The organism is Massilia sp. CFBP9026 (assembly GCF_034045165.1).
In the GTDB taxonomy this organism is placed as follows: Bacteria; Pseudomonadota; Gammaproteobacteria; order Burkholderiales; family Burkholderiaceae_D; genus Telluria; species Telluria arenae.
The window spans coordinates 57,672-115,084 of record NZ_JAXCWH010000005.1 but is presented as its reverse complement, the minus strand read 5'-3'; the positions used below and the strand labels follow the sequence as shown (position 1 = coordinate 115,084).

Below are 57,413 nucleotides of genomic sequence, written 5' to 3'. Positions count from 1 at the left end.
GCAGGGCCGTTCAGGCAGGTTGGCCGAGGATGGCGCGCCGGTGGACGCTGGCCAGCACGCGCTCCTCGTAGCGCGCCAGCGAGGAGTCGCGGCCCGGATCGGTCGCCGGATCGCGCGCGCTTCCGCCGGCCAGCACCACGATGCCGTTGCCACTGGCGCGGTCCATGGCGAAGATCGAACGCAGGCCATAGGCGTCGCCCAGGTGGCCCACCGCGTCCAGGCCGGGCGTCAGCCACATCCCGGGGCGGTCGGGATAATGGGCGTTGCCCAGGCCGCGCGGGCTGAGGATGCTGCCCAGCGGGTTGCCGTTGCCGCCGACGCCATCGTAGGCCCAGTGGCGCGCGAACATCCGCTCGATCGTCGCCGCCTGCAGCAGGCGCTTGCCGTCATGGACACCGCCCGCCATCAGCATGCGCATGATCACGCCAAGATCGCGCGCCGAGATGCGCAGGCCGCCGGTCGGGCTGAACGGCGTGGCGTTCGTGCCCGGCACGTAGCCGGCCAGCCCGGGCGGCGGCTGGATGCCGGGTGCGTCGACCTGCGCGACCCAGGGACCGTCGGCTTGCCACGCTTCGCTGTCCACCGCGCGCTTGCGATAGACGGTCGCCAACCGGTCCTGCGCCACCTTTGGCAGCTCGGACGGGTTGTAGCCGGCCTGCAGGCCGAGCGGTTGCAGCAGCAGGCGCGTCATCAGGCGGTCGAAGCGTTCGCCTGTCACGCGCTCCATGATCGTGCCGATCAGGCCGAAGCCCAGGTTGCAATAGGAGTAATAGGCGCCGTCAGGGCCGGCGTGGCGCGACCAGGCGGGCTGCACGTCCTTCAGCGTCGTCGTGGCCGGCCAGAAGTAGCCGCCGTCATCGCGCAGCGAAGAGGTATGCAGCAGCAGGTGGCGCAGGGTGATCGCCTGGCTGGCGAAATGCGGATTGCGCAAATTGAAACCGAGGTAGCCCGAGACGTCGGCATCGAGGTCGACCTTGCCGTCCTCCAGCAGCCGCATCAGGCCGAGCGTGGTGACCAGCTTCGAGATCGAGGCGATACGGTACAGGGTGTCTGGCGTGGCCGGACGGTCGGGCAGGGCGCCGTTGCCGATGGTGCGGCGCCCGAACGCGCCTTCGTACACCGGCCGGCCGGCGCGCAAGGCCACCACCGCCAGGCTGGCGAGGGGAAATGCAGGGTCGTCGACGATGGCGGCCAGCTCGGCGTCGAGCGAAGACGCCGCGCCGCCGGCGCCCACGGGCATCGCCGCGAACAGCGGTTCCATCGCGCCCAGCAAGACCATGCCGAGCAGGGATCGCCTGCCGTGATTCATTTCATTCCCTTTTATCGTGTTTGCCGGATCAGCATACGGAAACCCCGAAACGCTTGCCTAATGAATAGCCGTAGGGAACTCATAACTCTTTTGTATTGGTCCTAAGTGGTATGCTTCCACGGTATGAACACCCCCGGTCCCGGATTCCAGGTCAACCTGGACGACAACTCTCCCCTCTACATGCAGCTGGCGCGCAAGCTGGCGCAGGATGTGCGCGACGGCCGCTACCAGGCCGACCAGGCGCTGCCCTCCGAACGCATGCTGTCCGAGCAGCTCGACGTCTCGCGCGTCACCGCGCGCAAGGCGATCGACCAGCTGGTCGAGCAGGGCCTCGTGGTGCGCCGCCGCGGTTCGGGCAACTATATCGCCCCGCGCATCGAGCAGCCGCTGTCGAACCTGTCGAGTTTTTCGGAACAGCTGCAGCAGCGCGGCTATACCCCGCGCTCCGAGTGGCTGCGCCGCGAAGTGGTGTTGGCCGACGCCGACGAGCAGCTCTCGCTGGGCCTGTCGCCCGGCGCGCGGGTGGCGCGCCTGGAACGCCTGCGCCTGGCCGACGACGTGGTGATGGCCTACGAGATCAGCGTGATCCCGGCCACAGTGCTGCCGCGTCCCGATGGCGTGGCAGCTTCGCTCTACGCCCACCTGGGCAAGAGCGGCCACATGCCGGTGCGCGCGCTGCAGCACATCCGCGCCATGAACGCCGATGCCGAGCTGGCGGCGCGCCTGGACGTGCCGGAAGGCCGCGCAGTACTGTTCATCACGCGCATCGGCTACCTGGAATCGGGCGAACCGGTCGAGCTGACCCATTCCTACTGCCGCAGCGATCATTACGATTTCGTGGCTGAGCTGCGAAGGCCGGCTTAACTCGCCCGCATAACCTCGCGGCATGGCGGCGGACGTTCCTTTCATGGGATGGCTTGCCGAATTGGTATTACACTGGTTTCATCGAAAATCCATTCCGAGACACGGCGATGCTCAATACCGAAACCCCTTCACAGGCGCACGCCGCCCTCGACCAGTACCCGACCACCGAGCTGGTGAACGTCTTCGTCGACGACCAGTTCCAGGCTGTCGAGGCGGTGCGCAAGGCCGCGCCGCGCATTGCCGCCGCCGTCACGGCCGCGCTGCCGCGCATGGAGGCGGGTGGGCGCCTGATCTATGTCGGCGCCGGCACCTCGGGCCGCCTGGGGGTGCTCGACAGCGTCGAGCTGTACCCGACCTTCTCCTGGCCGCATGGGCGCGCGGTGGCGCTGCTGGCCGGCGGCAGCGACGCCATGTTCGTCGCGGTCGAAGGCGCGGAAGACGATTTCGCGCAGGGCGCCGCCGACCTGCAGGGCGTAAACGTGGGGCCGGACGACGTGGTGCTGGCGATCGCCGCATCGGGCGGCACGCCCTATGTGCTGGGCGCGATCCAGGCCGCGCGCGCGGTCGGCGCGCTGACGGTGGGCTTCGCCAACAACCCGGACGCGCCGGTCACGCAGGAAGCCGAAATCGGCGTCACGCTCGACACCGGCCCGGAAGTCGTCTCGGGCAGCACGCGCCTGAAGGCCGGCACCTCGCAAAAGATCGCGCTGAACACCTTTTCCAGCGCACTGATGGTGCGTTTGAACAAGGTCTACGGCAACCTGATGGTAGACTTGAAGGCTACCAATGCCAAACTGGTACGGCGCGCGATCCGCCTCACCAGCTTCGCCACCGGCGCCGACGAGGAAGCCGCGCGGGCGGTGCTGGAGCAATGCGGATTCCACGTCAAGACCGCCATCGTGGCCTTGTCCAAACAAACCAGTGTCGAGCAGGCGCAAGCGCTGCTGGAAGCGGCGCGCGGCAGCGTGCGCCAGGCGCTCGCGTAAGCGCGTTTCCGCAGCCCTGGCCTGAAGGCACAAGAAAGAGACATGCAGAAACCGCAAGCGAACCGCCCGTGGCTGTGGGTGCCATCCCTGTACTTCGCCCAGGCCATCCCCTATGTCGTGGTGATGAACCTGACCGTCATCATGTACAAGGACATGGGGATCTCGAATTCCGACATCGCCTTCTATACCAGCCTGCTGTACCTGCCGTGGGTGATCAAGCCGCTGTGGTCGCCCATCGTCGACATGTTCGGCACCAAGCGCCGCTGGACCGTGCTGCTGCAGATCGTGGTCGGCGCTTCGCTGATCGCGGTCGGCACCGTATTGCACACACCCGCCTTCTTCGCCGTCAGCCTGGCCGTCATGTGGATCATGGCGTTCAGCTCGGCCACCCACGACATCTCGGCCGACGGCTTCTATATGCTGGGCCTGCGCCAGCAGCAGCAAGCCGCCTTCGTCGGCGTGCGCAGCACCTTCTATCGCCTGGCGACCCTGGTCGGACAAGGCCCGCTGGTGGTGCTGGCCGGCTACCTGGCGGTCAGCCTGGGGGACGTCAGGCAAGCCTGGGCCATCGTGTTCTACGTGCTGGCCGGGATCTTCTTCGCCGCGTTTGCCTGGCACCAGTTCGTACTGCCGGTGCCCGAGGACGACCGTCCCGCCCCAACCACCAATAATCCGCTGCGCGACTTCTTCGGCACCTTCGCCGCCTTCTTCAAGAAGCGCGACATCTGGATGATCGTCGCTTTCATCCTCACCTTCCGCCTGGGCGAGGCCCAGTTGCTGAAACTCGTGGCGCCGTTCCTGAAGGACCCGGTCAGCGAAGGCGGCCTGGGGCTCACCACCGCCGAATACGGCATCGCCTACGGCACGGTCGGCATCATCGCGCTCACCCTGGGCGGCCTGGCCGGCGGCTGGCTGATCTCGCGCCTGGGGCTAAAGCGCTGCCTGTGGCTGATGGTGTTCGCGATCCACCTGCCGGACCTGGTGTTCGTCTACCTGTCGCAAACGCAGCCGACCGACCTGGTGACAGTGTCCGCCTTCCTGGCGCTCGAACAGTTTGGCTACGGCTTCGGCTTCACGGCCATGATGATGTACATGATCATGGTGGCCGACGGCCCGAACAAGACCGCGCATTACGCGATCTGCACCGGCCTGATGGCGCTGGGGATGATGGTGCCGGGCATGTGGAGCGGCGACCTGCAGGAATACCTGGGCTACAAGCACTTCTTCATCTGGACCTGCCTGGCGACGATCCCCGCATTCATCGTGGCGGCGCTGGTCAAGATCGATCCCGAATTCGGGAAAAAATAACGGGCCATGATCGACGCACCGGTGCGCCTGACATCGCTCGACGCCTTCCGCGGCTTCACCATCGCCGCGATGGTGCTCGTGAATAATCCAGGCGACTGGGGCCACCTGCATGCGCAGCTCGCGCATGCGGCCTGGCATGGCTGGACGTTCACCGACACGATCTTCCCATTCTTTCTGTTCATCGGCGGCGTCGCGATGGCGCTGTCGCTGGGCCGCCTGGCCGCCGCCGGCGCGGACAAGCCGCAGCTGCTGCTCAAGCTCGCCAGGCGTGCCGCGCTGATCTTCCTGATCGGCTTCCTGCTCAACCTGATCCCGCGCTTCGATTTCGACAGCGTGCGCATTCCCGGCGTGCTGCAGCGCATCGCCTTGTGCACCGTGCTGGCGGCGCCGCTGGTGGTCTACCTGGGCTGGCGTGGCCAGGCGCTTGCCATCTTCCTGCTGCTGGCGCTGTACAGCGTGCTGATGCTGCTGGCGCCCGTTCCCGGCATCGGCGCCGGCGTACTGGAACCGGGCCAGGACTTCGGCGCCTGGATCGACCGCGCGCTGATGGATGGCCACTTGTGGGCGCAAGCGAAGACCTGGGACCCGGAAGGGCTGGTGTCCACGCTCCCGGCCGTGTGCAGCCTGCTGTTCGGCGTGCTGGCCGGCCGGCTGCTGCTCTCGACACTTCCGCGGGTCGAGCAGGTGGTGTGGCTGATGCTGGCGGGCCTGGCCTGCCTGGCGCTGGGCTCCACGCTCGACGCGGTCCTCATGCCGATCAATAAAAGCCTGTGGACGCCGTCGTTCTGCCTGTTGATGAGCGGCTGGGCGCTGCTGGCCTTCGGCGCCAGCTACTGGCTGCTGGACGCGGCGCCGTCGAACGTCGTGCGTGAGTGCGCCGCGCGCTGGAGCACACCCTTCGTCATCTACGGCATGAACGCGCTATTCATCTTCGCGCTCTCGGGCCTCGTCGCCAAGATGCTCGGCTTTATCAAATTCACCCAGCCGGACGGCAGCCAACTCGCGCTCGGCCGACTGCTGTACGCGCCGTTTGCCGCGCTGCCGCTGGACCCACGCAACACCTCATTACTGTACGCCATCGCTTTCAACGCCTGCATGTTTGCCATTGCCTGGTGCATGTGGCGCAAGCGCTGGTTCGTCAAAGTCTGAACAGAAAAGGAGCCACTTTGCTTCCCAACATGAACAAACGCGCTTTCACGCTCGGCCTGGCCAGCGCCTTCGCCCTCGGCGGCCTGCTGGCCGGCTGCGGCACCAAGCCGCTCACCCACACCGGCCCGGTGGCCGAAACCAGCGGCGGCGACGATCCGCCCGCCGCCCCGCGCGAGTTGCGCGCCGCCTGGGTCTCGACCGTCGCCAATATCGACTGGCCCAGCAAGCCTGGCCTGTCGTCCGCTAAACAGCAGCAAGAAGCCATCGCCATCCTCGACCGCGCCAAGTCGCTGAACCTGAATGCGATCGTGCTGCAGGTGCGTCCTTCGGCCGATGCGATCTATCCGTCGAAGCTCGAGCCATGGACCGAGTACCTGAGCGGCGCGCAAGGCAAGGCGCCGATGCCGGCCTACGATCCCCTCAAATTCTGGATCGACCAGGCGCATGCGCGTGGCCTCGAGCTGCACGCCTGGTTCAACCCCTATCGCGCGCGCATGGACGCGGCGCGCTCGCAGTCGGCGCCGAACCACATCACCAACACCAATCCGGACATCGTCAAGCGCTACGGCAAGTTCATGTGGATGGACCCGGGCGAGCCGGCCGCCGTCAAGCAGACCATGGACGTGATCCTCGACGTCGTGCGGCGCTACGACATCGACGGCGTGCACATCGACGACTACTTCTATCCCTACCCGATCGAGGCCACGCCGGCCGTGGCCGGCAATGCCGCCGCGCTGGACGGCCGCGCGGCCAAGGCCGAACTGGACTTCCCCGACGATCCGGCCTGGCAGCGCTACCTGAAAAGCGGCGGCACCCTGGCGCGCGCCGACTGGCGCCGCGACAACGTCAACCGCCTGATCGAGGCCATGTACAAGGGCATCCATGCCGAAAAGAGCTGGGTGCGCTTCGGCATCAGCCCCTTCGGCCTGGGCCGCCCTGACCGCCGTCCGCCCGGCATCGTCGGCTTCTCGCAGTACGACAAGCTGTATGCCGACGCCGAACTGTGGCTGCAGGAAGGCTGGCTCGACTACTTCGTGCCGCAGCTGTACTGGCCGATCAAGCCGCCGGGCCAGGCCTATGACGTGCTGCTGGATTACTGGATCGGCCAGAACCCGCTGGGCCGCCATATCTGGCCGGGGCTGTTCACCAGCCGCATCGGCGCGCCGACCCGCGACTACGAGCCGGACGAAGTGCTGCAGCAGGTCAGCGTGACCCGTTCGCGTCCGCTGGCCACCGGCCACATCCACTTCAGCATGGTGGCCCTGATGCAGAACCGCAAGGGCATCAGCGACCAGCTGCGCGCGAGCCGCTACACCGGCCAGGCGCTGGTGCCGGCCACGCCGTGGCTGGGCAGCACGCGCCCCGGCACGCCCGCGATCAAGGCCGTCCGCGGCGCCCGCTCGGTCGACCTGAGCCTGACGGCAGGCAAGGGCAACGCCCTGTATGCGATCTGGGCCCGCCACGGCAATGAATGGCGCTTCGCCGTGGCGCCGGCGGCGCGCGCGACGTGGACTGTTTCCGATGACGAGCGCCTCGGCCCGGCCGAGATCGTGGTGGTGAGCGCGGTCGACCGTCTCGGCAACGAGGGCGAGCGCGTGCGTGTGTGGTCGAAACCATAATGCGGGTAGCATCACGGTATGCCGACTGATCAAGACAATCCGCGCGTAGCAGGCGCCGGCCTGGGCATCGACGCCGGCGGCACCCAGACCCGCTGGGCGCTGGCCGCGCCCGGCGGCGCGATCCTGGCCGAGGGCACGGTCGACGGCCTGTCTGCCCTGCAGATGGCCACGCCCCACGGCCGCGACGCCGTGCGCGCCACCTTCGAACGGTTGGCGGAGGCGGTGCTGCAGCATGCGCATCCGGTGCGGGTGCAGGCCGGCCTGACCGGCTTCGGCGGCGATGGCGAATTGCTGCAGGGCTGGCTCGCTGCCTTGCTGGGTGTAGCGCCGGGTGATGTCACCCTGTGCAACGACATCGAGATCGCCTACCGCGCCAGCTTCGCGCCGGGCGAAGGCTACCTGGTCTATGCCGGCACCGGTTCGATCGGGGCCTTCATCGACGAGCACGATGTGTTCCACCGCGCCGGTGGCCGCGGCGTGGTGCTGGACGATGGCGGCGGCGGCTTCTGGATCGCGCGCGAAGCGCTGCGCCATATCTGGCGCAATGAAGACGAACGTCCCGGCTGCTGGCAGGAGTCGCCGATGGCGCATGCCGTGTTCGAGCACATCGGCGGATCGGACTGGGCCCAGTCGCGCCAGTTCATCTACCAGAGCGAACGCGGGACGGTCGGCAAGCTGGCGCTGGCCGTCGCCGCCAGCGCGGAACACGATCCGGCGGCGCGCGCCATCCTGGTCGCGGCGGGCCATGAGCTGGCGCGCCTGGCATCGGCCCTGATCGCGCGCTTCGGTGCGCGCCCAGTGGCCCTGGCCGGGCGCGCCGCCGAACTGCATCCGCTGATCGCGGACACCATGCGCGCGGCGCTGCCCCCGACTACCGCCTTCACCCGCACCGGCTCACGCGCCCACCACGCGGCCGCGCGCCTGGCGCTGGTTTGAACAACAAGAAACCACCAAGGAGAACAATATGAAATCGATCGCCGCCTTGCTTGCCCTGACCGTACTGGCGGGCTGCTCCACCGTCCCGAGCTACGACACCACCTATAACGCCAAGGGCCAGTCGAGCCGGGCGCGCTTCCTGGTGCTGCATTACACGGTCGCCAACACGCCGAGCTCGATCAAGATCCTGACCGAGAAAGAAGTCAGCTCGCACTACCTGCTGACCGACGAGGCGACGCCCAAGATCTACCGCCTGGTCGACGAGAACCGCGCCGCCTGGCATGCCGGCAATTCGAGCTGGAAGAACTTCACCCAGCTGAACAACAGCTCGATCGGCATCGAGATCGTGAACGCCGGCTGGAAGGACACGCCGACCGGCCGCGTCTATGCGCCGTTCCCGCAATCACAGGTGGACGCCCTGATCCCGCTGGTGAAGGACATCGTCCAGCGCCACGGCATCGCGCCCGAGAACGTGCTGGGCCACAGCGACATCGCGCCGCTGAGGAAGCAGGATCCGGGTCCGCAATTCCCGTGGCAGCGCCTGGCGCAAGAAGGCCTGGTGCTGTGGCCGGACGCCGCCCGCGTGGCGGCCGTACGCCCGGCCTTCGACGCCTTGCTGCCCGACGTCGGCTGGTACCAGCGCAAGCTGGCCATGCACGGTTTCGGCATCGTGCAAAGCGGCGTGTACGACGAACCGACCCGCACCACGCTGGCGGCGTTCCAGATGAAGTATCGTCCGCTCGATATCGCGGGCAATCCGGACGCCGAGACGGCGGCGCTGCTCGAAGTGCTGACCACGCCGGCCGGCACCCCGCCGCCGCCGATGCCGGTGATTCCGGCGCAGCCGCAGCCATGGCAGGCCGTGCCCGGCCAGCCGCTTCCAACGCCAACGCCGGCGCCAGCGCCGGTACCGCCATCGGCGCCGGCCCCGACCGCCGAGCCTCTGCCGGGCGCGCTCGAGAACGTGCCGCCGACCGCACCGGTGCCTGCGCCTGTGCCTGCTACTCCGCCAGTGAACACGCCGTGACCATCGCCGTACAGCAATTTTCGCTGTATCCTTCGCCAATCCGCCCTGTGCGTATGCAGGGTGGATTTTCTACTGAAGGGTGAAGCAATGCGTCTGCGTCATATCGAGGTGTTCCACGCCATCATGCAAGTCGGCACCATCAGCGGCGCCGCCCAGGTGCTGCATATTTCCCAGCCGGCGGTGACCAAGGTGCTGCAGCATGCTGAGCTGCAGCTGGGCATGCCGCTGTTCGAGCGCGTGCGCGGCAAGCTGTATCCCAAGCCCGAGGCGCACCGCCTGTTCGCCGAAACCGAGAAACTGAACCGCGACCTGCAAGGCATCCGCCGCCTGGCCGCCAGCCTCAAGGGCCGCGCGGTCGAGACCGTGCGCCTGGTGTCGACCCCGACCATCGCGGTCAGTGTGCTGCCGGTCGGGATGACGGCCTGGCGCCGCGACTTCCCCGACACCCGTTGTGAACTCGCCACACATCACACGAGCGAGATCGTGAACGCGCTGCGCCTGGGCGAAGCCGACCTGGCGCTGTCGCTGCAGGATCCACGCCATCCCGGCATCGTGGCCGAGCCGATCGCCCACGGCCTGTTGACGGTGGTGGCGCCCGCCGGCACCTGGACCGAGGAAGAATGCAAGAAGCCGATCTCGGCCGAGGACCTGAGCGGCGAACTGATCGGTCTGGCCGACCGCGATCCGCTGGGCGAGATGGTCGTCGCCGCCTGCGAGGCGCAAGATGTGCAGCCGGTGTTCCGCACCGTCGTGCAGACTTACCAGATCGCGCGCTCGCTGGTGGAGGCCGGCGCCGGCACGGCGATTCTCGACCCGTTCACCGCCGCCTCGGCGGCGCCCAACAAGGTGCAGTGCCGCCAGTGGTCGCCGTCGATCCCGGTGCACCTGTACCTGCTCACCGCCAGCCATTCGCCCCTGTCGCATGGCGCGCGCGAGCTGGCCAACTGTATCGGCGCGACCGCACGCGCCTGTCTTGAAAACAAGTAAATGAACCTTACCCTCGCCAGCGAGGACATCGCCAGCAGCCCGGAATTCCGCCACCTGGACAGCATCGCCGGCATCGACGTCGACCTGCGCTACGCCACCGCCAACAACTTCGTCGGGCGCGATTTGTATTCGCCGTACGACTGCGCCTGGCTGCACGTCGAGGCGGCGACCGCGCTGGAACGCGCGGTGGCCTGGCTGGCAGTGCACGCGCCGGACCTGCGGCCGCTGGTGCTGGACGCCCTGCGTCCGCAGCGCGTGCAGCAGCAGTTGTGGGACGCGCTCGAGGGCACCGACCTGCGCCTGTATCTGGCCAACCCGGCGCGCGGCTCGATCCACTCCTACGGCATGGCGCTCGACATCACGCTGCTCGATGCCGATGGCGTCGAGCTGGACATGGGCACCGGTTTCGACGACATGACGGAGCTGTCGCATCCGGCGCTGGAAGAAGGCTTTCTATTGGCCGGCCAGCTCAGCGAGCATCAGCTGGCCAACCGCCGCCTGCTGCGCTCCGCGATGCTGCAGGCCGGCTTCCTGGGCATCAATACCGAGTGGTGGCATTTCGATTGCGGCGACCGCGAGCTGGTGCGCGCCACCTTCCGCCGGGTGCTGTAAGGCTTACACCGCAAGCTCGACCGACTCGACCCGGTTGCGGCCGTTGCGCTTGGCCGCATACAGCTGCTTGTCGGCCGCCACGATCAGGTCGGGCAGGGTGACGCGCAAGTCCTTGCTCGAAAAATCGAAGGTGGCCACGCCGAAGCTGGCGCTGGTCGGCACCGGTTCGCCGTCGACCGTGAAGGTGCTGGCGGCGAAGGCGTCGCGCAGGCGGTCGGCCAGGACGGCCGCTCCCGCCAGCCCGGTCACGGGCAGGATCAGCAGGAATTCCTCGCCGCCGTAACGCACCACCGCATCGACGCCCTGGCGCGTCATCCCCTGCAGCAGGGTGGCGAAATTCTGGATCACGTGGTCGCCCTGGTGGTGGCCGAAGGTGTCGTTGATGTGCTTGAAGTGATCGATATCGCACAGCACCACCGAGACCGCATGGCCGAAGCGCCGCGCCCGCGCCAGCTCGGCGCCCAGCAGGTGGTCGTTCAGGTAATGGCGGTTGTAGCAGCCGGTGAGCTGGTCGCGCTCAGCGAGCCGCTTGAGTTGCGTCTGCAGGCGGAATTCCTCGCGCGCCACCCGGTTGAAGCGCCGTGCCGCCAGGATGCCGAAGGTATTGATCATTGCCAGCAGCATCCCCATGGTGAGCAGGTCGGCTACGGGCCGGGGCGGCAGCAGGTAGTGCACCAGCGCCAGGAACACGATCACGCCGCCGCTCACGATCGCGGTGGCGTAGGCCAGCCGGTTGGGGATGTACAGGTAGATCACGACCTGGATCACCACCATCGACAGCGCATGCCAGTGCACCTCGTTCGGACGGGCCAGCGCGACCACCATGAAGCAGCCCAGCGACAGGATTTCGGCGCTCGACGCGGCCAGCCGCGTGCCTGCTACCGACAGCGGACGGCGATAGGCGAGCCAGGCGCCGGTGCCGCCAATGAGCGCCACGCCCAGCCGCGCAGGGAGGGTTTCACGCAGCGCGGCGTCCAGTCCCAGCGCCGCGATATCGGTCAGGAAGAACAGCTGGAAGAAGATGACGCAGAACAGCAGCGTGAAGCCGAGCAGCGAGCGCGTGCGCGATAACTGGCTATTGAGGAATTCGGTCTCGTCCGCGGTGCGCGCGAATTCTCCGGTCAGTGGATGGAATTTCATGAATGATCAGGACGGCCAAACTTGACGGTCGGCAACGCGTCCTGCGGAGGCGGAAACCGGTGGCGCGAGACACGCGCCAGCCCGCTATTGTGTCAGCTTTTGCTATCGAAAACTAACGAATTATAGTAATTCGACAGTAACCTTGTTTCGATAGCAATGTTTACCTGGGCATTCCCGGTTCAGGGCGTGGTGGAAAGCGGCGCACCCGAGCGCGCCACCCAGTCCACCAGCGTGTCGAGCACGGCGCGTCCGCGGCCGTTGCCGCTTTGCTCGCTATTGATCATCGCCACGAACACGCACGGGATGCCGTTCGCGTCCGGCACGTAGCCGGCCAGCGCCGTGACGTTGCGCAGGGAGCCAGTCTTGAGGCGCGCACGGCCGGCGGCGGGGCTGTCCTGCAGGCGGCGGCGCATGGTGCCGTCGACCGCGCCGATCGGGATGCTGGACTGGAATTCCGGCGCCCAGGGGCTGTGCAGCCCGGCCTGCAGCAGGCGGGCCATCTGTTGCGCGCTGATGCGTTCGATGCGCGACAGGCCCGAGCCGTTATCGATCACGAAGCCGGTGTCGTCGATCTGTTTCTCGCGCAGCCAGCCGCGCACGGCGGCGTCGGCGCGGGCGAAAGTCGATTCCTCGGCCAGCGGCAGCGCCAGGCTGCCCGCCACCGGGTCGGCCTGCAGGCTGCCCAGGCTCAGGAACAGGGTGCGCGCCAGTGCGTTGTCCGACGGCTTGTTGATGTCGCGGACCAGTTCCGGCAGCTGGCGCGATACATGGGCGGCAAGCACACGGGCGTCCAGCGGCGTCGTGCCGGTGATGGTGCGGCCGCTCAGCACGCCCCCCTGGTCGCTCCAAATCTCTCGCACCAGGCGGCCGACGTAGTCGTCGCGATCGAGCACATTGACGCCATAGCTGCGGTTGCAGTTCTTCGGGAAGGTGCCGCGCAAGACCACTTTGATCTGGCCATCGGCCTGGCGCCGCGCCTCGGGCAGCTGCCAGCCGGCCTCCCACCTGGCGCAGTCGGCGTCGACCAGGGTCATCTCGGACGTCACCGAGACCCGCTCCAGTTCCGGATGCATGCGCAGCTGCAGGCGCGCAGCGGTCGAGCGCATGTCGAGCTGCAGCATGTTCTTGTTGACCAGCAGGGCGTCGGGGATCACGTTGTAATACGCTTCCGGCGACTCGTCGAAGGGCGCCAGGCCGACGTCCGTGCGCGCCGGCTGGAACAGACCGCGGTCCAGCACCAGGTCGCCCTCGATGCGCTCGATGCCGTCATAGCGCAGCGCGCGCAGCATGTCGGCAATGTGCTCGCCCGACAGGTCGGCATCGGCGCCGCCCTTCAGGTAGAGGCTCCCGCGCAGCACGCCGTCCTCGACCTGGCCCGTGGTGCGCAGCTCGGTGCGACCGCGAAAGGCCGGCCCCAGGCGTTCCAGGCCGACCAGGGTCGTCACCAGCTTCATGGTCGATGCCGGCTGCATCGGCAGGCCGGCCCGGTGTTCCAGCACGGCGGCGTCGCCGCGCAGCACCAGCACCCCGATCTCGTCCTGCCCGATGCCGTTCTGCTGCAGCGCCTGGGCCACCGCTGGCGGCAGCTGGGCGTGGGCGAACGAGATGCTGGTGCAGAGGGCGAGCGCGAGGGCGGAGCGTTTGAGCATGCTGTTCCTTTTAACCGAAGAAGAGATAGGCGACGAAGATCGCGGCAATGATGCCGACCAGGTCGGCCAGCAGGCCGTAGCTGACCGCATAGCGGGTCTTGCGGATGCCGACCGAGCCGAAATACAGGGCGATGATGTAGAAGGTCGTGTCCGAGGCGCCCTGCAGGACGCTGGCCAGGCGGCCGACGAAGGAGTCGACGCCATAGGTGTTGATTGCATCGATCATCATGGCGCGCGCGCCGCTGCCCGACAGCGACTTCATGAGCGCGGTCGGCAACGCGCCGACGAAATCGGTCTGCACGCCGAGCGAGGCGAACACCCAGGCGAAGCCGTTCACGATCAGGCCCAGGATGCCGGAATTGCGCACCACGCTGATCGCGACGATCATGCCGACCAGGTAGGGGATGATCTTGATCGCGGTCTCGACGCCGCCCTTGGCGCCTTCGATGAAGGCCTCGAACACGTTCACCTTTTTCATCAGGGCCCCGGTCATGAAGGCGGCGATGACCGAGAACAGCACCAGGTTGGCGACCACGGTCGACACCAGCTGGATCTGCGATTTATCGAGGAAGTAGGTGAAGCTGAACACCATCGATGCGATCAGCGCGGCGGTGCCGCCGATCCAGGCAAAGACCACCGGATCGAACATATTGATGCGCTGGCGGATGCCCACCGCGATGATGCTGAAGATGGTGGCGGTATAGGTCGCGATCAGGGTCGGGATGAAGATGTCGGCCGGATTGGCCGCGCCCAGCACCGCGCGCTGGGCCATGACGGCCAGCGGGATGATGGTCAGGCCCGAGGTCTGGATCACCAGGAACATCAGCTGGGCATCGCTGGCCTCGTCCTTCTTCGGATTGATCGACTGCAGGCTCTCCATCGCCTTCAGGCCAAAGGGCGTGGCGGCGTTGTCCAGGCCCAGCATATTGGCCGAGAAGTTCATCACCATGTGGCCGTTGGCCGGATGGTCCCGTGGCACGCCGGGGAAGATGCGCGAGAAGAAGGGCGCGATCACGCGCGCGAACAGGTTGATGGCGCCGGCCTTTTCGCCGACGTTCATGATCCCGAGCCAGAAGGTCATCACGCCAGCGAGCGGCAGGGCGATGTCCATCACGGCCATCTTGGCCGAGTCGAAGGTGCCGTCGATGATGCGCTTGAAAATCTCTGTGTCGCCGAGGAACAGCCATTGGAACATCGCTGCGAGGAAGCCGACGAGGAAGAAGCCTGTCCAGATGTAATTGAGTGCCATGTAATGAGTCGCTGCTGGGTATCGCACGATTGTGCAGTGGACAGGGGCTGAGGGCAAGCCGCGTGGATGAAAGAATGCAGCCGCACCATGTTCAAAAGTTATGAGCGTTGCCTCGGGATGGGCGGCGGCCTATGATACGCAACGCCCAACACAACCCGCCGTCATGACATTCCGCTACGCCGCTGCCCTCGTATTCACCCTGTCCTGCCTTGGTGCACAGGCGGCGCAGGCCCAGGCGCAGCCGTCGGCGCAGTCGGAACAAAAAGTGCTGCGCATGTTCCTGTCCACCAGCGAAACGGGGCTCGACCCGGCGGCGGCGTCCGACAACGCCACCCTGTCGTTGCTGGAAAACCTGTTCGATCCGCTGCTGCGCTACGACTACCTGGCGCGGCCGGCGAAGCTGCGGCCAAACACGGCGACCGCGATGCCGCAAGTGAGCGCCGACGGCCTGACCTATACCTTCCGCATCCGCCCCGGCATCTATTTCACGCCGGATCCGGCCTTCAAGGGCGTGAAGCGCGAAGTCACGGCTGCCGACTATGCCTACAGTCTCAAGCGCCTGCGCGACCCGTCGCTCAGGTCGCCCTGGTCGTATATGGTCGAAGGCAAGCAAGTGGAGGCGGTCGACCGCTATACCTTGCGCATCCGCCTGGCCGCGCCCGACAACAACTTCCTGTTCTATCTCGCCACCCCGGCCACCGGCGTGGTCGCGCGCGAGGTGATCGAGGCCTATCCGGGCCAGGCCGGCAACCATCCGGTCGGCACCGGTCCCTTCATGATCGGCGAATGGAAGCGCAGCGACCGTATCGTCCTGCTGGCCAATCCGTATTCGACGGCCGTGTTCAGCGCCACGCCTGGCGACGACCCGGAAGACCGGGCGATTGCCGCCGCCCTGGAGGGCAAGCGCCTGCCGCGAGTGGACCGGATCGACGTGAAGATCGCCGAGGAATTCCAGGGCCGCATGCTGGGATTTTTGAATGCCGAATACGACTACCTGGAACAGATTCCCGAATCGATGACCGAGATGGTGGTGCAGGACAGCGAACTGAAACCCGAGCTGGCGGCGCGCGGCATCGTGCTGTCGCGCTTCCCGGTGCTGCAGACCTATTACATGTGGATGAACATGAACGACCCGGTGGTCGGCGGCTACGGCAAGGACAGGGTGGCGCTGCGGCGTGCGATCTCGATGTCGTACAACAGCGCGGAAGACATCGCGCTGCTCAAGAAGGGATTCGCGATCAAGGCCGAATCGCCGCTGCCGCCGAATGTGCTCGGCTACGATCCGGATTACCGCAGCCCGGTGCCCTACAACCCGGCCCTGGCCAATGCGCTGCTGGACCGCCATGGCTATGACAAGCGCGATGCCGATGGTTTCAGGCGCGCGCCTGGCGGCAAGCCGCTGACGCTCACGATGCACAGCGAAGCTACCGTCGGCGGCCGCCTGCGCGACGAGTTGTGGAGAAAATGCCTGAACGCGATCGGCTTGCGCGTCGTGTTCAGATCGGACAAGAAAACCGAGATCATCAAGGCTTCACGCCTGGGCACGGTGCAGATGTTCGAGAGTAACTGGATCGCTGACTTCCCCGACGGCGACAATTTTTACCAGCTGCTGTACGGCCCGAATGCGGGCCGCGCCAACTACTCGCGCTTCAACCTGCCGGAGTACGACGTGCGCTACGAGCGTGCGCGTTTGCTCACCGATGGTGCGGAGCGCAACAGGCTGTATATCGAGATGAACCAGCTGCTGCATGCCTATAACCCATGGGTGCCATTGACCCATGTGCTGTCCGGCGACCTGCGCCATCCGTGGCTGAAAAACTACAAACGGCATCCGGTCGAATTCACGACCTGGCGTTACCTCGATGTCGATGTTGCGCAAAGAGCACGCTCCGCCAGAGCTAAGCGTTAGATTTTGTTAGTTTTTCCTAAATTAAATATTCCTGCTGGTTATACTGCCCTCCGGTTAATTCATTGGCACCTGCGAAATTTGTGGGCGTACTCTGAATTCACAACATAACGTAATGCTAAGAGCGAACTAGACATTACGAACAGAGCAGGCCAGGCACGTGCGATGCAGTGCACCAATCTGGCCCAAGACCGCCAAGGGAAACGTTAGGAGAAACACAGTGAAATTGAAAAGACTGGCACAGTTGATGGCCCTCATGGGCGTGGCCGCCCCGATCGTGGCACAAGCGCAGGCACAGGCGGAAGCATCGATGCAGCGGGTGGAAATCACCGGCTCGAGCATCAAGCGCATCGCCAAGGAAGGTGCGCTGCCGGTTGAAATCATTTCGCGCAAACAGCTGGAAGACCAGGGCATCGTGACGGCCGAGCAGCTGATCGCGACCCTGAACGTGAACGGCAACGGCTCCGACAACCTGGCGTCGAACGCCGACGTTACCTCGGGCGCCCAGCGCGGCAACAATGGCGCCTCGAGCGCCAACCTGCGCGGCCAGGGCGCCGACTCGACCCTGGTGCTGCTCAATGGCCGCCGCGTCGCGACCCACGGCATGAAGGGCTCGGCGGTCGACCTGAATTCGATCCCGATGGCGGCGGTCGAGCGCGTCGAAGTGCTGAAGGACGGCGCCTCGGCCGTGTATGGCACCGACGCGATCGGCGGCGTGATCAACTTCATCCTGCGCAAGAACTACAAGGGCCTGGAAGCCCAGGCCTTCACCGACGTCGCCGAAGAGAGCGGCGGCGAGATCGGCCGCGCCACCCTCACCGGCGGCTGGGGCGACCTGGATACCCAGGGCTGGAACGTGCTGGTGACGGCCGCGCACAGCGAGAACAAGGCGCTGCGCGGCAACCAGCGCGATTTCGTGAATACCTTCCAGCCGAACCGCGGCGTGTCGGTTGATACGCGCGGCACGCCGCATGCCAACATCTTCGCCACCACGCTTGGTCCATCCCTGCTGTCGCGCACCGGCACCGGCCCGACCCTGCCAGGCGGCGGCGTCGCCTACAACGGCGTCAGCCTGCTCGACCTGCCAGGCGGCGCCGGCTGCAACAGCATCGACGGCATGGATGTCTATGACGAGAAGCTGTGGGACACGCCGAGCGCCGGCTATGGCTGCGCCTGGGACACGGGCCGCGCCGCAGTGCTGCAGCAGCCGGTCAAGAACACCAATGCGCTGGCCCGCGCCACCTTCAATGTCGGCGAACACCAGTTGTTCGCCGAAGCGGTCGGCTCGCGTGTCGAAGTCGCCAAGCGCTTCTCCCCGAACCAGGTCTCGCCATCGGCATCGACCTTCGGCCCGACCTCGTTCTACCCGAGCACCGGCGCCGCCTATGACCGCGTATACAACGACCTGGTCAAGGTCTTCCCGGGCATCTCGGCCAACTACGGCCTGCCGATCGCCTACCGCTGGCGCTGCATGGAGTGCGGCAACCGCGAGATCGAGACCGAGACCAAGGCCGGCCGCGTGCTGGTGGGCGCCGACGGTCCCCTGACCCTGTTCGGCAAGCGCTATGACTACCGTGTTGGCCTGTCGCGCGCCTTCAGCGAATCGGATTCGACCCTGGGCACGGGCTTCAACTACACGAAGCCGCTGGCCGATGCGCTGGGTACGGGCATCATCAATCCCTTCCTGATGGCGGGCGAAACCCAAAGCCAGGCGGCGCTGGACCTGATCGCCAGCACCTCGGCCGCCGGCGTGGTGCTGTATGGCGGCACCAGCACCATGACCCAGCTCGATGGCGCGATCTCGGGCGAACTCTTCAACCTGCCGGCCGGCCCGGTCCTGGCGGCCGTTGGCATCGACCTGCGCCGCGAGGAATACAAGTTCAATGGCGACGAGCGCAGTATCGCCGACCGTCGCGCGATCCTGAACGCGCCGTTCGACGACGTCAACGCGCTGGAAAAGGTCAAGCGCGACATCAAGGCGATCTACGCCGAGGTGCTGGTGCCGGTGACCAAGGATCTGGAACTGACCTTCGCCATCCGCCGCGACGATTACACGGGCTTCGGCACCACCACCAATCCGAAGGTCTCGTTCCGCTACCAGCCGTTCGCATCGCTGATGTTCCGCGGTTCGTACAACGAAAGCTTCCGCGCGCCGTCGTTCAACCAGCTGTTCAACGGCATCACGATCTCGCCTTACGCCGGCAAGGACCTAGCGGATCCGGCCACCTGCCCCGGCGGCAAGGTCGACAGCACCAGGCCAGGCTGCGAATCGGTCAATCCCGAGACGCTGACCGGCGGCCGTCCGGAGCTGGGCCCGGAGACCGCGAAGCAGGGTAGCATCGGCGTCGTGTTCGAGCCGACCAACTTCTTCTCGGCGAGCGCGGACCTGTGGGAGATCCGCAAGGAAAACACGATCGACTCGTTCAACCTGGCGACCATGCTGGAGAATTACGAGTACTTCCAGAGTTCCTTCCTGCGCGATTCCGCGACCGGCCAGTTGCTTGGCGTGGACCAGCGCTGGCTCAATACCGGTGAACGCATCACCCGCGGTGTCGAAGTCGGCGCCCGCTTCAACGGCAAGTTCAGCACCGGCGCCGTGTGGAGCGTGGGCCTGGACGGCTCGCGCCTGCTGGAGAAGAAGTCGCGCGCCACCACCGATGCGCCATTCGGCGAGAGCGAAGTCGGCCGCTTCCTGTTCACCGGCGACCTGGGCCTGAAGTGGAAGCACAGCGCCTATGCGACCTACAAGTACGGCAACTGGAGCGGCATGCTGCAGAACATCTACCGTTCGGGCTATGACGACCAGGTGCTGCCGGGCGTGGCCAGCGGCCGTGTGACGCCGTCGAACTACAGCAGCAAGGTCGACGACTACTCGATCTTCAACCTGTCGGTGAACTACACGGGCTTCCAGAACCTGACCCTGACCGCGGGCGTCAAGAACATGTTCGATGAAGATCCGCCGTTCGCGATCACCTACGACAGCAACACCGGCGCCGGCAGCAGCTGGGAACCGCGTGTCGCCGATCCGCGTGGCCGCTCGTTCACCCTGATGGCCAACTACAAGTTCTTCTGATTGCTCTACACTGAGGGCCCGCGCCACGGAGGTTTTCGGCCTCCCGGCGCGGGCCTTTTTTCATCTGGAGTCTTGCCTCACGCATGAAGATCAGCCGTCGCAGCTTTGGCGCCATCGCCGCCGCCTTGTCCCTTGCCTTGCCCGGCGCTGCCGCAGCGCGTACGCCGTCCTCACGTCCCATGAAAAAACTCGTCAAACCGCCACGCCTGAAGCGCGGCGACACCGTCGGCCTGATCGCGCCCGGCGGCTACACCACCGACCGCGCCATCGAGAAGGCGGTGCGCAATATCGAAGCGCTGGGTTTCAAGGTCAAGACCGGCGCCTATCTGCGCGAGGTGTTCGGCAACTATGCGGGATCGGTGCAGCAGCGCCTGGCCGACCTGCATGCGATGTTTGCCGATCCGGAGGTGAAAGCGATCTGGCCGATCCGCGGCGGCTCGGGCTGCATCTCGCTGCTATCAGGCCTCGACTACGGCCTCATTCGCCGCAACCCCAAGGTGCTGATCGGCTATTCCGACATCACGGCGCTACATCTCGCGATCCTCAAGCAGACCGGCCTGGTGACCTTCCACGGCCCGGTGGCCTCGTCGACGATGACGCCATATTCGACCGAACACATGATGGCGGTGCTGACCGATCCTCAGGCCAGCTACACGATCCCGATGTCGCAGGAGAACGCGGAACGCGCCGCGAGCGAGCCGCACTTCGGCGTCCACACCTTTACCCACGGCGTAGCGACCGGCCCGCTCATGGGCGGCAACCTGTCGCTGGTGGCGGCGCTGGCCGGCACGCCGTATGCGGCCGACATCAAGGGCAGCATCCTGTTCCTGGAAGAGGTGAACGAGGCGCCATACCGGATCGACCGCTGGATGACCCAGCTCGACCTGGCGGGCGGCTTCAGGAATGCGGCGGCGCTGGTGGTGGGCATTTGCGAGAACTGTGGACCGGAGCACGAGGATATCTCGCTCACCTTGGAGCGCACGCTGGGGCTGCACCTTCATCCGCTGACGATTCCCGCGGTGTCGGGCTACTCGATCGGGCATATCCGCAACCAGTTCACCCTGCCGATGGGGATCCAGGCGCGCATCGACACGCGGGCGCAGACGATCACGCTGCTGGAGTCCGCCGTTACCTGACGCGCCGGCTCATCATGACCGAACCGTGCGACTGGCCATCGATGCGGTACAGGTCCGGCACTTCGCAGGTAGCGGCGAAGCCGGCGCGCTCGTACAGCCGACGCGCCGCGTGATTCTCCGCCAGCACATCGAGATCGACCCATTCCAGCGGTGGCGTGACGCCGGCCCAGGCCAGGGCGGTGTCGACCAGTTGCCGGCCCAGGCCAAAACGCCGATAGTCGCGGTGCACACCCATGCCGAGCAGGGCCCGGTGAGCGGACTCCGGATCGGGCCGCGCCCGCAGGTCGACGTGGCCGGCGATCGCGCCGAGGCTGTCGAGCGCGATCCACATGCGGCGCCAGCCCGGCTGTCCGAATGGCACCGCAAAGCTGGCGGCGAACGAGGCCGCCTTCTCGGGCATGAGCCGCGACTGCAGGCGCGACAGCGGCTGGAACAGCGGCATGCCATCGCGGCCGTTTTCCTGCAGCTGGTCGTCCAGGTAGATGAAGAGCTGCGCCAGCCGTTCCGGCTCCAGTGGCGCGATGTGCAGGAGCGGCAGGCTCACAGCGCGCGCGCAATCAGGAGTTTCTGGATGTCGCTGGTGCCTTCATAGATCTGGCACACGCGCACGTCGCGGTAGATGCGCTCGACCGGGAAGTCGGCCACGTAGCCGTAGCCGCCGAACACCTGCATCGCGCTCGACACGACGTTCTCGGCCATCTCGGAAGCGAACAGCTTGGCCATCGCCGCTTCCTTCAGGCAGGGCAGGCCGGCATCCTTCATCGCGGCGGCGTGCAGGATCAGCTGGCGCGCGGCCTCGATCTTCATCGCCATCTCGGCCAGGCGGAACTGCACCGCCTGGTGCTCGAAGATCGGCTTGCCGAAACTCTCGCGTTCCTTCGCATAGTCGAGCGCCGCCTCGTAGGCCGCGCGCGCCATGCCGACCGATTGCGAGGCGATGCCGATGCGGCCACCCTCCAGCCCGGACAGGGCGATCTTGTAGCCCATGCCCTCTTCGCCGATCAGGTTGGCGGCCGGGATACGGCAGTTGTCGAACACGATCTGCGCCGTGTCCGACGAATGCTGGCCCATCTTGTGCTCGATGCCGGCCACGATGTAACCGGGCGTATCGGTCGGCACCCAGAAGGCGCTGATGCCCTTCTTGCCGGCCGCCTTATCGGTGACGGCCATGACGATGGCCACGTCGCCGTATTTGCCGCTGGTGATGAACTGCTTGGTGCCGTTGATCACATAGCTGTCGCCATCGCGCGTGGCCGTGGTGCGCAGCGCCGCCGCATCGCTGCCGGTGTGCGGCTCGGTGAGGGCGAAGGCGCCCAGCAGCTCGCCCTGGGCCAGGGGACGCAGCCAGCGCTCCTTCTGCTCCTCGTTCGCATACATCATCGCGATGCTGCACACGGGGCAGTTATTGACCGAGATGATGGTCGAGGTGCCGCCGTCGCCGGCCGCGATCTCTTCGAGCACCAGCGCCAGCGACACGTAGTCCAGGCCGGCGCCGCCATACTGCTCCGGCACCGCCACGCCGAAGGCGCCCAGGGCCGCCAGTTCCTTCAGTTCCTCTTTCGGGAAATGGTGTTCGCGGTCCCAGCGCGCGGCGTTGGGGGCCAGGCGTTCCTGCGCAAAGCTGCGCAGGGCGTCGCGGATCATCTGGTGTTCTTCGCTCAGGATCATGGTGTCTCGTGTGTTTTTTATGTGTGTGGATTGCTTACCAGGCGATGGCGGCGCCGTCGTGGTTCAGGAAGCTGCCATTGGCGCTGGCGTCCACCCGGGCCAGGGTAGCGCGCATATCGCGCACGCTGTGCTCCGGCGTGAGGCTGGCGCCAGAGCCGCCCATATCGGTCTGGACCCAGCCCGGATGGAAGGCGACGCAGGTGACGCCTTGTGCGCCATAGGTGATCGACGCGTCCTTGAGCACGGAGTTGAGCGCCGCCTTGCTGGCGCGGTACAGCGTGCCCTGGGTATCGGAGCGTTCGCCGATCGATCCCATGCGCGAGGAGATGACCGCCAGCTTGCCGCGCGTGTCGGCCAGCAGCGGCCCGACGACCGGGATCAGGCGCATCGCGGAGAGCACATTGGTGTGCATGACGGCGTCGAATTCGGGACCGGTCGGGAAGCTGCCGTGGGTCGGGCCGTAGACGCCGGCCACCAGCCAGGCGGCGTCGACCTGTTCATCGTCCAGGCGCCAGGCCAGCGCCGCGATCGAATCGGCCACCGTGACGTCGAGCTGGTGGGCTTCGGCGCCGAGGTGGGCCAGTTCATCGCAGTCTTCCTGCTTGCGCGCGGTGGCGATGACGCGCCAGCCGTCGGCCCGATATTGACGGACCATTTCGTGGCCGATGCCGCGCGAGGCGCCGATGATCAGTGCGGTTGGCATGATGAACTCCCTGTGAACGGTTGAATCCTCAATGTTCGCATGGTTCGTTCATCATTGCCGCGCTGGTCGAAGGATTACACCAGCTCGATCGCCATCGCGGTGGCTTCGCCGCCGCCGATGCACAGCGAGGCCACGCCGCGCTTGCCGCCGCTGCGCTTCAACGCGCCGAGCAGGGTGACGATGATGCGCGCGCCGGAAGCGCCGATCGGGTGGCCCAGCGCGCAGGCGCCGCCGTGGACGTTGACCTTGCTGTGCGGGATGTCGAGGTCGCGCATGGCGGCCATCGGCACCGCGGCGAAGGCTTCGTTGATCTCGAACAGGTCGACGTCGCCGGCCGTCCAGCCGGTCTTCTTGAACAGCTTGTGCATCGCGCCGATCGGGGCGGTGGTGAACAGGTTCGGCTCTTGCGCATGGGTGGCGTGGCCCAGCACGCGCGCGATTGGGGTCAGGCCCAGTTCCTTGGCCTTCGATTCGCGCATCATCACCAGCGCGGCGGCGCCGTCGTTGATCGACGACGACGAGGCGGCGGTCACGGTGCCGTCCTTCTTGAATGCCGGCTTGAGCGTCGGGATCTTGTCGACCTTGGCCTTCTGCGGGCCTTCGTCCTTGTCGATCACGGTGTCGCCCGCGCGGCTGGTGACGGTGACCGGCGCGATTTCCCAGTCGAAGCCACCGTCGGTGGCGGCGGCCTGTGCACGCTTGACCGAGGCGATCGCGAACGCGTCCTGCTCCTCGCGCGTGAACTGGTACGTCGCTACGCACTCTTCGGCGAAGGTGCCCATCGAACGGCCTTCGCCGGTCTTCTCGTTGCGCGAGTAGGCGTCTTCGAGGCCGTCGAGCATCATGTGGTCGAACATCGGCGCGTGGCCGATGCGGTAGCCGCCGCGCGCCTTCGGGATCAGGTAAGGCGCACCCGTCATCGACTCCATGCCGCCTGCGACCACGATGTCGGCGCTGCCGGCCACCAGCTGGTCGTGGGCGAAGATGGCGGCCTGCATCGCCGAACCGCACATCTTGGACAGCGTGACGGCGCCGGTCGACAGCGGCAGGCCGGCCTTGATCAGCGCCTGGCGCGCCGGGGCTTGGCCCTGGCCGGCCATCAGGCAGTTGCCGAAGTAGACGTGCTCGACCGCGTCAGGGGCGACGCCGGCGCGCTCGACCGCCGCCTTGATCGCCACCGCGCCGAGGTCGCTCGCGGTCTTGGAAGAAAAATCGCCCTGGAAGGCGCCCATCGGTGTGCGCGCTGCGCCGACGATGACGACTGGATCGTTCATGGTGTATGTCTCCAAAAATAAGGAAATCCATGAGCCGTCGTTCCCGCGAAGGCGGGAACCCAAGTTATTCGCGTAGCCGCTACGCTCAGCGCTGGTGGAACGCGGATGACTTGGGTCCCCGCCTTCGCGGGGACGACGTGCTCAGGTTAACAAATAAAGTAAAAACGCCGTTTCGCCAACAGTTACGCCGTCTCGCCAAACAGCTCGCGGCCGATCAGCATGCGGCGGATTTCGCTGGTGCCGGCGCCGATCTCGTACAGCTTGGCGTCGCGCCACAGGCGGCCGACCGGGTATTCATTGATGTAGCCGTTGCCGCCCAGGGTCTGGATCGCTTCGCCCGCCATCCAGGTGGCTTTTTCAGCGCTGTACAGGATGGCGCCGGCGGCGTCCTTGCGCAGCGCGCGCACTTGTTCAGGCATCGTGGCGCGATCGCAGGCCTGGCCCACGGCATACACATAGGCGCGGCAAGCCATCATGGTCGAATACATGTCGGCGATCTTGCCCTGCATCAGCTGGAACTCACCGATCGCCTGGCCGAACTGCTTGCGGTCGTGGATGTACGGCACCACGACGTCCATGCAAGCCGACATGATGCCCAGCGGGCCGCCGGACAGCACGGTGCGTTCGAAATCGAGGCCCGACATCAGGACGTTGACACCCTTGCCGACGCCGCCCAGCACGTTTTCCACCGGCACTTCGCAATCCTGGAACACCAGCTCGCCGGTGTGCGAGCCGCGCATGCCCAGCTTGTCCAGTTTCTGGGCGACCGAGAAGCCCTTGAAGCCTTTTTCGATAAGGAAGGCGGTCATGCCGCGCGCACCGGCCTCGAGGTCGGTCTTGGCGTACACCACCAGGGTGTCGGCATCCGGACCGTTGGTGATCCACATCTTGCTGCCGTTCAGCACATAGTGGTCGCCCTTGAGGTCGGCGCGCAGCTTCATGCTGACCACGTCGGAACCGGCGTTCGGTTCGGACATCGCCAGCGCACCGACGTGCTCGCCCGAGATCAGCTTGGGCAGGTATTTGCGTTTCTGTTCCTCATTGCCATTGCGCTTGATCTGGTTGACGCACAGGTTCGAGTGGGCGCCGTAGGACAGGCCGACCGAGGCCGAGGCGCGCGAGATTTCTTCCATGGCCACGATGTGGGCCAGGTAACCCATATTGGCGCCGCCGTATTCCTCGCTGACGGTGATGCCCAGCAGGCCCAGTTCGCCCATCTTTTTCCACAAGTCCATCGGGAACTGGTCGCTGCGGTCGATTTCAGCCGCGCGCGGGGCGATTTCGCTCGCCGCGAACTGTTGGACTGCTTCGCGCAGCGCGGCGATGTCGTCGCCATGGTCAAAGGTCAAGCCTGGGAGATGCAGCATGTCGTCCTCACGGTGAACGGTGGTTGGGCAGGGTGGAGCCAGTGAACGAATATCATACTCGCCTGTTACGTTAACGTAAACGTAAAGTGAAGTCGGCTACGACAGCCTCTTCAACCGGCGACACGGCTGCCGCACCAGGATAGACGTCATGCTGATGAGAATGACAATAAAAGCATGTCATCAAGCATAAACGTTTGATTATCGGCTGGTGAAGCACATAGCGGTTCTACGATTCTTAAAAAGGCATAAAAAGAATAGAGTAGATTGATATATGCTAAATGTTGTATTTGCACCATACGCTAGCCACCAGCTGACCTTTGTTGTTATCCTCAAAAAACACATTTGGTCTCTGTCGTCGGGGATAAAAAAATAAAGATTTTCCCTGGAAATATTTAACTTGTTTTTCGGCGCTGGATTTGCTCCTCCGGCGGAGCGAAAGCAATGCGCGCAACTGGCATTAGACATGGTCCGAACCATGCCGCAGTCCGGCTGCCGAACAAGAGGAGATAAAGGAAGGAGGTCGAGGAAACTCTGTCGCATATAACATTCTGATAGCTGCCAATCATAGCTGGAGACAAAACCATGAAAACGCTACTGCTTATACTATTGCTGTCAACGAGTGCCACCTTTGCGTTCGCCAGTACGGCACATTACGAATTAAAGGTTTGGCAGAGCAATAATCAGAATCTCAAGAGTATCGGGAAGTATGAGACATTGGGTCAATGCCGGACGGCGCTCGCCGAATTCCGGAAGACCAATTCGGGATGGATGGGAGGATGCTTCAATATCTAGCCCGCGATATCGTTCCGGCCCCCGGAATTGGGGCCTGAGCCAGGCACGCATTTCCAGGCATACACTCAATCCGCATGGCGCTGATCGCCATTGCGGATTGAATGTCTTCGTTCCTGCAGGCCTTGCCACCGACATGGCAAGGCGAGCTTCACGCCACGTCGCGCGCCGTCTCGTCCTCGCTCAGCAGGCGACGGCATTCTTCCTCGTGGGCCGAAATCTCTTCCAGCGCCATCTCGATATCGGCGCGCTGCTGCTCCAGGGTCAGGCGCTGCTGCGCCAGCACGCCCAGGAAGCGGTTGATCTGGGCCACGGTATCCCGCGGCGACTCATACATGTCGACGATGCTCTTAATTTCGGACAGGGTCAGGCCGAGGCGCTTGCCGCGCAGGGTCAGTTTCAGGCGGGTGCGGTCGCGCGGGGTATATACGCGGTTGCGTCCGCCCACGCCCTCGCGTTTGGGGCTGAGCAGGCCCTGGTCTTCATAAAAACGGATCGCCCTTGCGGTGATGTCGAATTCGCGAGCCAGTTCGGCGATGGTATAAGTAGTGGGCATGGGTTTCGAGGCGGTTGGGAAACGTTCGCGGGTATCGCTTGGAATCGAAAAATGATACTGTGATTGCCGTTTACGTTAACTGTCAGTTTCGCCACATTGTAGCGCGGTCCTCCGACCCGGAAAACGAAAGATTGCCATGAATGCCCTCGAAGCCCAGCTGGATTATCCATTTGGCGACACCGTCCCCGTTCCCGGCGCCGTGCGCGAGGTCGTGCCGGGCCTGCGCTGGGCACGCATGCCGTTACCGTTCGCGCTGGACCATATCAATGTGTGGCTGCTGGACGACGAACTCGAGGAGCGGCGCGGCTGGAGCCTGATCGATACCGGCGCCGGCACCGACGCCACCCGCGCCGCCTGGGAACAGGTCCTGGCGCAAGGCCTGGGCGGCCAGCCCCTGGTGCGCGTGATCGCGACCCATTGCCATCCCGACCACGTCGGCCTGTCCGGCTGGCTGAGTACGCGCTTCGGGGCGCCATTCTGGACCACCACCGGCGAGTTCGGCTTCATGCGCATGATGGCGGCGGCGTTGCCCGGCGTGGACGGGCCGTCGGCCATTCCCCATTTCGAACGCCACGGCCTGGTCGACGCGGCGATGCTGGACCAGATGCGCAGCCGCCGCAATTACTATCCGTCGCTGGTGCCGTCGGTACCGGAAGCCTATACCCGGCTGCAGGATGGCCAGCTGGTCACGATCGGCGGCCAGGCGTGGCGCGTGATCACGGGCTTCGGCCACTCGCCGGAACATGCCTCGCTGTACTGCGCGGCGCTCAACGTGCTGGTCTCGGGCGATATGGTGTTGCCGCGGATCTCGACCAATGTCTCGGTATTCGCGGTCGAGCCCGAGGGCAATCCGCTGCAGCTCTATCTCGATTCGCTGTCGAAGTTCGCCGACCTGCCGGATGACGTGCTGGTGCTGCCGTCGCACGGCAAGCCCTTCCGTGGCCTGCACACCCGCATCGCCCAGCTGCGCGACCACCACGTGGCGCGCCTGGCCGAGGTGATCGAGGCCTGCACCACGCCACGCTCGGCGACCGACATCGTGCCGATCATGTTCCGGCGGCCGCTCGACGCGCACCAGCTCAGCTTTGCGCTGGGCGAGGCGCTGGCCCACCTGCACAAGCTCTGGCGTGACGGTCGTCTACGCCGCGTAATTGCTACCGACGGCGTGGTGAGATTTCAACAAATCTAACATTTCATTTGTAACCATTGGATACATTTTTTTTGGCACATGCATTCCAGTCATCGTGTCTAAGTAATGGTGCGTACACTTATTCATTTCGAATAATGGAAAATTTCGCGAAAAACCTACTTCGCTTCGTTGCTGTTGGGTATTAGTTGCACTGAGCGTAAAAACTCTTAAAAAACCACATCATTGTTACATTTTAGTTGTATGATTTGGACCCCATGGCTTCTCATCCACAAGGGAGAGGTAGCCGCCCGTCCAGTCTCAACAACCCAGTATCACGATGAATTCAACGAATGAACGGGAGAGCTTCAGTGAGCGACTGCAGCAGGCGCTGAAGAACGCACACTACTCTCCCGACAGCCCGACCCGCCTCGCCCGAGAGTTTAATATCCGCTTCGAAGGCCGTCCGATCACGGTCCACGCCGCCCGCAAATGGCTGGTAGGCGAAGCCATCCCCACCCAGGAAAAGCTGCGCATGATCGCCCAATGGCTGGGCGTGCCGGCCGACTGGCTGCGTTTCGGCGGCGCCGAGCAGGCCGCCAGCCTTGACGCCGCCAACGGCGGTGGCGCCCGCTTCGAATCGGCCGACGTCAAGCTGATCGCCGACCTGCAGCGCCTGGATGAACACCACCGCCAGCTGGCGCGCGAGTTCATCCGCATGCTGGTGCGCATGAATCACCAGAAAGCGGAAGCGAAGTAAGCCGGCTTCCCCGGGGCTTGCACTTTTCGTCATGCCGGGCCGCACAAACGGCCGCAGCTGGGTCATAATCTGTTCAGGTGGCAGCATGTTCGCCACCGCCCCAGGACCACCCAGGAGCAGCTGACGCATGCGAAACAACTACGCCAATACCGCCCAGCTCAAGGATTTGATGACTGCGCCGCCCATGACGGCAGCGCGTCATGCCGAGGTCATGCGAGAACGCAACGCCCGGCGACGGATGCTTGAAGAGGCGCGCGAGTTGAAGAAGTCCGAAGACAAGCAGTACGACGACAAACGCTGAACGCGTGCGCCGGCAGGACGCTGGCGCGCGTTCAGGCGTCTTGTTCGCCCTTCATGCCGCCCCAGCGGGCGGCCTGGGCATTCTCTATCCCTAATAAATCCACGACACGGTCCACCGTGTGCTCGACCATGTCCGCGATCGTCGCCGGCCGGTGATAGAAGCTTGGCAGGGGAGGGAAGATGATGCCGCCCATTTCGGTCACGGCCGTCATATTGCGCAAGTGGGCCAGGTTGAACGGCGTTTCGCGCACCATCAGGACCAGGCGCCGGCGTTCCTTGAGGATCACGTCGGCCGCGCGTGTCACAAGGTTATCAGAAAAACCATGGGCGACCGCTGCCAGTGTTTTCATCGAACAGGGGGCGATCACCATGCCGTCGGTCTGGAATGAGCCGCTGGCAATCGATGCGCCGACGTCGCGGTTGCGATGGACGACGTGGGCCAGCGCTTCGACGTCGCGTCGCTGCAGGCCGAGTTCCTGGTGCAGGGTGAGGGAGGCGGCGTCGGAAACGACCAGGTGGGTCTCGACGCCCGGGGTAGCATGCAGCCGCCGCAGCAGCTGCACGCCATAGGCCGCGCCGGTCGCGCCGGTGATGGCGATGACGATCCGACGCGCGGCCATGCGATCAGCCGTTTTTCAGCAGGGCCTGCAGTTCGCCGGAGTCGTACATCTCGTTCATGATGTCGGTGCCGCCGATGAACTCGCCGTTCACGTACAGCTGTGGCACGGTTGGCCAGTTCGAGAAGTCCTTGATGCCCTGGCGCACTTCAGGGTCGTCCAGCACATTGACGGTGGCAACGTTGTCAACGCCGCAGGCTTTCAGGATCTGGATGGCGCGGCCCGAGAAGCCGCACTGCGGGAACTGGGCGGTGCCCTTCATGAACAGCACGACCGGGGTGGAGGTCACGGTTTCTTTGATCCAGGTTTGCACGTCGCTCATTTGATTCTGCCTTTGAAGAAAAGGAATAAGTAGATGGCGACATTCTATAACGACTTGGCCGACGAAGTTGGCCAAGTCGCCCCCACGCAGGTGGGGGGCCAAGTTTGCTACATCGTCGGCAGCTGGGCGTCTGCGGTATCATCGACCAGTTCAAGATTATCAAGAAACACGATGAAGACGTTTGCTACCTTGCCCCCAGTGGCCATGTGGGTGTTCGCGGCCTTGCTCGGGCTGCCCGCCTTGTTCGATATCGCCAGCGCCCTCTCGCGTGGCTGGTTCGCCGGCATCTTCTTCGCGCTAGGGCCACTGATGATGGCGCTGTACCTGGCCTGGTGCGCGTTGCAGCGCCGGGCCGGCCGCGCGGCGCTGCTGGAGTCGCCGCGCGTCGCCCTGATCGGCTATATCTGCTTCGGCGCCTTCGTCGGCAGCTTCCTGGTCAAGATCATGACCCAGGGCTCGACCCTGAGACTGCCTGGCTTATGACGGTATGCAGCCGGCATTGCGGTATGATCGTCCGGTTTGTCATTCGATTATTGGAGTAGAGATGCAGCAACCCCGCCCGCGCGTACCATCGCCGAACATGAACTTCGTGATCGCCGCCCTGCTGGGCGTTCCCGGCCTGCTGAACATCTATAGTGGCATCACGCGCTCCAGCGTGGGCGACATCCTGTCCGGCGCGGCAGCCCTGGTGTATGCCGTGCTGCTGGTGCGCGACGCCCTGCACATCAAGAAGACCGGCCTGCCGGCCATCCCGCAGGCGCGCATGCTCCTGATCGGCTTCGGCTGCCTGACGGTCTACCTGATCGGCATGTTCATGAAGCACAGCGGATAAACGTTTTTCCCAGGCAGATCGAGACGGCGCGGCCGACGTAGCGGCCGTAGGGCGATACCTCGGCGTAGCCGTGCCGTTCGTAGAAGCCGACCGCGCGCAGGTTCACGCGCCGGGTCGACAGCCATAGCGCGCCATAACCGTAACTGGCGGCCAGCCGTTCCAGCTCAGCGAGGATAGCCGCGCCGGCCCCGCTGCCGGGACGCGCATACATCCGCTTGATTTCACCTACCCTTTCTTCGAGCGGCCGCAGAGCGCCGCAGCCGACCGCGGCGCCTTGCGTGTCGTAGGCGATCACGAAGACCGCGCCGGCCCCACGGCAATCCTGCGGGTCGAACGACGAGGCGCCGCTGTCGCCCGTGATCGCGGCCAGCGCCGCATCGAGTTCCGCGACCAGTCGCCGTGCGTCACGGCTGTCCGGATCGACGCTGGCCAGCCGCAGCATCCGCTTATTTTCCGCGCAGCTTGGCGAATGCGTCCGCCATCGCATTGTTGGACTGCGGCGCCGAACGTTCCTGGCGCCCGTGCTGGGCCACGCGCTTGGCGTCCGTGCGGTCGGGGCGCTGCTCCGGCCGCGCACCCGCCTGCGGCGCGCTGTCCGACAGGCGCATGGTCAGCGCGATGCGCTTGCGCTTGGGGTCTACTTCGAGCACCTTGACCTTGACCACCTGGCCGGCCTTGACCACCGTGTGCGGATCCTTCACGAAGGTGTTCGACAGCGCCGAGATGTGCACCAGCCCGTCCTGGTGCACGCCGATGTCCACGAAGGCGCCGAAGGCCGCGACGTTGGTCACGACGCCTTCCAGGATCATGTCCGGACGCAGGTCCGAGATCTCTTCCACGCCTTCCTTGAAGGTGGCGGTGGTGAATTCCGGACGCGGATCGCGGCCCGGTTTTTCCAGTTCCTTCAGGATGTCGCTGACGGTCGGCACGCCGAATTTGTCGTCCGCATACTTCGATGGATTCAAACCCTTGAGCAGCCCGGCATCGCCGATCACCGCCTTCATGTCGCGTTTCACGTCGGCCAGGATCTTCTCGACCACCGGATACGATTCCGGGTGTACCGCCGACGCGTCCAGCGGATTGGCGCCGTTCACCACGCGCAGGAAACCCGCCGCCTGTTCGAAGGTCTTGTCGCCCAGACGGGGTACCTTCTTGAGTGCCGCGCGCGAGGCGAAGGCGCCGTTGGTGTCGCGGTAGGCCACGATGCCCTGGGCCACCGTGTTCGACAGGCCAGAGACCCGCGCCAGCAGCGGCGCCGAGGCGGTGTTCACGTCCACGCCCACGGCGTTCACGCAATCCTCGACCACCGCATCGAGCGAGCGCGCGAGCTGGGTCTGCGAGACGTCGTGCTGGTACTGGCCGACGCCGATCGACTTCGGATCGATCTTGACCAGTTCGGCCAGCGGATCCTGCAGGCGGCGCGCGATCGAGACCGCGCCACGCAGCGACACGTCCATGTCGGGCAGTTCGCGCGAGGCGAATTCGGACGCCGAATAGACCGAGGCGCCTGCCTCGGACACCACGATCTTGGTCAGCTTGAGTTCCTGGTTTTGCTTGATCAGGTCTTGCGCCAGCTTGTCGGTCTCGCGCGAGCCGGTGCCGTTGCCGATCGAGATCAGCGACACATTGTGCTTCGCCGCCAGCTGGCCCAGCGTGTGCAGCGCGCCATGCCAGTCGTTGCGCGGCTGGTGCGGATAGACGGTGGCGGTATCGACCACCTTGCCGGTGGCGTCGACCACGGCCACTTTCACACCGGTGCGCAGGCCGGGATCGAGGCCCATGGTGGCGCGCTGGCCGGCCGGCGCCGCCAGCAGCAGGGCTTTCAGGTTGCGCGCGAAAACGCCGATCGCGTCCTGTTCCGCCTTGTCGCGCAGGGCGCCCATCAACTCGGTATCCAGGTGCATGAAGCTTTTTACGCGCCAGGTCCAGCGCGCGGTGTCCTGCAGCCACTTGTCGGCCGGGCGGCCTTGCGCCTTGATGCCGAAGCGCGCCGCGATGCGGCCCTCGCACGGGTTCAGCGGCGCATCCCACTTCGGCTTTTCGGGTTCCGAATCCAGGCGCAGGCTCACATCCAGCACGCCCTCGCGGCGGCCGCGCAACAGGGCCAGCGCGCGGTGCGACGGCACGGCGGCGAGGGGCTCGTTGTAGTCGAAGTAGTCGGCGAATTTTTCGCCTTCGTCTTCCTTGCCGGCGACGACCTTCGACTCGACCACGCCGTGATCCTGCACGTACTCGCGCAGCGATTGCAGCAGTTCGGCATCCTCGGCAAAACGCTCCATCAGGATCTGGCGCGCGCCGTCCAGGGCGGCCTTGGTATCGGCCACGCCGGGATTGGCGCCGCCGTCGGCATTGGTGAACGCTTCGCGCAGGTATTCACCAGCGACTTGTTCCGGGTTCAGGGTCGGGTCGGCCAGCAGGGTCTCCGCCAGCGGCGCCAGGCCGGCCTCGATCGCGATCTGGGCCTTGGTGCGGCGCTTCTGCTTGTAGGGCAGGTACAGGTCTTCGAGGCGGGTCTTGTCTTCCGCCATGGCGATGGCCTGCATCAGCTCGGGCGTCATCTTGTTCTGTTCCGTGATCGACGCGACAATCGCAGCGCGCCGGTCTTCGAGTTCGCGCAGGTAGCGCAGGCGTTCTTCGAGCAGGCGCAGCTGGATGTCGTCGAGGCCGCCCGTGGCTTCCTTGCGGTAGCGGGCGATGAAGGGCACGGTAGCGCCTTCGTCGAGCAAGGCGATGGCGGCGGCCACCTGGGCCGGGCGGGCGGCGAGTTCTTGGGCGAGGCGTTGTTCGATGGAGGGCAGCATGTGAATCGTTGTATCGAAGGTCAAGCAGTCAATGATACGCCCTCATCGACGATGCGCCAGTCTTGACAGCGTGTCGCGGACATGAGAGAACAACCGGTTGACGAGAAAGCGTGCGCACTGCGCACGGATGAGATTTGTCCGCTACGTGCGATTCCGAACAAAACGGAAGTGTTCGTATGCGAGATAATGCCGTTTATTGCCTTTTTTGATACGAAGCCACGAGACCCAATGACCACAGTCGATTATCTTCGCGAGAAAGCCAGCGACGCACCTCCGGTCCGCGCTCCCGCACGTTCCCCGGCCCTTCCGGCGCCGGTGGTGAGCTGGCTGCAACGGGTCGAGGCCGCGGCCCACCCCCAGCCGAAGCTGACCGATGAAGTCGTCGACCCCAAGGCCGCGCAGTACAAATTCGTCTACGTCATGGCGCCCACCAGCGGCGGCCGCCACGTCGCGCTGTGCCTGTGCAAGGCGCGCCTGCGTCCGAACGGCGACGTGGCCGCGGCCAGCCCGGTCAGCGAAGTGTTCTCGCTGCTGTCGGCGCCGCCCGCCTATCTCGAAGGCGACGACGTCGACCTGGTGCGCTTCTTCATCGCCATGCGCAGTGGGTCGGCCCAGGGCACCAGCGCCACCGAACCCAAGGGCAAGGTGGGCGCGATCCTGCTGCAGATGCTGCTCGATCAGGGCAAACTGCTGTGGGCGAACTCGTGGTCCGACATGTCGAGCGGCCTGGTCTACCCGCTGCAGGGCGGCCCGACCCGCCTGGCCAGCCTGGCCTGGCGCGACGAAGGCCGCGTGTCCAAGCTCGGATGGTCGGTGGAGCCGGTCGGTGGCGCCGCCACCCACAGCGCGGCCGACCAGATTGACTACATGCTGCCGACCGATCCGCCGTGGTACATCGACAACCTGTCTTGCGGGCCGCTCGAACTCAATCGCGGCGGCATCGACATCTCGCTGGCCGAGCTGCAGGCCCTGGTGGCGCAAGCCCCGGCCCTGACCGGCACCGATAAAAAACGCGTCTCGCAGCTGCTGCTGGCCCACGGCCTGCAGGGGCTGATGCCATTGCCGCAGCCGCTCACGCAGCGCCTGCGGAATGACGTCAAGCCGATTCCGCACCTGCTGCTCGACGCCGTGCAGCTCGCCGACGGCAACGTCACGCGCTGGCAAGACTTCGCCGTGCTGGCCTTCGACTACGACGGCCAGCGCGTCTCGTTCGACCCATCGCAGCGCGTGGTGCGCCAGATCGGCGACCTCACCGAAATCATCGAACGCGACCCGAAGGCCGAGAGCGACGCCCTCGATAAACTGGGCGAGATTGGCTTTCGCAAACCGTCCACCGCCCCGTTCAACGCCATGGCCGGCGCGCTGCAGCTCGAAAGCCAGGCGCACTGGCTGCGCTTTGCCGAGAACGACGTCGACGCGCTGTCCGACGCCGGCTGGCACCTGCAGAAATCGAACAAGTACCGCTACGACGTCGTCGCGGTCGAAGACTGGTATGCCGACATCGACGAACCGGCCGAGGCAGGCAATGCCTGGTTCGAGCTGGAGCTGGGCATCGTGGTGGCGAAGAAGCGCGTGCCGCTGCTGCCGGTGCTGGTGCAGCTGATCCGCAGCGCGCCGCTCGAATTCGATCCAAACGTGCTGGCCGCCCATGCCGAGGCCGACCAGATGCTGGCCGTGCTGCCTGACGGCGTGCGCGTGGCGCTGCCGTGGGGCCGTCTCAAGCCGATCCTCGCCACCCTGGGCGAGCTATACTTCAACGACAAGATCAAGGGCAAGCTGCGCCTGTCCACGCTGGACGCGGCGCGCCTCGAAGAACTGGCGCGCGGCGTCGAGCTGCGCTGGACCGGCGGCGAGCGGTTACGCGAAACCGGCCGCAAGCTGAGCCAGTTCGGGGCCGTCAAGAAGGTCGAGGCGCCTGCCGGCTTGCAGGCCACCTTGCGCGACTACCAGCTCGACGGCCTGTCGTGGATGCAGTTCCTGCGCGAGTACGACCTGGGCGGCATCCTGGCCGACGATATGGGCCTCGGTAAAACGGTGCAGACGCTGGCCCACATCCTCACCGAGAAGGAAGCGGGGCGTCTTACCAGCCCGGCCCTGGTGATCGCGCCGACCAGCCTGATGGCCAACTGGTTCGACGAAGCCGCGCGCTTCGCGCCGAGCCTCAAGGTGCTGCTCCTGCAAGGCAAGGAGCGCATGGACCAGTTCGACCAGATCGACGGCGCCGACATCGTCCTGACCACCTATGCATTGCTGCCGCGCGACGAAGAAGAACTGCGCAAGCACCACTACCACCTGGTGATCCTGGACGAATCGCACTACATCAAGAACACCCGCTCCAAGGCGGCGCAGACGGCCGGCTCGCTCGACGCCAGCCATCGCCTGTGCCTGTCGGGCACCCCGCTCGAGAACCACCTGGGTGAGCTGTGGTCGCAGTTCCACTTCCTGCTCCCGGGCCTGCTGGGCGACGAGAAGACCTTCAACACGCAGTTCCGCCATCCGATCGAGCGGCAAGACGATCCGGTGCGCCGCACCCTGCTCAATCGCCGCATCCGTCCCTTCCTGCTGCGCCGCACGAAAGACCACGTGGCCAAGGAACTGCCGGAGAAGACCGAGATGGTGCGCCGCATCGAGCTGTCCGGCCCGCAGCGCGACCTGTACGAGACCGTGCGCCTGGCGATGGACAAGAAGGTGCGCGACGAGATCGACCGCAAGGGCGTGGCGCGCAGCCAGATCGTCATCCTCGAGGCGCTGCTCAAGCTGCGCCAGGTCTGCTGCGATCCGCGCCTGGTGAAGTCGATGCCGTCCAAGAAGAACACGGCGGCGGTGTCGGCCAAGCTGACCGACCTGATGCAGATGGTCGAAGACCTGCTGGGCGAAGGCCGCAAGATCCTCGTGTTCTCGCAGTTCACCAGCATGCTCGGCCTGATCGAGGAAGAACTCGACGCGCGCAACATCCCCTACGCCATCCTCACCGGCGAGACGCGCGACCGCTCGGCCCAGGTGGCGGCTTTCCAGCAAGGCGCGGTGCCGATCTTCCTGATCAGCCTGAAAGCCGGCGGTGTCGGCCTCAATCTCACCGCGGCCGACACCGTGATCCACTACGACCCGTGGTGGAATCCGGCGGCCGAAAATCAAGCGACCGACCGCGCCTGGCGCATCGGGCAGGACAAGCCGGTGTTCGTCTACAAGCTGATCGCAAAAGGCACGCTGGAAGAAAAAATCCAGCTGCTGCAGCAGAAGAAGTCCGAACTGGCGCAGTCGATCCTGTCCGAAGGCGAATCGCAGAAGATGGCGCTGACGCAGGAAGACCTGCAGGCGATCTTCGCGCCGCTGGACGACTGATCCGCTACCCCTTCACCGTAACGCATGCACGTCGTTCCCGCGCAGGCGGGAACCCAAGTTTGCAAGCACGCCACTACGTTCGAAGTAAGTGGCAATGCTAGAGAGCTTGGGTTCCCGCCTGCGCGGGAACGACGTTTTCAGACTGCAGGCGGCGTTCCGCCGAGGTGAGTGAGCAGGCTGCGCATCGGCGACGACAAATCTTCCCAGTCCTCCCAGCACAGGCATAGCTGGCGCCGCGCCCACGGCTCGTCCAGCGCGATCGTGCGCAAGCCATGGCGGCGCCGGTTGCGGCTGGCCACGTTCTGCGGCACGATCCCGATGCCCACGCCATGCCCCACCATCTCGCATAATCCCGTGAACGTCGTCATCCGGATGCGCAGCGCCAGCGCGCGGCCGGCGTCCAGCGCCTGCGCATCGATATAGTCCTGCAGGGCGCTGCCGTGCGTCAGGCCGACGAAGGCTTCATGCAGCACGTCCGCCAGGCGCAGCGCGTTCGCTGCCGCCAGCCGGTGTCCCGGCGCCATGATCAGCACCAGGTGATCCCGTTCGACCGGCTGCAGGTGCAGGCCCGGCGCCTCGACCGCATCCGACACTACGCCCGCCTCGACCAGTCCGGCCGCAATGGCGCGCACGATGTCGGCGCTGGTGCGCTCCTTCAGTTCGACGTGCAGACGGGGCCGCGCGGCCAGCCAGGGCGCCAGCCGGCGCGGCAGGAATTCGGCCAGCGCGGCGGTGTTGGCATGCAGGTGCAGCGTGCCCTGGGCGCCCTGCGCGAAGTCGCGCAGCTCGCCCTTGAGCAGCGCCTGCTGGCGCAGGATCAGGCGCGCATGGTGGGCTAGCGCCTCGCCGGCCTGGGTGGCGACCACGCCGCGCGGGCGGCGTTCGAACAGCGTCACGCCGGCATCGAGCTCGATGCTGCGCAGCCGCTCGCTGGCCGAGGCCAGCGCCAGGTTGGCGCGCGCGGCGCCGGCCGAGATGCTGCCGGCGTCGAGGATGCACAGGAATAGCTGCAGGTCGGCCAGGTCGAGGCGCATGGGATGTCTTTTTCCTTGCCTTCGGAGCGGCCGAAGGCGTCGACGTGAAAACCGCATTGTGCCGGGCCTGGCGCGCTGGTTCAATACGCGCCATGAACGAATCCAACTTTCTGCTGGCCATCCTGGGCGGGACATTCCTGGCCGCGGGCCTGGTCAAGGGCGTCACCGGCATGGGCCTGCCCACGGTGGCCATGGGCTTGCTGGGCACCGCCATGGCGCCGGCCGCCGCCGCCGCGCTGCTGGTGCTGCCGTCCTTCGTGACCAATGTGCTGCAGATGACGGCGGGGCCGGGCGTTCTCCGGCTGGTGGCGCGCCTGTGGCCGATGCTGCTGGGGACCGTGGTCGGCACGGCCGGTGGCGTGGTGCTGCTGGCGCGGGTCGATCCGCAGACGGCGAGCCTGGCGCTGGGCCTGACCCTGATCCTGTACGCAGGCTACGCGCTGGCGGCGCCGAACCTGGCGCTGGCGCGGCGCCATGAAGTCTGGCTGGGACCGGTGGTGGGTGTGGCGACGGGACTGGTCACCGGCGCCACCGGGGTGTTCGTGGTGCCGGCCGTGCCCTATCTGCAGGCGCTGCGGCTGGACAAGGATGAACTGGTGCAGGCGCTCGGGCTGTCGTTCACGGTGTCGACCGTGGCGCTGGCCATCGGCCTGGCGACGCACGGCGCCTTCGAACTGGAGCAACTGGGCCTGTCGGCGCTGGCCATCGTGCCGGCGCTGTTGGGAATGTGGATCGGGCAGGCGATCCGGGCGCGCATCAGCGCCAGACGCTTCAGGCAGTGCTTCCTGGCGTTCCTGATCGGACTGGGGCTGGAGTTGGCGTCGCGCTCGCTCGCCTGAGCGCTGGCGGAGTGAATGAAAAAGGGCCGCATGCGGCCCTTGACTCATTTGTAGAAAGCTTCGACCTTGCCCTTGAGCTTGATGAGCATCGGTTTGCCCTTGCGATCGAGGGTCTTGCCGGCGGCGACCTTGATCCAGCCTTCGCTGAGACAATACTCTTCGACGTCGTAGCGATCCTTGTCGTTGAAGCGAATGCCGATCTCGTGCTGGAACACGTCACGGTTGTGGAAAGGGCTGCTCGGGTCGATCGACAGCCGGTCTGGGAGCGGGGGGAGGGTTGCGGTATCGTTCATAGTGCGCGAATTATCCCTCAACTCCCATCTGCGTGGCGCATTTGTTTATTTCCCGCTTAAGCTGGCACCTGTTGTTCAATATCTATTCGCACAGATCATGAAATGGATCTTGCCGATATATTTCACAAATATTGTTGCACAGCTATATACTTGGCGGTAAACCTCGAACACTTGCCAGTTGGTTAAGAAAGATCCCGATCATGTCCAGCCCCGATCCCGCCGTCCAGTTATCCGTGTTGGGTAGCCAAGATGACGAGGCCTTGCCGGCGCGGCAGTTCCGCGCCATCGCCGAACTGGGCGGCGACGTGGCCTTCGCCATCGCGCTGCCGGCGCGCCGCCTCGCGTATCTCAGCCCCGCCTTCGGCGCGCTGAGCGGTTTCGACGGCGAGGCGCTGCAGCGCGCGCTCGACGGCGACGGCGTCTCGCCCCTGGCGCCGCTCGCGGCCTGGCTGCGCGAGGCGGCCGGCGGCGCGCCCGGCGCCCGCAGCCAGCGCGAGTTCGACCTGTTCGACGCCGAAGGCCGGCCGCTGGCGCTGGAAGGATTGGCCACGGTGCTGGCCGACGCTGCTCCGACCCTGGTCGGCCAGCTGCGCGACCTGTCGGCGCGGCGCGGCCATCAAAGCGAGCAGAAGCGCTTTGCCAGCATGCTCAACCACGAATTCCGCACCCCGCTGGCCACCATCGACGGCGCCATCCAGCGCCTGGAGGCGACCTCGAGCCACGCCGACGAGGCCACACGTACGCGCTATCGCAAGATCGGCGCCGCGGTCGATCGCCTGATCGCGATGCTCGACGAATACCTGTCGCCGGACCGCATGGCCGCGCTCGGTCGGGCGCGCCAGCCGAACACGATCACCGTACGCGACCTGGTCGAGAGCGGCGCCACCCAGATCCGCGCGGCCGGCCGCGAAGCCGCGCTGCGGCAGGAAGAACTCCCACTGACCCTGCGCGGGGAACCGGAAGGCCTGCGGCTGGCGCTGAAGGTCCTGATCGATAACGCACTGGCGTTTTCGCCGCCGTCGGCGCCCGTGATCCTGCGTGCGCGGCGCAGCGGCGGCGGGGTCGAGCTGGCGGTGATCGACGGCGGCGCCGGCGTGCCGCTGGAAGACGTGGCGCGGGTCTTCGGCAAGGGCTACCGCGGCCGCAACGCCGCCGGCCTGGCCGGCAGCGGCCTCGGTCTTTACATGGCGCGCTCGATCGTCGAGGTGCATGGTGGTGTGCTGAGCCTGGCGCCGGGAACGGAAGGCGCAGGCGCCGAATTCCGCCTGTGGATGCCTGCTTTGGCCTTATAGAGGAACAACTCCTTGCTTCATACAGGCTCAGCAACGATAATCGGACCGCAACCCGGCAAGGATAACGCTACCATTGGTATCATTGTCGGGTTAAAGAACACTATGGCCAAGGCATGACCCAGATACTGATTGTTGAAGACAATGGCGAGTACGCCGACGACATGGCCGAGTTCCTGAAGGAGCTCGACCATGACGTGACGATCGCCAGGACCGCCAGCGAAATGTGGGCGGCGCTGACGCGCACCCCGGCCGCGGTGGTCGTGCTCGACCTCGGCTTGCCGGACGAAGACGGTTTCAATGTGATCCCGCGCATGCGCCAGCTCTACCCCGAGATCGGCTTGCTGGTCTTGACCGGCCGGGTGGCGTTCGACCACCGCATCCTGGGCCTGCGCCTGGGCGCCGACCATTATTTGACCAAGCCGATCAAGTTCCCCGAACTGGCGGCCCACATCGAAGCCCTGGACCGCCGCGTGCGACCGCCCGATCCGGCCCCGACCCCGAGCAAGTGGACCTTGCGCGTGAGCGCGCGCCAGCTCGAGCTGATGGGCAAGGTGATCGACCTGACCGAAAAAGAGTGCAATTTCCTGCACCTGTTGACGATCAACACCCGTCCGGTGCCGCGTCACGTGATCGTGGCCGGCATGGGCGGCGAAGACCCGGACGCCAGCCGTCGGGTCGACATGTTGGTCTACCGCCTGCGCAAGAAAGCCCGCTCCGGCCTCGGCCAGGACCTCCCCCTGCGCAGCGCCTACGGCGAAGGCTACAGCCTCTCCGCCGGCTTCACCCTCTCCTAATTAGGGTCAGAGTAGAATTATTGGCCAATAGCCACTCGGACAATTAGGGTCAGAGTAGAATTATTGGCCAATTTCTTTGGTAATCTTGCCATTCTTACCCAAATTTACGCAGAATTGCTTGGCTTTGATTGCTCCGGGCTTCTGTGTCAAATAAATGGGGACAGAGTCAGCGCTGATTCGCCGTGGCTTGCGATTAATTAGGGACAGAGTCGATTTCTATTGTAGAATCGCCTGCTCAACATTTGAGCAGACGCCATGGCACGCCAACCACGACTCATCGTTCCCGAGCAACCGCACCACGTCATCCAGCGCGGCAATAACCGCCAAGTGATCTTTCGCGAGGAGGCTGACTACCAGCGCTTCCTGGTGTGGCTCAAGGAAGGCGCCAAGTTCTACGATGTGGCGATTCACTCTTATGTCCTGATGCCGAACCACCTGCACTTGCTGGCCACGCCCAGCGACGCCACTGGCCTGGCGCTGATGATGCAGAAGGTGGGCCGGCTTTACGTTCCCTGGTTCAATCACAAGTACGAGCGCAGCGGCGGCCTGTTCGAAGGGCGTTTCCGCACCTCGCTGATCGATTCGGACCGCTATTTCATGACCTGCAGCCGCTATATCGAGCTCAACCCGGTACGCGCACAGCTCACGGTGGCGCCAGAGAACTATCCCTGGTCCAGCTACGCCCACCATGCCGGCATCCGCACCGACACCCTGGTCGCCGATCATCCGCTGTTCTGGGCACTGGGCAATACGCCGTTCCAGCGCGAGGCGGCCTATATCGACATGGTCCGGCAAGGCCTCAGCACGGAAGAGGTCGATTTCATCACGATCGCGATCCTCAAGAACCAGCCGCTCGGCTCGCTCAGCTTCAAGACCGAACTGGAGCAAAAAACGCAACGTCAGATCCTGCCGGCCAAGCGTGGACGCCCCTTTAATCTGCCATTACCGCCGCTTTCAGCAGCCTGAAGCGCGCAATTCCCGACACAACGGCACGGTTATTCGTGCCGTTTTTTTGCCAAAAATTCCAATAACATCAACGGCTTAGCATCGAATCAACTGATTGTGAACAGCCTCGATTGACTCTGTCCCCAATTAATCACCAAGACAAAAAGTTGTCAAACAATTCGACTCTGACCCTAATTATTCTGGTTGACGGGGCATTTTGCAGTGCACTATTCTCGGCGTTCGACCCCCGAAAAGTTGTGGAGAATGCCTCATGATTGCCCAAGGTTTGTATGACCCAGCCAATGAACACGATGCCTGCGGGGTCGGATTCATCGCCCATATCAAGGGCAACAAGAGTCATTCGATTATCGAACAGGGTCTGCAGATCCTGAAGAACCTCGACCACCGGGGCGCTGTCGGCGCCGATGCGCTGATGGGCGACGGGGCCGGCATCCTGATCCAGATCCCGGACCAGTACTTCCGCGACGAGATGGCCAAGCAGGGCGTCGAACTGCCGCCGCCCGGCGAATACGGCGTCGGCATGGTGTTCCTGCCGAAAGAGCATGCCTCGCGCATCGCCTGCGAACAGGAAATCGAACGCGCCGTGCGCATCGAAGGCCAGGTTGTGCTGGGCTGGCGCAATGTGCCGGTCGACGAGACCATGCCGATGTCGCCTTTCGTGCGCGCCAAGGAACCTGTCATCCGCCAGATCTTCATCGGCCGCGGCCCGGACATCATGGTCACCGATGCGCTCGAACGTAAGCTCTACGTCATCCGCAAATCGTCCGGCCACGCGATCCAGGCCCTCAAACTCCTGCACGGCAAGGAGTTCTTCGTGCCGTCGATGTCGGCGCGCACCATCGTCTACAAAGGCCTGCTGCTGGCCGACCAGGTCGGCGTCTACTACAAGGACTTGCAAGACCCGCGCTGCATCTCGGCCCTGTCCCTGGTCCACCAGCGCTTTTCGACCAATACCTTCCCCGAGTGGCCGCTGGCCCACCCGTATCGCATGATCGCCCACAACGGCGAGATCAATACCGTCAAGGGCAACTTCAACTGGACCCGCGCGCGCGAAGGCATGCTCAAGTCGGCCGTGCTGGGCGAAGACCTGAACAAGCTGTTCCCGCTGATTTATGAAGGCCAGTCCGACACCGCCTGCTTCGACAATGCGCTCGAACTGCTGGTGATGGCCGGCTATCCTGTGGCCCAGGCGATGATGATGATGATCCCCGAAGCCTGGGAAAACCACACCGCGATGGACGACAACCGCCGCGCCTTCTACGAATACCACGCGGCGATGATGGAACCATGGGACGGCCCGGCCGCCATGGCCTTCACCGACGGCCGCCATATCGGCGGCACCCTGGACCGCAACGGCCTGCGTCCGGCGCGCTACGTCATCACCGAGGACGACCTGGTCGTGATGGCCTCCGAATCGGGCGTGCTGCCGATCCCCGAATCGCGCATCGTCAAGAAGTGGCGCCTCCAGCCGGGCAAGATGTTCCTGATCGACCTCGAAGCCGGCCGCATCATCGACGACAAGGAACTGAAAGACAGCTTCGCCAACGCCAAGCCCTATAAGGCCTGGATCAAGTCGGTGCGCATCAAGCTCAATGAAATCAAGCTGTCCGAGTCACAACTGATGGCCGGCCGCGCCAAGGATGCGCAAGGCGAAAAGCACGCCCTGACCCTGCTCGACCGCCAGCAAGCTTTCGGCTACACGCAAGAAGACCTGAAATTCCTGATGGCGCCGATGGCCGTGCTGGGCGAGGAAGCCACCGGCTCGATGGGCAACGATTCGCCGCTGGCCGTCACCTCCAATAAACTGAAGCCGCTGTATAACTACTTCAAGCAGCTGTTCGCGCAAGTGACCAACCCGCCGATCGATCCGATCCGCGAAAGCATGGTGATGTCGCTGGTGTCCTTCATCGGCCCCAAGCCGAACATCCTGGACACCAACAACGTCAATCCGCCGATGCGCCTCGAAGTGGCGCAGCCGATCCTCGGCTTCGACGATATGGCGCGCCTGCGCGCCATCGGCCAGCACACCGGCAGCAAGTTCAAGGCCTATGAGCTGAACATCTGCTATCCGGTCGCCTGGGGCAAGGAAGGCATCGAAGCCTCGCTCGCCTCGCTGTGCGCCGAAGCGGTCGACGCCGTTAAGTCGGGCCACAACATCCTGATCGTGTCGGATCGCCGCCTGTCGCCCGACCTGGTCGCCATCCCCGCGCTGCTGGCCACCTCCAGCGTCCACCAGCACCTGGTGGCGAAGGGCCTGCGCGCCTCGACTGGTCTCGTGATCGAGACCGGCTCGGCGCGCGAGACCCACCACTTCGCCCTGCTGGCGGGCTACGGCGCGGAAGCCGTCCACCCCTACCTGGCGCTGGAAACCCTGGCCGAACTGGCCCACAGCCTGCCGCACGAAATGTCGGCGGAGACCGCGAGCTACAACTACATCAAGGCGATCGGCAAGGGCCTGCTCAAGGTGATGTCGAAGATGGGCATCTCCACCTATATGTCCTATTGCGGCGCGCAGATCTTCGAGGCCGTGGGCCTCAACAAATCGCTGGTCGACAAGTACTTCAAGGGCACCTCGTCGAACGTCGAAGGCATCGGCCTGTTTGAAGTGGCCGAGGAAGCGCTGCGCCTGCACGCCCTGGCCTTCGGCAACGATCCGGTGCTGGCCAATGCGCTGGACGTCGGCGGCGAATATGCCTTCCGCGTGCGCGGCGAAGACCACCTGTGGACGCCGGACGCGATCGCCAAGCTGCAGCACTCGACCCGTTCCAACAACTTCTCGACCTATAAAGAGTACGCCCAGCTGATCAACGACCAGACGCGCCGCCACCTGACCCTGCGCGGCCTGTTCGAGTTCAGGATCGACCGCGACAAGGCGATCCCGATCGAGGAAGTCGAACCGGCCAAGGACATCGTCAAGCGTTTTGCTACCGGCGCGATGTCGCTCGGCTCGATCAGCACCGAAGCCCACGCCACGCTGGCGATCGCGATGAACCGCATCGGCGGCAAGAGCAATACCGGCGAAGGCGGCGAGGATCCGGCGCGCTACATGAACGAATTCAAGGGCATCGCCATCAAGAAGGGCGAGACCCTGGCCTCGCGCCTGGGCGCCGACCGCGTGATGGTCGACATCCCGCTGGAAGAAGGCGATTCGTTGCGCTCGAAGATCAAGCAGGTGGCCTCGGGCCGCTTCGGCGTCACGGCCGAATACCTGAACGCGGCCGATCAAATCCAGATCAAGATGGCGCAGGGCGCCAAGCCGGGCGAGGGCGGCCAGCTGCCGGGCCATAAGGTGTCCGAGTACATCGCCTCCCTGCGCTTCTCGGTGCCGGGTGTCGGCCTGATCTCGCCGCCGCCGCACCACGACATCTATTCGATCGAAGATCTGGCCCAGCTGATCCACGACCTGAAAAACGCCAACCCGCGCGCCTCGATCTCGGTCAAGCTGGTCTCGGAAGTCGGCATCGGCACCGTCGCCGCCGGCGTCTCGAAAGCCAAGGCCGACCACGTGGTGGTCGCCGGCCATGACGGCGGCACCGGCGCCTCGCCGCTGTCCTCGGTCAAGCACGCCGGCACGCCGTGGGAGCTGGGCCTGGCCGAGACCCAGCAGACCTTGGTGCTCAACGGCCTGCGTAGCCGAATTCGGGTTCAAGCAGATGGACAGATGCGCACCGGCCGCGACGTCGTCATCGCCGCCATGCTGGGCGCCGATGAAGTGGGTTTTGCTACCGCGCCGCTGGTGGTCGAAGGCTGCATCATGATGCGCAAATGCCACCTGAATACCTGCCCGGTGGGCGTGGCCACGCAGGATCCGGTATTGCGCGCCAAGTTCCAGGGCAAACCCGAGCACGTCGTGAACTACTTCTTCTTCGTCGCCGAGGAAGCGCGCCAGATCATGGCCCAGCTGGGCATCCGTACCTATGACGAGTTGATCGGCCGCGCCGACCTGCTGGACAAATCGAAGGCGATCGGGCACTGGAAGGCGCAGGGCCTGGACTTCTCGAACATCTTCTACCAGCCGCAGGTCGACTGTCGCAGCGCCCTGTATCACACGGGCGAACAGGATCACGGCCTCGACAAAGCCCTGGACCACAAGCTGATCGCGCAAGCCAAGGCCGCACTGGAGAAGGGCGAGCGCGTCTCGTTCATCTCGCCGGTCAAGAACCTGAACCGCACCGTCGGCGCCATGCTGTCGGGCGAAGTCGCCAAGCGCTATGGACACGCCGGCCTGCCGGACGACACCATCCACATCCAGCTGCAGGGCACCGCGGGCCAGTCGGCGGCGGCCTTCCTGGCCGGTGGCATCACGATCGACCTGGTCGGCGAAGGCAACGACTATGTCGGCAAGGGCCTGTCGGGCGGCCGCATCATCGTGCGTCCGAACACCGAGTTCCGCGGCTGGGCGGTGGACAACATCATCGTCGGCAATACCGTGATGTATGGCGCGATCTCTGGCGAAGCCTTCTTCAACGGCGTGGCCGGCGAGCGCTTCGCGGTGCGTAACTCGGGCGCCATCGCGGTGGTCGAGGGCTGCGGCGACCACGGTTGCGAATACATGACCGGCGGTACCGTCGTCGTGCTGGGCGAGACCGGTCGCAACTTCGCGGCCGGCATGTCGGGCGGCGTGGCCTTCGTCTACGATCCGAAAGGCGAGTTCGCGGGCCGCTGCAATACCACGATGGTCAACCTGGAGCCGGTGCTGTCGGCCAAGGATCAGTGCGACCCGGCGGCCTGGCACAGCCAGACCCGCAATGGCGAGCGCGAATGCGACGAAGTCATCCTGCGCCGCCTGATCGAGCGTCACTTCAAGCACACCGGCAGCACGCGCGCGCGCAATCTGCTGGATGACTGGGCCAATAGCCGCAGCAAGTTCGTCAAGGTGTTCCCGACCGATTACAAGCGCGCCCTCGAGGAGATGCACAACTCGAGCATGGAAGAAGCGAACGATAAGATTGAGTTGGCGGCCTGAGACCGCGGAACTTGGGTCCCCGCCTGCGCGGGGATGACCGTGGTGTCGATCACCGCAGCGAACAGATTAAGGAATAAACGTGGGCAAAATCACCGGCTTCATGGAATTCGCACGGCAGGAAGAGGAATACCTCGACCCGCCCGTCCGTCTCAAGAACTACAAGGAATTCGTCGTCACCCTGACCGATGGCCAGGCCAAGGTACAGGGCGCGCGCTGCATGGATTGCGGCATCCCCTTCTGCAACACGGGCTGCCCGGTCAACAATATGATCCCGGACTGGAACGACCTGGTCTTCCATGGCAACTACCGCCATGCGCTGGACAATCTCCACTCCACCAATAACTTCCCCGAGTTCACCGGCCGCATCTGCCCGGCGCCGTGCGAATCGGCCTGTACCCTGGGCATCAACAACGACCCGGTCGGCATCAAGTCGATCGAGCGCAAGATCATCGACACCGGCTGGGAACATGGCTGGGTGGTGCCGCAGCCGCCGAGCGTCAAGACTGGCAAGAAGGTCGCCATCGTCGGCTCCGGTCCTGCCGGCCTGGCCGCGGCCCAGCAGCTGGCGCGCGCCGGCCACGACGTGACGGTGTTCGAGAAGAGCGACCGCATCGGCGGCCTGCTGCGCTACGGGATCCCCGACTTCAAGATGGAGAAGGACCTGATCGACCGCAGGGTGGAACAGATGCAGGCCGAAGGCGTGACCTTCCGCACGGGTGTCCTGATCGGCAAGGACTTCCCGGCCACGGTCAGCAATATGGCGCGCGAGACCATCTTCCCGGAAGACCTGGAAAAAGACTTCGACGCCGTGATCCTGGCCGGCGGCGCCGAGCAGCCGCGCGACCTGCCGGTGCCGGGCCGCCAGCTGAAAGGCGTGCACTACGCGATGGACTTCCTGCCACAGCAGAACCGGGTCAACGCCGGCGACAAGGTAAAAGACCAGATCAAGGCCACCGGCAAGCACGTGGTGGTGATCGGCGGCGGCGATACGGGCTCGGACTGCGTCGGGACCTCGAACCGCCACGGCGCGCTTTCCGTCACCCAGTTCGAACTGATGCCGCAACCGCCGGAACAGGAAAACAAGCCGCTGGTCTGGCCTTACTGGCCGACCCGCCTGCGCACCTCGTCCTCGCACGAGGAAGGCTGCGAGCGTGACTGGGCGGTGGCGACCAAGCGCCTGGAAGGCAAGGGCGGCAAGGTCGAGAAACTGATCGCCTGCCGCGTCGAATGGAAGGACGGCAAGATGGCGGAAGTTCCGGACAGCGAATTCGAACTCAAGGCCGACCTGGTGTTCCTGGCGATGGGCTTCGTCTCGCCGGTGCAGCAGGTGCTGGACGCCTTCGGCGTGCAGAAGGACCCGCGCGGCAATGTGCGCGCCGCCACCGAAGGCGACAACGCCTACGAGACCTCGAACCCGAAGCTGTTCGCGGCCGGCGACATGCGCCGCGGTCAGTCGCTGGTGGTGTGGGCGATCCGCGAAGGCCGCCAGTGCGCGCGTTCGGTTGACGAGTTCCTGATGGGCGTCTCGAGCCTGCCGCGCTAATCACGCAATGAGACCTCAGTGGCGGCCGCGCAAGGCGGCCGCCACCGCCTTCGCTCCCGCATCGATCTGCGCCTCGTCGAAGGCGGCGAAGCCCATCACCAGCGACGGCGCCAGCCGCGCCTGCGCGCAATAGCGCTCCAGTGGAAACGCCGTCAGGCCGGCCGCGGTCAGGCGCTGCCAGGCGTCACGTTCTTCATGCGCCAGCAGCCGCGTCACCACGTCCAGCCCCGCCGTGACCGGCGGCACCGCGATCAATCCCTGCCAATGCGCGTGCGCCGCTGCTTCGAAGGCCGCGGCGCGGCCGGCGTACACGCGCCGCATGCGCCGCACGTGGCGGTCGAAGTGGCCATCGTCGATGAAATCGGCCAGCACCGCCTGCGACAGGGCGTTGGCATTGCGCGCGGCCAGCGAGGCGGCGCGGGTAAACGGGTCGACCAGCTGCCAGGGCAGGGCCACGAAGGCCAGCCGGATCGCCGGGAACAGCAGCTTGCTGAAGGTGCCGGCCAGGACCACGTGCGACTCGGCCCCTTCCATGCTGCGCAGCGCCGGCACCGGCTTGGCGGCGAAGCGGTATTCGCTGTCGTAGTCGTCCTCGAACACGATGGCGCCGCGCTCGCGCGCCCAGTGCAATAGCGCCAGCCGGCGTTCGGGCGACAGCGCCATGCCCAGCGGTGCCTGGCGCGCCGGCGTCACATAGGCCAGGCGCGCATCGGGCGCCGCCGCCAATGCCTCGTGCACCCGCATGCCGTCCTCGTCGAGTGCGACGTCGACTACCCGCGCGCCGTGCGCGTGCATGGCCTGGCGCGCGCCGGGATAGCCGGGATCTTCCATCCACACCGCCTCTCCCGGCGCCACCAGCAGCCGCAGGCAGATGTCGAGCGCCTGCTGCACGCTGCCCAGGATCACGATCTGGTCGGGCGAGACCGCCACCCCGCGCGCCAGGTCCAGGTGGCGCGCGATCGCGGCGCGCAGCGGCGCCAGGCCGGCGGCTTCGTTCTCGGACAGGATCGCCAGTTTCGACGCGCGCAGGTGGCGTCCGTGCAGGCGCCGCCACAGGTCGATGGGAAAGCCGCGCACATCGCAGCGGTGTGGATGGAAGGCGGGAGGCAGGCCGCTGCCGGGACGCAGCGGGAAGGCGGGGGACTGGTCGCCGACGTTGCGCAGCCAGGGGCCGCCGGGCTGCAAGCGGGATGGTTCTTCCAGCACGCGCACCGGGGCCGGCCCGGCCTGCAGGCTGGCGTCCGGCAGCACCCGGCTGACCCGGGTGCCGCTGCCGCGCAGCGCCTGCAGATAGCCCTCGGACAGCAGCTGGTCATAGGCTAGCTGCACGGTGCCGCGCGCCATCGCGTATTGCTGCGCCAGTGCGCGCGTGCCGGGCAGCAGGGCGCCTTCCCCGAGACGGCCATCGAGAATCGCCTGGCGCAGGCTGCGGTACAGCCAGCGCTGCAGCGTTTCGCCGGGCGCCGGTGCGCCGAGCGCTAGCGCGCGGCGGCTCGATCGTGTGGTGGGTGCCTCTGTCATGGGAAGTGGATCAATCGTTTGTGAGAGGACTGGCTCAATACATCAGTCCAGTCTACCCCCAGAATCCTTGCATCGACAACCCACCCCCAAGGAGACCACCATGATCCAGAACGTCATCATCGCCGGCAACGGCTTCGCCGGCCTGTGGGCCGCCATCGCCGCCGCGCGCGCAGCCCACGTGGCCGGCAAGTCGGACGAGCTGGCCATCACCGTGGTGTCGCCAGTCGCCGAGCTGCACATCCGTCCGCGCCTGTACGAGGCCTCGCTGGACAATATGGCGCCCGAACTGGGCCCGCTGTTCACCGCCGTCGGTGTGCGCCACGTGGCCGGCCGCATCGAGAAAGTCGATGCCCAGGCGCGCCAGGTCGCGGTGATGCTCAACGACGGTAGCCACACCACCTTGCCCTACGACCGCTTCGTGCTGGCCACCGGCAGCCAGGTGGTCACGCCGAACGTGCCGGGCCTGGCCGAGTATGGCTTCAACGTCGACCAGCTGCAACAGGCCGAAAGGCTGGAGCGTCACCTGCAAGGCTTGGCCGCGAGGCCGCAAAGCGAGGCGCGCGACACGGTGGTGGTGGTCGGCGCCGGCTTCACCGGCCTCGAGACCGCCACCGAGATGCCGGAGCGTCTGCGCGCCATCCTGGGCCAGGACGCCAGGGTGCGGGTGCTGATGCTGGAACACGCGCCGGTGGTCGGCCCGGAACTGGGCGCCGGCCCGCGTCCGGTGATCGAAGAGGCGCTGCGCGAAGTCGGCGTCGAGGCCATCACCTCGGCCGGCGTGGCCGCGATCGGCGCCGGCGGCGTGGTCACCTCGGACGGCCGCAGCTTCCCCGCCGCCACCGTGATCTGGACCGCCGGCATGCGCGCCAACCCGCTGGCCGAGCAGCTGGGCGGAGAGGTCGACCGTTTCGGCCGCGTGCACGCCGATCCCTACCTGCGGGCGCCGGGCGCGGACGGCGTCTACGTCACCGGCGACGTGGCGCGCGCCGCCACCGACGACGAAGGCAATGTGGCCGCGATGTCGTGCCAGCACGCGCTCAGCCTGGGCCGGGTAGCCGGCTACAACGCGGTGGCCGAACTGGTGGGATTGCCGTTGCACGCCTACAGCCAGCCGAAATACGTGACCTGCCTGGATCTGGGCCCGTGGGGCGCCTTGTATACGGAGGGCTGGGATCGCCAGGTGAAGCTGACCCGCGAGGAAGGCAAGGCGCTCAAGCGCGCCATCAACACCGAGTGGATCTATCCGCCGGCCCCGGACCGCGACGCCGCCTTTGCCCTGGCGCGTCCCGACCACGTGATCGTTCCCTGAAGATGAGCGGATGCTCTTCAACCTGACCCCGAGAGACCCCATGAACATCCTGCACATCAGCGCCAGCCCGCGCGGCCCGCAAGCCGCCAGTCGCGAACTGTCCAACCACGTCGTCGAACGCCTGCTGGCGCGCCATCCCGGCGCCACGGTCACGCTGCGCGAACTGGCCGGCGTGGACGAGGAACCGGCGCTGCCCCACATCGACGCCGGCTATGCGCTGGCCCTTTCCAGCGCCGCCAACGAGCCGGGCGTCGACGGCGCGCAACTGCGCTCCGACGGCCTGATCGAGGAACTGGTGCGCGCCGACATCGTGGTGATCGGCACCCCGATGCACAACCTCACCGTACCCTCGACCCTGAAATCGTGGATCGACCACGTGGTGCGCATCAACCGCACCATGCGTCCGACGCCCGAAGGGAAGGTGGGCAACCTGCCCGACCGCCCGGTCTACCTGGCGCTGGCCAGCGGGGGCATCCGCACCGGCGAGCGGGCGCGCCAGCCGGACTTCCTCGAACCCTATCTGCGCGCCATCCTGGCGATGATCGGCCTGAAGGACGTGACGGTGTTTTCGGCCGAAGGGCTGGCGCTGGGCGCGGAGCGGGCGGCCGAGGGACGCGCGCGCGCCTGGAGCCAGGTGGAACGCCATTTCGGCGGCTGACCGGGATGTAGATTGCGTTGACAAAATAGCGACAGAGTATTGCATATTCTGTCACTTGCTATTTCGTCACATCGGCCCCAGATTATGGTGCGGCGCAAAAAGCGTGGCTTACCAGGCCAGTAATTAGGGGGAGCTTAAACCGGCTCCTTCGGGCCTTTTTTGGATGCAGCTTATTGATACAATTCAATAATACCAATATTGTGAAACATACATATATCAACAAAAACAATGGCTTATGAGCTGAATTAGCTGACTCATTAGTTATTAGTGTTGTAATAGTACGTCGCCGCCTGGGGGTAAAATCGGGTCCCCCAAGCAGGTAAATAGCTTTCTGCACTACAATACCGGATTCCCCAAACACTAATTATGCTGTGTCGAACCTAGTCGAAATCCGCGATCTGCATTTTGCTTACGGTGAGCGTTCCATCCTGTCGAATCTCCGTATGGACTTCCCACGTGGCAAGCTTATTGCCGTCATGGGCGGGTCGGGTTGCGGCAAGACCACGGTGCTGCGCCTGATTGGCGGGCAGATCCGTCCCCAGCGCGGCGAAGTGCGCATCGGCGGTGAAGTCGTGCACCAGCTCGATACCGAGGGCCTGTACCGCCTGCGCCGCCGCATGGGCATGCTGTTCCAGTTTGGCGCGCTGTTTACCGACCTGTCGGTATTCGACAATGTCGCCTTCCCGCTGCGCGAGCACACCGACCTGCCCGAGGAACTCATCCGCGACCTGGTCCTGATGAAGCTCAACGCCGTCGGCCTGCGCAATGCGCACCGCCTGAAACCGGCCGAGATCTCGGGCGGCATGGCGCGCCGCGTGGCCGTGGCGCGCGCCGTGGCCCTGGACCCTGAACTGATCATGTACGACGAGCCGTTCGCCGGCCTCGATCCGATCTCGATGGGCGTGACCGCCAACCTGATCCGCAACCTCAACGACGCGCTGGGCTCGACCTCGATCCTCGTCTCGCACGACGTGCACGAGTGCTTCGCGATCGCCGACTACGTGTACTTCATGTCCGCCGGCAAGATCGTGGCCGAGGGCACGCCGGACGACCTGCGCGTTTCGGAAGACCCCTACGTGAAACAATTCGTCAATGCCGCCCCGGATGGTCCGGTGCCCTTCCACTATCCCGGCAAGTCGCTGGCCGACGACCTGGGCCTGGGAGCGCGCAAATGATCGCCCGCGTCCTCGGCCTGGTCGGCTGCACCGTGCGCGAAGGCTTCGCCGGCCTTGGCTTTGCCGTGCGCTCTTTCTTTAGTGTCTTGAAGGTATCGCCGGGCGCTTTCCGCCGCCCCGGATTGATTTCTGAGCAGATCCATTTTATTGGCAACTATTCGCTCGTGATCATCGCCGTGTCCGGCCTGTTCGTCGGCATGGTGCTGGGCCTGCAGGGTTATTACACGCTGAACCAGTATGGCGCCGAGCAGATGCTGGGCCAGGTGGTGGCGCTGGCGCTGGTGCGCGAACTGGGCCCGGTCGTGACCGCGCTGCTGTTCGCCGGCCGCGCCGGCACCTCGCTGACCGCCCAGATCGGCCTGATGAAGGCCGGTGAACAGCTGTCGGCCATGGAAATGATGGCCATTAACCCGGTGCAGCGCGTGCTGGCGCCGCGCTTCTGGGCTGGCGTGATCGCCATGCCGGTGCTGGCCACCGTGTTTTCGGCGGTGGGCGTGCTCGGTGGCTACATCGTCGGCGTGAAACTGATCGGCGTGGATGAGGGTTCGTTCTGGGCGCAGATGCAGGCCGGCGTCGATGTGCGAGCTGACGTACTGAACGGCGTCATCAAAAGCTTTATATTTGGCATCGCAGTGACCTTTACCGCCCTGTTCCAGGGCTACCAGGCCCAGCCGACGCCAGAAGACGTGTCGCGCGCAACGACGCGCACGGTCGTGATTGCATCGCTGCTGGTCTGGGGGCTGAATTTCGTCATGACGGCCCTGATGTTCAATAAATAAGTTTAATAAACGGTTAAAACGGTTACTGTAGGGTATTCAAAATGCATCGCAAAACTATCGACGTCTGGGTCGGCCTGTTCGTTCTGCTGGGCCTGGCCGCGCTGCTGTTCCTGGCTTTCCAGGCAGGAAACATGAGGTCTCTGTCGTTCGGCCAGACGTATTCGGTCACGGGCCGTTTCGACAATATCGGCGGGCTCAAGCCGCAGGCGCCGGTCAAGAGCGCCGGCGTGGTGGTCGGTCGCGTGGGTGAGATCACCTTCGACGACAAGAGCTTCCAGGCATCGGTGCGCCTCGATATGGAGTCTGAATATAAATTCCCTAAAGACAGCTCGCTGAAGATTTTGACGGCTGGCTTGTTGGGTGAACAATACATCGGCATCGAAGCCGGTGGCGATGAACAAAACCTGGCGGAGGGCGATCGCATCAATCGCACCCAGTCGGCGACGGTCCTGGAAGACTTGATTAATCAATTTATCTACAGCAAGGCTGCAGAAGGAAAGGAAGGTAGTGAATGAACTACGCCGTCACGCTCTCGCACTTGCGCCTCGGCGCCGCCGCCGCCGCCATCCTGGTCCTGACCGGATGTGCTTCCACCGCGAATAATCCACAGGATCCGCTGGAAGGCTATAACCGCGCCATGTTCACCTTCAACGATGCGGTCGACCGCACCGTCCTGAAACCGGTGGCCACCGGTTACAAGAACGTCGTGCCGGGCTTTGCCCAGACCGGCGTTGGCAATTTCTTCGGCAACCTGTCGGATGCCTGGAGCTCGGTCAACAACCTGCTGCAGGGTAAAGCCGAGCAGGCCGGCACCGATTTCGGCCGCGTCGCACTGAACTCGACCTTCGGCATCTTCGGCCTGCTCGACATCGCGTCCGAAGCGGGCATGCAGAAAAGCGACGAAGATTTCGGCCAGACCCTGGGCAAATGGGGCGTGCCAAGCGGCCCCTACTTGATTTTGCCGCTGCTGGGTCCATCTACCGTACGTGATACCGCAGCGTTGCCGGCCGATATCGGCGGTGACATCTGGAAGTACAAGGAGCCGGCCAACTGGCGCAATATCGGCGCCGGCATCCGCGTGATCGATACCCGCGCCAGCCTGCTCGATGCGTCCGGCCTGCTCGAAGACGCCGCCCTCGACCGTTACGAGTTCCTGCGCGACGGTTACCTGCAGCGTCGCCAGAGCCAGGTGTACGACGGCGACGTGCCGCGCCAGAGCGTCGACGAGCAGTAACAACAAGATCAACCGTGCGTGCGGCTGTCGCCGCCGCCAACCGAAAGGAAACCTATGAAGCCATTCATGCACCTGGTCGCCGCCGCCGCCACCGTGGCCTTCTCCACCGTCCTGGTCGCCGCCCCGGTGGCCGCCGCCGAGGCGCCGGACGCGCTCGTCAAGCGCATCAGCAATGAAGTGATCGACAGCGTCAAGGCCGACAAGGACATCCAGTCCGGCAACCGCAGCAAGATCATGGGCCTGGTCAACGAAAAAATCCTGCCCTACGTCGACGCCGAGAAGATGACCCAGCAGGCGGCCGGCCGCCATTGGCGCACGGCCACCCCGGAACAGAAGCAGAAGCTGACCAAGGAGTTCCGTGACCTGCTGGTGTACACCTACGCCGGCGCGCTGTCGACCATCAAGAACGAGACCGTCGAGTTCAAGCCGATGCGCGGCGCGCCGACCGACACCGACGTCGAAGTGCGCTCGCAGGTGAACGTCGCCCGCGGCGAGCCGATCACCCTGAACTACCGCCTGAGCAACGAAAAGGGCAGCTGGAAGATCTATGACGTGAACGTGCTGGGCGCCTGGCTGGTCCAGACCTATACCAGCACCTTCAACAGCGAGATCAGCAAGAACGGCGTCGATGGCCTGATCAAGCGTCTGGCCGACCGCAACGCCCAGCTGGCCTCCAAGCCGCTGGCCGCGCCGGCGAAGTGATCCATCAACATGGCTGAATCCAACCCGATGCTGTCGATCGACGCCCTGACCTTCCTGACCGCCCACCAGGCGCTGGAGCAGGGCGAGGCGGCGATCCGCGCCGGCGAGACCGTGTTCGATCTCGGCGGCGTGCAGGCGGCCGATTCGTCCGGCGTGGCCCTGCTGCTGGCCTGGCAGCGCCGCGCGCTGGATGCCGGCCACCGGCTCACCTTCGTGAACGTGCCGGACAATGTGCAAAAGCTGGCGGCCCTGTACGGGGTCGACACGCTGCTGCCGCAAGCCTGACGACATCGGCGGCCACTGGCCGCCGATTGTTTTTTTGCCTGCCTTTTTGCCTACCCCCTGCGCACCCCGCGCAAATCCCCCCTCTGGCCGCTTGACGTGGCGATTTCACCTATAATGGACCGTTTCACCGCACGGTTCCCACGGTGTGCTTCGGGTCCCATCCCATTTTGCGCGCGCCGCGCCATCCAACAAGCATGACAGCAATCCAGATTGACAGCGTCGAGAAGAGCTATAAAGGCTTCAAGGCCCTGAAGGGCGTCTCCTTGGACATCGAGGAAGGCGAATTCTTCGGCCTGCTGGGCCCGAACGGCGCCGGCAAGACCACCCTGATTTCCACCATCGCGGGCCTGATCCGGCCCGATGCCGGCCACGTGCGCATCCACGGCCACGACGTCGTCACCGACTTCCGCGAAGCACGCAAGCGCCTGGGCGTGGTGCCGCAGGAGCTGGTGTTCGATCCCTTCTTCACGGTGCGCGAAACCTTGCGCCTGCAGTCGGGCTACTTCGGCATCCGCAACAACGACGCCTGGATCGACGAGGTGATGCACAACCTGGACCTGACCGACAAGGCCGACGTGAACATGCGCGCGCTGTCGGGCGGCATGAAGCGGCGCGT

General features: G+C 65.2%; 50 protein-coding genes (1 of these 50 only partly in view). 33 read left to right on the top strand and 17 right to left on the bottom strand.

Annotated elements, in window-relative coordinates; translation table 11 throughout:
* Positions 1-10: 10 nt before the first annotated feature.
* Positions 11-1,309 (bottom strand): serine hydrolase domain-containing protein, encoded by a 1,299-nt coding sequence (locus SOM28_RS13780; RefSeq protein ID WP_320468450.1) that lies wholly within the window; start codon positions 1,307-1,309, stop codon positions 11-13.
* Between the two features lie 123 nt (positions 1,310-1,432).
* Here SOM28_RS13780 and SOM28_RS13775 point away from each other — a divergent pair, with 123 nt between their 5' ends.
* The 9 genes from SOM28_RS13775 (at position 1,433) to SOM28_RS13735 (ending at position 10,797) form a co-directional block, all read left to right on the top strand.
* Complete coding sequence (locus SOM28_RS13775; RefSeq protein WP_123069294.1) at positions 1,433-2,173, top strand: GntR family transcriptional regulator; 741 nt, start codon at positions 1,433-1,435, stop codon at positions 2,171-2,173.
* Between the two features lie 107 nt (positions 2,174-2,280).
* Positions 2,281-3,159, top strand: coding sequence for an N-acetylmuramic acid 6-phosphate etherase (gene murQ, locus SOM28_RS13770; RefSeq protein ID WP_320468449.1), 879 nt, complete (start codon positions 2,281-2,283; stop codon positions 3,157-3,159).
* 42 nt (positions 3,160-3,201) lie between these two features.
* Positions 3,202-4,467 (top strand): MFS transporter, encoded by a 1,266-nt coding sequence (locus tag SOM28_RS13765; protein ID WP_320468448.1) that lies wholly within the window; start codon positions 3,202-3,204, stop codon positions 4,465-4,467.
* 6 nt (positions 4,468-4,473) lie between these two features.
* Positions 4,474-5,616, top strand: a complete 1,143-nt coding sequence (locus SOM28_RS13760; RefSeq protein WP_320468447.1) for an acyltransferase family protein — start codon at positions 4,474-4,476, stop codon at positions 5,614-5,616.
* A 29-nt stretch (positions 5,617-5,645) separates the two neighbouring features.
* Positions 5,646-7,235: a glycoside hydrolase family 10-like protein gene (locus SOM28_RS13755; RefSeq protein ID WP_320468446.1), complete on the top strand. Its 1,590-nt coding sequence runs from the start codon at positions 5,646-5,648 to the stop codon at positions 7,233-7,235.
* A gap of 18 nt (positions 7,236-7,253) precedes the next feature.
* A complete protein-coding gene (locus tag SOM28_RS13750; protein ID WP_320468445.1) occupies positions 7,254-8,171 on the top strand; it encodes an N-acetylglucosamine kinase in 918 nt (305 codons plus the stop codon).
* A gap of 28 nt (positions 8,172-8,199) precedes the next feature.
* The gene (locus tag SOM28_RS13745; RefSeq protein ID WP_320468444.1) at positions 8,200-9,198 is read left to right on the top strand and encodes an N-acetylmuramoyl-L-alanine amidase; all 999 of its coding nucleotides are present in this window, start codon (positions 8,200-8,202) and stop codon (positions 9,196-9,198) included.
* A gap of 87 nt (positions 9,199-9,285) precedes the next feature.
* Complete coding sequence (locus SOM28_RS13740; protein ID WP_123069287.1) at positions 9,286-10,185, top strand: LysR family transcriptional regulator; 900 nt, start codon at positions 9,286-9,288, stop codon at positions 10,183-10,185.
* The gene (locus tag SOM28_RS13735; protein ID WP_123069286.1) at positions 10,186-10,797 is read left to right on the top strand and encodes a M15 family metallopeptidase; all 612 of its coding nucleotides are present in this window, start codon (positions 10,186-10,188) and stop codon (positions 10,795-10,797) included. It begins immediately after the preceding gene.
* Positions 10,798-10,800: 3 nt separating this feature from the next.
* Here the strand turns inward: SOM28_RS13735 and SOM28_RS13730 are convergent, their stop codons facing one another.
* From SOM28_RS13730 to SOM28_RS13720, 3 genes are all read right to left on the bottom strand, one after another.
* Positions 10,801-11,937 (bottom strand): GGDEF domain-containing protein, encoded by a 1,137-nt coding sequence (locus SOM28_RS13730; protein WP_123069285.1) that lies wholly within the window; start codon positions 11,935-11,937, stop codon positions 10,801-10,803.
* Positions 11,938-12,116: 179 nt separating this feature from the next.
* Positions 12,117-13,586 carry a D-alanyl-D-alanine carboxypeptidase/D-alanyl-D-alanine endopeptidase gene (gene dacB / locus SOM28_RS13725; protein ID WP_320468443.1) on the bottom strand — a complete coding sequence of 490 codons (1,470 nt, stop codon included), beginning with the start codon at positions 13,584-13,586 and terminating at the stop codon, positions 12,117-12,119.
* A 10-nt stretch (positions 13,587-13,596) separates the two neighbouring features.
* Entirely contained in the window at positions 13,597-14,835 is a 1,239-nt protein-coding gene (locus tag SOM28_RS13720) for a nucleoside recognition domain-containing protein (RefSeq protein WP_320468442.1), read from the bottom strand.
* Positions 14,836-14,998: 163 nt separating this feature from the next.
* Between SOM28_RS13720 and SOM28_RS13715 the strand changes: the two genes are divergently transcribed.
* The 3 genes from SOM28_RS13715 (at position 14,999) to SOM28_RS13705 (ending at position 20,950) form a co-directional block, all read left to right on the top strand.
* Positions 14,999-16,744, top strand: a complete 1,746-nt coding sequence (locus tag SOM28_RS13715) for an ABC transporter substrate-binding protein (RefSeq protein WP_320468441.1) — start codon at positions 14,999-15,001, stop codon at positions 16,742-16,744.
* A 217-nt stretch (positions 16,745-16,961) separates the two neighbouring features.
* The gene (locus tag SOM28_RS13710) at positions 16,962-19,814 is read left to right on the top strand and encodes a TonB-dependent receptor domain-containing protein (RefSeq protein WP_320468440.1); all 2,853 of its coding nucleotides are present in this window, start codon (positions 16,962-16,964) and stop codon (positions 19,812-19,814) included.
* Positions 19,815-19,897: 83 nt separating this feature from the next.
* Entirely contained in the window at positions 19,898-20,950 is a 1,053-nt protein-coding gene (locus tag SOM28_RS13705) for a S66 peptidase family protein (protein ID WP_320468439.1), read from the top strand.
* Here the strand turns inward: SOM28_RS13705 and SOM28_RS13700 are convergent.
* From SOM28_RS13700 to SOM28_RS13675, 6 genes are all read right to left on the bottom strand, one after another.
* The gene (locus SOM28_RS13700; RefSeq protein ID WP_123069279.1) at positions 20,943-21,494 is read right to left on the bottom strand and encodes a GNAT family N-acetyltransferase; all 552 of its coding nucleotides are present in this window, start codon (positions 21,492-21,494) and stop codon (positions 20,943-20,945) included. The two genes, SOM28_RS13705 and SOM28_RS13700, sit on opposite strands and share 8 nt — an antisense overlap.
* Complete coding sequence (locus tag SOM28_RS13695) at positions 21,491-22,618, bottom strand: acyl-CoA dehydrogenase family protein (RefSeq protein WP_123069278.1); 1,128 nt, start codon at positions 22,616-22,618, stop codon at positions 21,491-21,493. Before SOM28_RS13695 ends, SOM28_RS13700 begins: the two co-directional genes overlap by 4 nt.
* A 34-nt stretch (positions 22,619-22,652) precedes the next feature.
* Positions 22,653-23,321 carry an SDR family oxidoreductase gene (locus SOM28_RS13690; protein WP_123069277.1) on the bottom strand — a complete coding sequence of 223 codons (669 nt, stop codon included), beginning with the start codon at positions 23,319-23,321 and terminating at the stop codon, positions 22,653-22,655.
* A gap of 74 nt (positions 23,322-23,395) precedes the next feature.
* Entirely contained in the window at positions 23,396-24,595 is a 1,200-nt protein-coding gene (locus SOM28_RS13685) for an acetyl-CoA C-acyltransferase (protein ID WP_123069276.1), read from the bottom strand.
* 182 nt (positions 24,596-24,777) lie between these two features.
* The gene (locus tag SOM28_RS13680; protein ID WP_123070191.1) at positions 24,778-25,962 is read right to left on the bottom strand and encodes an isovaleryl-CoA dehydrogenase; all 1,185 of its coding nucleotides are present in this window, start codon (positions 25,960-25,962) and stop codon (positions 24,778-24,780) included.
* Between the two features lie 940 nt (positions 25,963-26,902).
* Positions 26,903-27,307 (bottom strand): MerR family transcriptional regulator, encoded by a 405-nt coding sequence (locus tag SOM28_RS13675; protein ID WP_123070192.1) that lies wholly within the window; start codon positions 27,305-27,307, stop codon positions 26,903-26,905.
* A 136-nt stretch (positions 27,308-27,443) separates the two neighbouring features.
* Here SOM28_RS13675 and SOM28_RS13670 point away from each other — a divergent pair, with 136 nt between their 5' ends.
* From SOM28_RS13670 to SOM28_RS13660, 3 genes are all read left to right on the top strand, one after another.
* Entirely contained in the window at positions 27,444-28,496 is a 1,053-nt protein-coding gene (locus SOM28_RS13670) for an MBL fold metallo-hydrolase (protein ID WP_123070193.1), read from the top strand.
* 277 nt (positions 28,497-28,773) lie between these two features.
* Positions 28,774-29,193, top strand: coding sequence for a hypothetical protein (locus SOM28_RS13665; RefSeq protein ID WP_040775023.1), 420 nt, complete (start codon positions 28,774-28,776; stop codon positions 29,191-29,193).
* Positions 29,194-29,320: 127 nt separating this feature from the next.
* Complete coding sequence (locus SOM28_RS13660; protein ID WP_170976722.1) at positions 29,321-29,494, top strand: hypothetical protein; 174 nt, start codon at positions 29,321-29,323, stop codon at positions 29,492-29,494.
* A gap of 31 nt (positions 29,495-29,525) precedes the next feature.
* Here SOM28_RS13660 and SOM28_RS13655 read toward each other — a convergent pair whose 3' ends face one another.
* Both SOM28_RS13655 and grxD read right to left on the bottom strand, forming a co-directional pair.
* Complete coding sequence (locus SOM28_RS13655; RefSeq protein ID WP_320468438.1) at positions 29,526-30,113, bottom strand: UbiX family flavin prenyltransferase; 588 nt, start codon at positions 30,111-30,113, stop codon at positions 29,526-29,528.
* A 4-nt stretch (positions 30,114-30,117) separates the two neighbouring features.
* A complete protein-coding gene (gene grxD, locus SOM28_RS13650) occupies positions 30,118-30,432 on the bottom strand; it encodes a Grx4 family monothiol glutaredoxin (RefSeq protein WP_123070195.1) in 315 nt (104 codons plus the stop codon).
* Between the two features lie 171 nt (positions 30,433-30,603).
* Between grxD and SOM28_RS13645 the strand changes: the two genes are divergently transcribed.
* On the top strand, positions 30,604-30,915 hold the full coding sequence (locus SOM28_RS13645) for a hypothetical protein (protein ID WP_147933589.1): 312 nt from the start codon (positions 30,604-30,606) through the stop codon (positions 30,913-30,915).
* Positions 30,916-30,976: 61 nt separating this feature from the next.
* The gene (locus SOM28_RS13640; protein ID WP_123070197.1) at positions 30,977-31,264 is read left to right on the top strand and encodes a hypothetical protein; all 288 of its coding nucleotides are present in this window, start codon (positions 30,977-30,979) and stop codon (positions 31,262-31,264) included.
* Here the strand turns inward: SOM28_RS13640 and SOM28_RS13635 are convergent.
* Both SOM28_RS13635 and SOM28_RS13630 read right to left on the bottom strand, forming a co-directional pair.
* Positions 31,245-31,706 (bottom strand): GNAT family N-acetyltransferase, encoded by a 462-nt coding sequence (locus tag SOM28_RS13635; protein WP_123070198.1) that lies wholly within the window; start codon positions 31,704-31,706, stop codon positions 31,245-31,247. The two genes, SOM28_RS13640 and SOM28_RS13635, sit on opposite strands and share 20 nt — an antisense overlap.
* Positions 31,707-31,710: 4 nt before the next feature.
* On the bottom strand, positions 31,711-34,065 hold the full coding sequence (locus tag SOM28_RS13630; RefSeq protein ID WP_123070199.1) for a Tex family protein: 2,355 nt from the start codon (positions 34,063-34,065) through the stop codon (positions 31,711-31,713).
* 228 nt (positions 34,066-34,293) lie between these two features.
* Between SOM28_RS13630 and SOM28_RS13625 the strand changes: the two genes are divergently transcribed.
* Positions 34,294-37,407, top strand: a complete 3,114-nt coding sequence (locus tag SOM28_RS13625; protein WP_320468437.1) for a DEAD/DEAH box helicase — start codon at positions 34,294-34,296, stop codon at positions 37,405-37,407.
* A gap of 137 nt (positions 37,408-37,544) precedes the next feature.
* Here SOM28_RS13625 and SOM28_RS13620 read toward each other — a convergent pair whose 3' ends face one another.
* Positions 37,545-38,441 (bottom strand): LysR family transcriptional regulator, encoded by an 897-nt coding sequence (locus tag SOM28_RS13620; RefSeq protein WP_320468436.1) that lies wholly within the window; start codon positions 38,439-38,441, stop codon positions 37,545-37,547.
* 92 nt (positions 38,442-38,533) lie between these two features.
* On the opposite strand from SOM28_RS13620, the gene SOM28_RS13615 reads away from it, so the two are divergent.
* A complete protein-coding gene (locus tag SOM28_RS13615; RefSeq protein ID WP_123071181.1) occupies positions 38,534-39,280 on the top strand; it encodes a sulfite exporter TauE/SafE family protein in 747 nt (248 codons plus the stop codon).
* 44 nt (positions 39,281-39,324) lie between these two features.
* Here SOM28_RS13615 and SOM28_RS13610 read toward each other — a convergent pair whose 3' ends face one another.
* Entirely contained in the window at positions 39,325-39,573 is a 249-nt protein-coding gene (locus tag SOM28_RS13610) for a DUF3297 family protein (protein WP_123071180.1), read from the bottom strand.
* A 200-nt stretch (positions 39,574-39,773) separates the two neighbouring features.
* On the opposite strand from SOM28_RS13610, the gene SOM28_RS13605 reads away from it, so the two are divergent.
* From SOM28_RS13605 to SOM28_RS13585, 5 genes are all read left to right on the top strand, one after another.
* Entirely contained in the window at positions 39,774-40,865 is a 1,092-nt protein-coding gene (locus tag SOM28_RS13605) for a sensor histidine kinase (protein ID WP_229415043.1), read from the top strand.
* Positions 40,866-40,978: 113 nt separating this feature from the next.
* Entirely contained in the window at positions 40,979-41,659 is a 681-nt protein-coding gene (locus tag SOM28_RS13600; RefSeq protein WP_123071179.1) for a response regulator transcription factor, read from the top strand.
* A 255-nt stretch (positions 41,660-41,914) separates the two neighbouring features.
* Positions 41,915-42,625, top strand: coding sequence for a transposase (locus tag SOM28_RS13595; RefSeq protein ID WP_320468435.1), 711 nt, complete (start codon positions 41,915-41,917; stop codon positions 42,623-42,625).
* Positions 42,626-42,875: 250 nt separating this feature from the next.
* Entirely contained in the window at positions 42,876-47,591 is a 4,716-nt protein-coding gene (locus SOM28_RS13590; RefSeq protein ID WP_123070201.1) for a glutamate synthase-related protein, read from the top strand.
* A 79-nt stretch (positions 47,592-47,670) separates the two neighbouring features.
* A complete protein-coding gene (locus SOM28_RS13585; RefSeq protein ID WP_320468434.1) occupies positions 47,671-49,134 on the top strand; it encodes a glutamate synthase subunit beta in 1,464 nt (487 codons plus the stop codon).
* A gap of 15 nt (positions 49,135-49,149) precedes the next feature.
* Here the strand turns inward: SOM28_RS13585 and pdxR are convergent, their stop codons facing one another.
* A complete protein-coding gene (gene pdxR / locus SOM28_RS13580; protein WP_320468433.1) occupies positions 49,150-50,655 on the bottom strand; it encodes a MocR-like pyridoxine biosynthesis transcription factor PdxR in 1,506 nt (501 codons plus the stop codon).
* 100 nt (positions 50,656-50,755) lie between these two features.
* Here pdxR and SOM28_RS13575 point away from each other — a divergent pair, with 100 nt between their 5' ends.
* The 9 genes from SOM28_RS13575 to SOM28_RS13535 all read left to right on the top strand — a co-directional run.
* Entirely contained in the window at positions 50,756-51,964 is a 1,209-nt protein-coding gene (locus tag SOM28_RS13575) for an NAD(P)/FAD-dependent oxidoreductase (protein WP_320468432.1), read from the top strand.
* A gap of 40 nt (positions 51,965-52,004) precedes the next feature.
* Entirely contained in the window at positions 52,005-52,622 is a 618-nt protein-coding gene (locus SOM28_RS13570) for an FMN-dependent NADH-azoreductase (RefSeq protein WP_320468431.1), read from the top strand.
* A 371-nt stretch (positions 52,623-52,993) separates the two neighbouring features.
* Positions 52,994-53,797: an ABC transporter ATP-binding protein gene (locus SOM28_RS13565; RefSeq protein ID WP_147933575.1), complete on the top strand. Its 804-nt coding sequence runs from the start codon at positions 52,994-52,996 to the stop codon at positions 53,795-53,797.
* Positions 53,794-54,576, top strand: coding sequence for a lipid asymmetry maintenance ABC transporter permease subunit MlaE (gene mlaE, locus SOM28_RS13560; RefSeq protein WP_123070207.1), 783 nt, complete (start codon positions 53,794-53,796; stop codon positions 54,574-54,576). Before SOM28_RS13565 ends, mlaE begins: the two co-directional genes overlap by 4 nt.
* A gap of 41 nt (positions 54,577-54,617) precedes the next feature.
* Positions 54,618-55,091 (top strand): outer membrane lipid asymmetry maintenance protein MlaD, encoded by a 474-nt coding sequence (mlaD, locus tag SOM28_RS13555; RefSeq protein WP_123070208.1) that lies wholly within the window; start codon positions 54,618-54,620, stop codon positions 55,089-55,091.
* Positions 55,088-55,810 (top strand): MlaA family lipoprotein, encoded by a 723-nt coding sequence (locus SOM28_RS13550; protein ID WP_123070209.1) that lies wholly within the window; start codon positions 55,088-55,090, stop codon positions 55,808-55,810. The genes mlaD and SOM28_RS13550 overlap by 4 nt, the downstream gene beginning before the upstream one ends.
* 54 nt (positions 55,811-55,864) lie before the next feature.
* Complete coding sequence (locus tag SOM28_RS13545; RefSeq protein ID WP_123070210.1) at positions 55,865-56,512, top strand: MlaC/ttg2D family ABC transporter substrate-binding protein; 648 nt, start codon at positions 55,865-55,867, stop codon at positions 56,510-56,512.
* A 9-nt stretch (positions 56,513-56,521) separates the two neighbouring features.
* Positions 56,522-56,797, top strand: a complete 276-nt coding sequence (locus SOM28_RS13540; RefSeq protein WP_123070211.1) for an STAS domain-containing protein — start codon at positions 56,522-56,524, stop codon at positions 56,795-56,797.
* Between the two features lie 194 nt (positions 56,798-56,991).
* Positions 56,992-57,413 carry the beginning of an ABC transporter ATP-binding protein gene (locus SOM28_RS13535; RefSeq protein ID WP_320468430.1) on the top strand. 490 nt of this gene lie beyond the right edge of the window, so only the first 422 of its 912 coding nucleotides appear in the window; it begins with the start codon at positions 56,992-56,994; its stop codon lies beyond the right edge, outside the window.

Coding starts and splice junctions, on each gene's coding strand:
- SOM28_RS13780 (WP_320468450.1), bottom strand. CDS start 1,309: ATGAATCACGGCAGGCGATCCCTGCTCGGCATGGTCTTGCTGGGCGCG.
- SOM28_RS13775 (WP_123069294.1), top strand. CDS start 1,433: ATGAACACCCCCGGTCCCGGATTCCAGGTCAACCTGGACGACAACTCT.
- murQ (WP_320468449.1), top strand. CDS start 2,281: ATGCTCAATACCGAAACCCCTTCACAGGCGCACGCCGCCCTCGACCAG.
- SOM28_RS13765 (WP_320468448.1), top strand. CDS start 3,202: ATGCAGAAACCGCAAGCGAACCGCCCGTGGCTGTGGGTGCCATCCCTG.
- SOM28_RS13760 (WP_320468447.1), top strand. CDS start 4,474: ATGATCGACGCACCGGTGCGCCTGACATCGCTCGACGCCTTCCGCGGC.
- SOM28_RS13755 (WP_320468446.1), top strand. CDS start 5,646: ATGAACAAACGCGCTTTCACGCTCGGCCTGGCCAGCGCCTTCGCCCTC.
- SOM28_RS13750 (WP_320468445.1), top strand. CDS start 7,254: ATGCCGACTGATCAAGACAATCCGCGCGTAGCAGGCGCCGGCCTGGGC.
- SOM28_RS13745 (WP_320468444.1), top strand. CDS start 8,200: ATGAAATCGATCGCCGCCTTGCTTGCCCTGACCGTACTGGCGGGCTGC.
- SOM28_RS13740 (WP_123069287.1), top strand. CDS start 9,286: ATGCGTCTGCGTCATATCGAGGTGTTCCACGCCATCATGCAAGTCGGC.
- SOM28_RS13735 (WP_123069286.1), top strand. CDS start 10,186: ATGAACCTTACCCTCGCCAGCGAGGACATCGCCAGCAGCCCGGAATTC.
- SOM28_RS13730 (WP_123069285.1), bottom strand. CDS start 11,937: ATGAAATTCCATCCACTGACCGGAGAATTCGCGCGCACCGCGGACGAG.
- dacB (WP_320468443.1), bottom strand. CDS start 13,586: ATGCTCAAACGCTCCGCCCTCGCGCTCGCCCTCTGCACCAGCATCTCG.
- SOM28_RS13720 (WP_320468442.1), bottom strand. CDS start 14,835: ATGGCACTCAATTACATCTGGACAGGCTTCTTCCTCGTCGGCTTCCTC.
- SOM28_RS13715 (WP_320468441.1), top strand. CDS start 14,999: ATGACATTCCGCTACGCCGCTGCCCTCGTATTCACCCTGTCCTGCCTT.
- SOM28_RS13705 (WP_320468439.1), top strand. CDS start 19,898: ATGAAGATCAGCCGTCGCAGCTTTGGCGCCATCGCCGCCGCCTTGTCC.
- SOM28_RS13695 (WP_123069278.1), bottom strand. CDS start 22,618: ATGATCCTGAGCGAAGAACACCAGATGATCCGCGACGCCCTGCGCAGC.
- SOM28_RS13690 (WP_123069277.1), bottom strand. CDS start 23,321: ATGCCAACCGCACTGATCATCGGCGCCTCGCGCGGCATCGGCCACGAA.
- SOM28_RS13685 (WP_123069276.1), bottom strand. CDS start 24,595: ATGAACGATCCAGTCGTCATCGTCGGCGCAGCGCGCACACCGATGGGC.
- SOM28_RS13680 (WP_123070191.1), bottom strand. CDS start 25,962: ATGCTGCATCTCCCAGGCTTGACCTTTGACCATGGCGACGACATCGCC.
- SOM28_RS13675 (WP_123070192.1), bottom strand. CDS start 27,307: ATGCCCACTACTTATACCATCGCCGAACTGGCTCGCGAATTCGACATC.
- SOM28_RS13670 (WP_123070193.1), top strand. CDS start 27,444: ATGAATGCCCTCGAAGCCCAGCTGGATTATCCATTTGGCGACACCGTC.
- SOM28_RS13665 (WP_040775023.1), top strand. CDS start 28,774: ATGAATTCAACGAATGAACGGGAGAGCTTCAGTGAGCGACTGCAGCAG.
- SOM28_RS13660 (WP_170976722.1), top strand. CDS start 29,321: ATGCGAAACAACTACGCCAATACCGCCCAGCTCAAGGATTTGATGACT.
- SOM28_RS13655 (WP_320468438.1), bottom strand. CDS start 30,113: ATGGCCGCGCGTCGGATCGTCATCGCCATCACCGGCGCGACCGGCGCG.
- grxD (WP_123070195.1), bottom strand. CDS start 30,432: ATGAGCGACGTGCAAACCTGGATCAAAGAAACCGTGACCTCCACCCCG.
- SOM28_RS13645 (WP_147933589.1), top strand. CDS start 30,604: ATGAAGACGTTTGCTACCTTGCCCCCAGTGGCCATGTGGGTGTTCGCG.
- SOM28_RS13640 (WP_123070197.1), top strand. CDS start 30,977: ATGCAGCAACCCCGCCCGCGCGTACCATCGCCGAACATGAACTTCGTG.
- SOM28_RS13635 (WP_123070198.1), bottom strand. CDS start 31,706: ATGCTGCGGCTGGCCAGCGTCGATCCGGACAGCCGTGACGCACGGCGA.
- SOM28_RS13630 (WP_123070199.1), bottom strand. CDS start 34,065: ATGCTGCCCTCCATCGAACAACGCCTCGCCCAAGAACTCGCCGCCCGC.
- SOM28_RS13625 (WP_320468437.1), top strand. CDS start 34,294: ATGACCACAGTCGATTATCTTCGCGAGAAAGCCAGCGACGCACCTCCG.
- SOM28_RS13620 (WP_320468436.1), bottom strand. CDS start 38,441: ATGCGCCTCGACCTGGCCGACCTGCAGCTATTCCTGTGCATCCTCGAC.
- SOM28_RS13615 (WP_123071181.1), top strand. CDS start 38,534: ATGAACGAATCCAACTTTCTGCTGGCCATCCTGGGCGGGACATTCCTG.
- SOM28_RS13610 (WP_123071180.1), bottom strand. CDS start 39,573: ATGAACGATACCGCAACCCTCCCCCCGCTCCCAGACCGGCTGTCGATC.
- SOM28_RS13605 (WP_229415043.1), top strand. CDS start 39,774: ATGTCCAGCCCCGATCCCGCCGTCCAGTTATCCGTGTTGGGTAGCCAA.
- SOM28_RS13600 (WP_123071179.1), top strand. CDS start 40,979: ATGACCCAGATACTGATTGTTGAAGACAATGGCGAGTACGCCGACGAC.
- SOM28_RS13595 (WP_320468435.1), top strand. CDS start 41,915: ATGGCACGCCAACCACGACTCATCGTTCCCGAGCAACCGCACCACGTC.
- SOM28_RS13590 (WP_123070201.1), top strand. CDS start 42,876: ATGATTGCCCAAGGTTTGTATGACCCAGCCAATGAACACGATGCCTGC.
- pdxR (WP_320468433.1), bottom strand. CDS start 50,655: ATGACAGAGGCACCCACCACACGATCGAGCCGCCGCGCGCTAGCGCTC.
- SOM28_RS13575 (WP_320468432.1), top strand. CDS start 50,756: ATGATCCAGAACGTCATCATCGCCGGCAACGGCTTCGCCGGCCTGTGG.
- SOM28_RS13570 (WP_320468431.1), top strand. CDS start 52,005: ATGAACATCCTGCACATCAGCGCCAGCCCGCGCGGCCCGCAAGCCGCC.
- mlaE (WP_123070207.1), top strand. CDS start 53,794: ATGATCGCCCGCGTCCTCGGCCTGGTCGGCTGCACCGTGCGCGAAGGC.
- mlaD (WP_123070208.1), top strand. CDS start 54,618: ATGCATCGCAAAACTATCGACGTCTGGGTCGGCCTGTTCGTTCTGCTG.
- SOM28_RS13550 (WP_123070209.1), top strand. CDS start 55,088: ATGAACTACGCCGTCACGCTCTCGCACTTGCGCCTCGGCGCCGCCGCC.
- SOM28_RS13545 (WP_123070210.1), top strand. CDS start 55,865: ATGAAGCCATTCATGCACCTGGTCGCCGCCGCCGCCACCGTGGCCTTC.
- SOM28_RS13540 (WP_123070211.1), top strand. CDS start 56,522: ATGGCTGAATCCAACCCGATGCTGTCGATCGACGCCCTGACCTTCCTG.